Source organism: Pseudomonas fluorescens, from assembly GCF_019212185.1.
GTDB lineage: Bacteria > Pseudomonadota > Gammaproteobacteria > Pseudomonadales > Pseudomonadaceae > Aquipseudomonas.
In genome coordinates, this window is sequence record NZ_CP078138.1 from 350172 (window position 1) to 407842 (window position 57671).

41 protein-coding genes, 1 tRNA gene and 1 pseudogene (2 of these 43 cut by a window edge) are annotated in these 57671 nt (G+C 60.7%); 22 read left to right on the plus strand and 21 right to left on the minus strand.

All coding sequences use genetic code 11. The annotated features are described in order from the left end of the window. The 5 genes from KW062_RS01515 to KW062_RS01535 form a co-directional block, all read left to right on the plus strand. Nucleotides 1-336, plus strand: the 3' end of a protein-coding gene (locus KW062_RS01515) for an efflux RND transporter periplasmic adaptor subunit (RefSeq protein WP_105755882.1). It extends 555 nt beyond the left edge of the window; the window shows 336 of its 891 coding nt (coding positions 556-891); its start codon lies beyond the left edge, outside the window; the stop codon is at nt 334-336. Further along, a complete protein-coding gene (locus tag KW062_RS01520) occupies nt 333-1781 on the plus strand; it encodes an efflux transporter outer membrane subunit (RefSeq protein ID WP_105755881.1) in 1449 nt (482 codons plus the stop codon). The genes KW062_RS01515 and KW062_RS01520 overlap by 4 nt, the downstream gene beginning before the upstream one ends. An 83-nt stretch (nt 1782-1864) precedes the next feature. After that, on the plus strand, nt 1865-2506 hold the full coding sequence (locus tag KW062_RS01525; RefSeq protein ID WP_027619399.1) for a hypothetical protein: 642 nt from the start codon (nt 1865-1867) through the stop codon (nt 2504-2506). Between the two features lie 217 nt (nt 2507-2723). After that, on the plus strand, nt 2724-4235 hold the full coding sequence (locus KW062_RS01530; RefSeq protein WP_105755880.1) for a YdgA family protein: 1512 nt from the start codon (nt 2724-2726) through the stop codon (nt 4233-4235). Between the two features lie 120 nt (nt 4236-4355). After that, on the plus strand, nt 4356-4532 hold the full coding sequence (locus KW062_RS01535; RefSeq protein ID WP_177433283.1) for a hypothetical protein: 177 nt from the start codon (nt 4356-4358) through the stop codon (nt 4530-4532). 2 nt (nt 4533-4534) lie between these two features. Here the strand turns inward: KW062_RS01535 and KW062_RS01540 are convergent, their stop codons facing one another. Next, nucleotides 4535-5107, minus strand: coding sequence for a transglycosylase SLT domain-containing protein (locus tag KW062_RS01540; protein ID WP_027619402.1), 573 nt, complete (start codon nt 5105-5107; stop codon nt 4535-4537). A gap of 158 nt (nt 5108-5265) precedes the next feature. On the opposite strand from KW062_RS01540, the gene KW062_RS01545 reads away from it, so the two are divergent. Further along, nucleotides 5266-6270 carry a DUF4434 domain-containing protein gene (locus KW062_RS01545; protein WP_105755879.1) on the plus strand — a complete coding sequence of 335 codons (1005 nt, stop codon included), beginning with the start codon at nt 5266-5268 and terminating at the stop codon, nt 6268-6270. Nucleotides 6271-6273: 3 nt separating this feature from the next. Here KW062_RS01545 and KW062_RS01550 read toward each other — a convergent pair whose 3' ends face one another. From KW062_RS01550 to wecB, 11 genes and pseudogenes are all read right to left on the minus strand, one after another. Continuing rightward, nucleotides 6274-7401 (minus strand): acyl-CoA dehydrogenase family protein, encoded by a 1128-nt coding sequence (locus tag KW062_RS01550; RefSeq protein ID WP_027619404.1) that lies wholly within the window; start codon nt 7399-7401, stop codon nt 6274-6276. An 8-nt stretch (nt 7402-7409) separates the two neighbouring features. Beyond that, complete coding sequence (locus KW062_RS01555) at nt 7410-8063, minus strand: alginate O-acetyltransferase AlgF (RefSeq protein ID WP_027619405.1); 654 nt, start codon at nt 8061-8063, stop codon at nt 7410-7412. Further along, on the minus strand, nt 8060-9532 hold the full coding sequence (locus KW062_RS01560; RefSeq protein ID WP_105755878.1) for an AMP-binding protein: 1473 nt from the start codon (nt 9530-9532) through the stop codon (nt 8060-8062). Before KW062_RS01560 ends, KW062_RS01555 begins: the two co-directional genes overlap by 4 nt. 35 nt (nt 9533-9567) lie before the next feature. Next, complete coding sequence (locus KW062_RS01565) at nt 9568-9813, minus strand: acyl carrier protein (protein WP_105755888.1); 246 nt, start codon at nt 9811-9813, stop codon at nt 9568-9570. A 25-nt stretch (nt 9814-9838) separates the two neighbouring features. After that, nucleotides 9839-11419, minus strand: coding sequence for an MBOAT family O-acyltransferase (locus tag KW062_RS01570; RefSeq protein ID WP_105755877.1), 1581 nt, complete (start codon nt 11417-11419; stop codon nt 9839-9841). Continuing rightward, complete coding sequence (locus tag KW062_RS01575) at nt 11409-12521, minus strand: alginate O-acetyltransferase AlgX-related protein (RefSeq protein WP_027619409.1); 1113 nt, start codon at nt 12519-12521, stop codon at nt 11409-11411. Before KW062_RS01575 ends, KW062_RS01570 begins: the two co-directional genes overlap by 11 nt. 3 nt (nt 12522-12524) lie before the next feature. Then, nucleotides 12525-13520 carry an alginate O-acetyltransferase AlgX-related protein gene (locus KW062_RS01580; protein WP_033866259.1) on the minus strand — a complete coding sequence of 332 codons (996 nt, stop codon included), beginning with the start codon at nt 13518-13520 and terminating at the stop codon, nt 12525-12527. A gap of 26 nt (nt 13521-13546) precedes the next feature. Next, nucleotides 13547-16384 carry an NfrA family protein gene (locus tag KW062_RS01585; RefSeq protein ID WP_105755876.1) on the minus strand — a complete coding sequence of 946 codons (2838 nt, stop codon included), beginning with the start codon at nt 16382-16384 and terminating at the stop codon, nt 13547-13549. A gap of 53 nt (nt 16385-16437) precedes the next feature. Further along, nucleotides 16438-18081 (minus strand): annotated as a pseudogene (locus tag KW062_RS01590) (glycosyl transferase family protein); the annotation flags it as partial. A gap of 18 nt (nt 18082-18099) precedes the next feature. Next, nucleotides 18100-20307: a hypothetical protein gene (locus KW062_RS01595; RefSeq protein ID WP_105755875.1), complete on the minus strand. Its 2208-nt coding sequence runs from the start codon at nt 20305-20307 to the stop codon at nt 18100-18102. A gap of 351 nt (nt 20308-20658) precedes the next feature. Beyond that, nucleotides 20659-21822 (minus strand): non-hydrolyzing UDP-N-acetylglucosamine 2-epimerase, encoded by a 1164-nt coding sequence (gene wecB / locus KW062_RS01600; protein WP_027619414.1) that lies wholly within the window; start codon nt 21820-21822, stop codon nt 20659-20661. An 885-nt stretch (nt 21823-22707) separates the two neighbouring features. Between wecB and KW062_RS01605 the strand changes: the two genes are divergently transcribed. The 5 genes from KW062_RS01605 (at nt 22708) to KW062_RS01625 (ending at nt 36158) form a co-directional block, all read left to right on the plus strand. Then, nucleotides 22708-30159, plus strand: a complete 7452-nt coding sequence (locus KW062_RS01605; protein WP_218424818.1) for a BapA/Bap/LapF family large adhesin — start codon at nt 22708-22710, stop codon at nt 30157-30159. A gap of 266 nt (nt 30160-30425) precedes the next feature. After that, complete coding sequence (locus KW062_RS01610) at nt 30426-31823, plus strand: TolC family outer membrane protein (RefSeq protein WP_177433287.1); 1398 nt, start codon at nt 30426-30428, stop codon at nt 31821-31823. Beyond that, nucleotides 31820-34003: a type I secretion system permease/ATPase gene (locus KW062_RS01615; protein WP_027617206.1), complete on the plus strand. Its 2184-nt coding sequence runs from the start codon at nt 31820-31822 to the stop codon at nt 34001-34003. The genes KW062_RS01610 and KW062_RS01615 overlap by 4 nt, the downstream gene beginning before the upstream one ends. A 42-nt stretch (nt 34004-34045) precedes the next feature. Further along, complete coding sequence (locus KW062_RS01620; protein ID WP_033865995.1) at nt 34046-35242, plus strand: HlyD family efflux transporter periplasmic adaptor subunit; 1197 nt, start codon at nt 34046-34048, stop codon at nt 35240-35242. Between the two features lie 16 nt (nt 35243-35258). Next, nucleotides 35259-36158, plus strand: coding sequence for an alpha/beta hydrolase family protein (locus tag KW062_RS01625; RefSeq protein WP_158261857.1), 900 nt, complete (start codon nt 35259-35261; stop codon nt 36156-36158). Nucleotide 36159: 1 nt separating this feature from the next. On the opposite strand, the gene KW062_RS01630 is transcribed toward KW062_RS01625, so the two are convergent. Both KW062_RS01630 and KW062_RS01635 read right to left on the minus strand, forming a co-directional pair. Continuing rightward, the gene (locus KW062_RS01630; protein ID WP_105755925.1) at nt 36160-39303 is read right to left on the minus strand and encodes a Mur ligase family protein; all 3144 of its coding nucleotides are present in this window, start codon (nt 39301-39303) and stop codon (nt 36160-36162) included. A gap of 161 nt (nt 39304-39464) precedes the next feature. Next, nucleotides 39465-39665 (minus strand): hypothetical protein, encoded by a 201-nt coding sequence (locus KW062_RS01635; RefSeq protein WP_027617210.1) that lies wholly within the window; start codon nt 39663-39665, stop codon nt 39465-39467. A gap of 605 nt (nt 39666-40270) precedes the next feature. Here KW062_RS01635 and KW062_RS01640 point away from each other — a divergent pair. The 4 genes from KW062_RS01640 (at nt 40271) to pcaG (ending at nt 43527) form a co-directional block, all read left to right on the plus strand. Continuing rightward, complete coding sequence (locus KW062_RS01640; protein ID WP_105755926.1) at nt 40271-41092, plus strand: MinD/ParA family ATP-binding protein; 822 nt, start codon at nt 40271-40273, stop codon at nt 41090-41092. 73 nt (nt 41093-41165) lie between these two features. Further along, the gene (pcaQ, locus tag KW062_RS01645; protein ID WP_105755924.1) at nt 41166-42095 is read left to right on the plus strand and encodes a pca operon transcription factor PcaQ; all 930 of its coding nucleotides are present in this window, start codon (nt 41166-41168) and stop codon (nt 42093-42095) included. A 97-nt stretch (nt 42096-42192) separates the two neighbouring features. Further along, entirely contained in the window at nt 42193-42912 is a 720-nt protein-coding gene (pcaH, locus tag KW062_RS01650; protein WP_105755923.1) for a protocatechuate 3,4-dioxygenase subunit beta, read from the plus strand. A gap of 12 nt (nt 42913-42924) precedes the next feature. Further along, complete coding sequence (pcaG, locus tag KW062_RS01655) at nt 42925-43527, plus strand: protocatechuate 3,4-dioxygenase subunit alpha (RefSeq protein WP_027617214.1); 603 nt, start codon at nt 42925-42927, stop codon at nt 43525-43527. Nucleotides 43528-43779: 252 nt separating this feature from the next. On the opposite strand, the gene KW062_RS01660 is transcribed toward pcaG, so the two are convergent. The 6 genes from KW062_RS01660 to KW062_RS01685 all read right to left on the minus strand — a co-directional run bounded on the left by KW062_RS01660 (nt 43780) and on the right by KW062_RS01685 (nt 48049). Beyond that, entirely contained in the window at nt 43780-44751 is a 972-nt protein-coding gene (locus KW062_RS01660; protein WP_256350874.1) for an RES family NAD+ phosphorylase, read from the minus strand. 53 nt (nt 44752-44804) lie between these two features. After that, entirely contained in the window at nt 44805-45740 is a 936-nt protein-coding gene (locus KW062_RS01665; RefSeq protein WP_105755921.1) for a sce7725 family protein, read from the minus strand. A 1-nt stretch (nt 45741) separates the two neighbouring features. Continuing rightward, complete coding sequence (locus KW062_RS01670; RefSeq protein ID WP_105755920.1) at nt 45742-46647, minus strand: sce7726 family protein; 906 nt, start codon at nt 46645-46647, stop codon at nt 45742-45744. Nucleotides 46648-47256: 609 nt separating this feature from the next. Beyond that, nucleotides 47257-47532 (minus strand): DUF3077 domain-containing protein, encoded by a 276-nt coding sequence (locus KW062_RS01675; protein WP_105755919.1) that lies wholly within the window; start codon nt 47530-47532, stop codon nt 47257-47259. Next, on the minus strand, nt 47525-47980 hold the full coding sequence (locus tag KW062_RS01680) for a hypothetical protein (protein WP_146118253.1): 456 nt from the start codon (nt 47978-47980) through the stop codon (nt 47525-47527). The genes KW062_RS01675 and KW062_RS01680 overlap by 8 nt, the downstream gene beginning before the upstream one ends. Further along, a tRNA-Arg gene (locus KW062_RS01685) sits at nt 47973-48049 on the minus strand. The genes KW062_RS01680 and KW062_RS01685 overlap by 8 nt, the downstream gene beginning before the upstream one ends. 346 nt (nt 48050-48395) lie before the next feature. On the opposite strand from KW062_RS01685, the gene gabD reads away from it, so the two are divergent. The 3 genes from gabD (at nt 48396) to KW062_RS01700 (ending at nt 52669) form a co-directional block, all read left to right on the plus strand. Then, entirely contained in the window at nt 48396-49838 is a 1443-nt protein-coding gene (gene gabD, locus KW062_RS01690) for an NADP-dependent succinate-semialdehyde dehydrogenase (protein ID WP_027617215.1), read from the plus strand. Nucleotides 49839-50034: 196 nt separating this feature from the next. Next, nucleotides 50035-51312, plus strand: a complete 1278-nt coding sequence (gene gabT, locus KW062_RS01695; protein ID WP_027617216.1) for a 4-aminobutyrate--2-oxoglutarate transaminase — start codon at nt 50035-50037, stop codon at nt 51310-51312. A gap of 136 nt (nt 51313-51448) precedes the next feature. After that, a complete protein-coding gene (locus KW062_RS01700; protein ID WP_027617217.1) occupies nt 51449-52669 on the plus strand; it encodes a response regulator in 1221 nt (406 codons plus the stop codon). Nucleotides 52670-52703: 34 nt separating this feature from the next. Here the strand turns inward: KW062_RS01700 and desA are convergent, their stop codons facing one another. Then, on the minus strand, nt 52704-53885 hold the full coding sequence (gene desA / locus KW062_RS01705) for a delta-9 fatty acid desaturase DesA (protein WP_105755918.1): 1182 nt from the start codon (nt 53883-53885) through the stop codon (nt 52704-52706). A 146-nt stretch (nt 53886-54031) separates the two neighbouring features. On the opposite strand from desA, the gene dibA reads away from it, so the two are divergent. The 4 genes from dibA to cysT form a co-directional block, all read left to right on the plus strand. After that, on the plus strand, nt 54032-55951 hold the full coding sequence (gene dibA / locus KW062_RS01710; protein WP_105755917.1) for a phosphodiesterase DibA: 1920 nt from the start codon (nt 54032-54034) through the stop codon (nt 55949-55951). A 173-nt stretch (nt 55952-56124) separates the two neighbouring features. Continuing rightward, nucleotides 56125-56310 carry a sulfur starvation response protein OscA gene (oscA, locus tag KW062_RS01715; protein WP_027617220.1) on the plus strand — a complete coding sequence of 62 codons (186 nt, stop codon included), beginning with the start codon at nt 56125-56127 and terminating at the stop codon, nt 56308-56310. A 74-nt stretch (nt 56311-56384) separates the two neighbouring features. Then, complete coding sequence (locus KW062_RS01720) at nt 56385-57398, plus strand: sulfate ABC transporter substrate-binding protein (RefSeq protein WP_027617221.1); 1014 nt, start codon at nt 56385-56387, stop codon at nt 57396-57398. Between the two features lie 138 nt (nt 57399-57536). After that, nucleotides 57537-57671, plus strand: the beginning of a protein-coding gene (gene cysT, locus KW062_RS01725) for a sulfate ABC transporter permease subunit CysT (RefSeq protein WP_105755916.1). 684 nt of this gene lie beyond the right edge of the window; 135 of the gene's 819 nt are visible here — the first part of the coding sequence; it begins with the start codon at nt 57537-57539; the stop codon falls past the right edge of the window.

Below are 57671 nucleotides of genomic sequence, written 5' to 3' on the forward strand. Positions count from 1 at the left end.
GACAGCAACTCGTTCCATATCGACGGCTATTTCGAAGAGACCAAGCTCGATGGCATTCATGTCGGGCAGAGCGTCGACATTCGTGTGGTCGGTGACCGTGCGCGGTTGCGCGGACACGTCGAAAGTATCGTTGCCGGCATCGAGGACCGCGACCGCACCAGCGGTTCCAACCTGTTACCCAACGTCAACCCGGCGTTCAGCTGGGTGCGCCTGGCGCAACGGATTCCGGTGCGCATTGCGTTTGACGATGTACCGGCGGATTTCCGCATGATCGCCGGGCGCACCGCCACGGTGTCGATCATCGGCGACAAGCCGCTGCAGGAGCCGGCGCAATGAAAGCGCTCAGCGCCTTGGCGACACTCGGGCTGGGCTTGATGCTATCTGCCTGTCAGGTGGTCGGCCCGGATTACCAGGTGCCGGCCGATGCGGCGGTTCAGCGTAAAGATGCCCAGGGCGAGTTGGGTGCCGGTAACCGGGATGTGGTCTCGGCGCCGGTGCCGAGCGACTGGTGGCGTCTGTACCAGGACCCGCGCCTGGATGAGTTAGTGCGCCAGGCCATGCTCGCCAACACTGATCTGCGGGTGGCGGCGGCCAATCTGTCCCGTGCTCGGGCTCAGGTTGAGCAGGCCGAAGCGGCGGGTGGCTGGAGCGGTGGAGTGAAACTTGGTGCGCAGCGCCTGCAGGAGTCGGGCGAGGCGTTCCTGCTGCCGGAAAAAGTCCCTGTGGCCAATATCGGTGATGTGGCGATCAGCACTTCCTACCAATTCGACCTGTTCGGCACCTTGCAACGCGGGATCGAAGCGGCCAAAGCCAATGCCGATGCGACCCAGGCGGCAGCGGACACCGCGCGCATCACCCTGGTGGCCGATGTCGTGCGCGCTTACACCCAGGTCTGCGCGGCCAATGAAGAACGGGAAATCGCCGAGCATTCCTTGGCGCTACAAGACCAAAGCACCACCCTGATCCAGCGTCTGCGCGATGCCGGGCGCGGTGATGAAACCCAGGTCACCCGCTCGCAGACCCAACTCAAATCGCTGCGCGCCGACTTGCCCCGTTACGAGGCCGCACGCCAGGCCGGGCTGTTCCGCCTGTCGATGTTGCTGGCCAAGCCCGTCGACCAGTTGCCAGCGGGCACCAACGCCTGCCACGAGTTGCCGAAAATCGCCCAGCTATTGCCGGTCGGCGACGGTGCCGCGCTGCTCAAGCGTCGTCCGGATGTACGTCAGGCCGAACGGCGGCTGGCGGCAGCGACCGCGGAAATTGGCGTGGCCACCGGTGAGCTGTACCCGGACATCAGCATCGGCGCGACCGTCGGTACTGTGGGCATTCTCGACCACTTGGGGCAGCCTCAAACCAATCGCTGGGGGTTTGGCCCCTTGCTGACCTGGACCGTGCCGACCAACGGTTCGCGCGCCCGGGTCAGGGAAGCCGAAGCCGCCACCCAGGGCGCGCTGGCGCATTTCGACGGGGTGGTGCTCAACGCCATACGCGAGACCCAGACCGGCCTGGCGCAGTATTCCGCTTTGCTGCAGCGCCGCGATGCCCTGGTCGACGCCGAACAGTCGGCGCAAGTGGCGGCGGACCAGACTCACCGCTTCTTCCAGGCCGGGCGCGCGTCTTTCCTTGCCGACCTGCAGGCGACCCGCACCTACACCGATGTACGGGCACAAGTGGCCACGGCCAACACTCAAGTTGCGATGAGCCAGATCGATCTGTTTCTGGCCCTGGGCGGTGGCTGGGAAAGCGGACGAACGCAAGCTGCAAAACCGACGCAACCCTGAGGCCGTTGCTATGCTTTGACATGTCGGGTCCGCGCGGGCGGATCCGCCGATCAAGGCTCGTGCAGGTCATGGGGATTCCAATAATGAAAAACCCTTATGCTCCCGGCTTCTGGTGCGCCATCGTCGCACTGGTGCTGCTCTCCGCTACGTATTTCTATGGCGTCATGCTGACGCATCAACTCGACAAGGCCCTGATTTTCCTGGACAGCGCCAGCGCCTTGATCGGTGTGTTGTCGATGGTGGTCGTCGCCTGGGCTTCAGTGCAAAGCCGGCGCATCAAGAAAAAACAACTCGAGCAGGGCAAGACCCTGGTACAGATCTGGGACACCAAGGTCGCGCTGCGTCGGGTCGAAACAGTGTTCGATCGTTATTTCTGGGGCAGTTACTGGCAACCGGGGCGTACTTTTCAGGAAGTCATGGGCGAGCTGACCGGCACCCCACTGGAAAAAAGCCTGGAAGCGCTCAAGGTGCAGTGCCGGGCTCTCGACCAGCAGGTCACCGGTGAAGGCTGGCACTGGCTGAACAATGCTCGCGAACTGTCCAACGTCGCCACGGCCATGGCCCGTGAACGCTATCAACTCGATGTCTGCGATCCGCGCTGCGATTCACCCAACGGTGTGGTCATCAACCGCGATTTTGAAGTGCTGGTGTACACCTGGACCGCGCGCCTGAAAAGCTTCGATCACCAACTCGATGAAATGGAGACGCAATACTCCGCTGCTTGATCCCCCTGTTGCCCCAAGACCAGAAATGGCTGATTGCGATCATTCCTACAGCAGTTCGGGAATGATCGCTGGACACTCTTTAACCCTTATTCATTGGGTTGCGCTATACAGCTAATGCTAATCTCCTCGCCACTTTGAGCGACGTCGAGCCACGGCCTGTCACAGGCTTCAGGGAAGACGACAGCACCTCCAGCAACGGACATTGATCAGGTTATTCATGAATAAATCAGCAGGCGTGCTTCTTGGAATTGTCGTGGCCATCGGTGCGATCAGCGTCGGCGGCGCCTGGTACACCGGGACCAAACTGGAAGGGGTATTGCAGAGCACCATCAGCGATGCCAACCAGCAGCTGCAGGCGGCCATGGTCGGCTCCAATGGCACCGCGTCACTGGAACTGGTGTCGCTGGAGCGCCACCTGTTCAGCAGCACCGCCCATTACCGGCTCAAGGGCCAGGGCGAGATGTTCGGCGAGCATGCCGATGGCGTCGAATTGCTGTTCACTGATCGCATCGAACACGGTCCGCTGCCTTTCTCGCGGCTGGTGACCCTGAAGTGGCTGCCGGTGATGGCCACCAGTCATTACACCCTGGAAAAAACGCCGTTCACCGAGAAGTGGTTCGCCGCCACCAAGGACGTGTCGCCGCTCAAAGGCGTGGTCAATCTCGGCTACGACCGTGCTACCAGCGGTACGCTCGAGCTGCTGCCGGTGGATACCGCGCTGGACGAACAGTCGACCCTGAAGTTTTCCGGGCTGAAAGTCGAGGTCTCGGCCAGCGCCGAGGCGCAGAAGGTCAAGGCCGACGGGTACATGGACAGCCTGGTGCTGACCAGCGTGGCCGAGGATGAGTCGCCGGTTAAGGTTGAACTCAATGGGCTGACCCTGGCCAGTAATCTCGCCAAGAGCAGCTTCGGTTACTACCTGGGTGATAACACCGTTGAGGTCGCCAACAGCAAGACCACCTTTGGTGACAAGCAGGAAGTGCTGAACTTCAAGAAGCTGGAAATGAAAACCGCCACCAGCGAATCCGGGACTAACGCAGCGGGGCGCGCCGATTACCGGATTGCCGAGATCAGCCTCAACGACAAGAACATCGGCTCGGCCAAGATGGCCTGGAGCATGAAGAACCTCGACATCCCGTCGACCCTGGCGCTGGTGCAGCTCTATCAGACCAAACTGCAGCCCTACGAGAAGGCTGCTGCCGAAGCAGCGGCTGCCGGTCAACCGGTGCCTGAGCTGAACCTCACGGAAGCCGAGGAAGCGCAGGTCAAGGCCAACCTGGAAAAACTCCTGGCCGCCCAGCCGCAAATCGCCTTGGAGAATCTCTCGTTCACCACCAGCAACGGTGAAAGCAAGGCCAGCCTGGTGGTTGACCTGGCCAAGCCGCAATCGCTGGATCTGCCGGTCGATCAATTAGTGCTGCAGTTGATTGCCCTGCTGGACCTCAACGTGCAAGTGTCCAAGCCGATGATCACCGACCTGGTGAGCCTGCAGGCACTCGCCGAAGGCCAGACCGATGCCAAGGCCATTGCCGAGCAGGCTTTGGCGACCAGTGACATGGTCAGCAGCATGGCGGTCGGTACTCAGCTGGCGACGCTTTCGGGCGATAACATCGTCTCCAAACTGCACTACGCCAACAATCAGGTGGACTTCAACGGCCAGAAAATGACCGTCGAAGAGTTTGTCGGCTTTGTCATGAGCAAACTGGGCAGCCAGGAAGTCGAGCAGTAAGTCTGTCTGCTTGAACACAACGCCCGGCCAGCAGCGCCGGGCGTTTTGTTTTCAGGGATTGGCGTCGCGCCGGGAAAACGCGCACTATCGAGGTAATTCCTGGCGAGTTGGAGGCCAGCCGTGACACAACGTATCGACCGCATTGCCCAATTGCTCAATTGCCCGGTCAAGGGCGAGGAAATGCGCCGGGCAATCACTGAAGCGCGCAAGGATTACCTGCTCGAAGACGACGAGGATGAGGACGACGAGTCATCCGCCGAGTCGGACCTCGCCGATGACGCCGCACCTGAAACCTGACCTCACCACCAACTGCGATTGCTCTCCAGTTCGGAGCGGCATTGCTTGAGCTGCCAGCCGTAGGTTTTCGCCTGTTGCTCGACTTTTCGCGCGACCTGGATCAGCCAGGGTTTTTGCAGATAGCTCTGCCGACTGAACCCGCCGCGACCCTCGTGGTAGGCCAGGTACTGGCTGTAAGTGTCCCACTTGGAAATACCCAGCTGGCGTTGCGTGCCAGCGGCGTACCAGCCGACGAACATCACCGCGTCGTCGAAATTGTCCCGCGAGCCGCCGTTGCCGGTCGCGCTTTTGTACTCACCCCACACCGGATCCTGCGCCTGGGCGTAGCCATACGCCGAGCTGACCCGGCCCCAGGGAATCACCCACAAAAAATAGTCGCGTGGCGGCAGGGCGTCCTCGACGAAGCTGCTTTCCTGCTTGATGATCGCCATCGCCACATGCGGCGGCAGGCCCCAGGCCTTCTCCATCTTCAGCGTGTCTTCATACCAGTCCGGGTACTGGCGGTAGATGCTGCAGATGTTGCCCTGGTCCCTTGGCGGCGTGGTCGAACAGCCGGCCAACAGGGCCAATGCCATGAGTAGCGCAAAAAAACGTCCGTGCAAAAATCACTCAATTGGCGGGGGCCAATCCTGGTGGGTGGAAGAGGGGGCCGATTGGGCAATCCCCATCATAACCGCTCGATAGACGCTATGATGAGCCCTCCAGACACGCAAACACTGTCGAAGAGCACTCAATGCCCACTCCGTTGAACGATCCATGCCAAGGTCGGCGGCAGTTCTTGCGCCTGGCAACCGGTGTCTCGCTGCTCGCCCTGTTCGGCCCGATGCTGGGTTGTTCGCCCAAGCCGCGGATGGATGCGAGCTTCCTGCAGATCTGGAAAAGTCACGCTCAACTCAGTCCCAAGGACTGGCACAACCGCATGAAGGCCATGGGCGATCTGGGCTGTGAAGAGTTGGTGCTGCAATGGGTGGGGCTGCTCGGCGGCGACGAGCCGGACTGGATGCTGCCCGACCCGGTGATGCAGGCGCTGATGGATGCGGCGGGCGAGCAGGGGATCAAGGTGCGCATCGGCCTGCCCTATGACAACGGCTGGTGGCAGGCGCTGTCGGCCACCGACGAGCAGGCCCAAAGCGAATTCTTCAGCAGCTCATTGCAGGCCGCGAGCCGCTACATGCGCGAGTCTCAGTGGTCGAAGCACGCACAATTCGCCGGCTGGTACATCCCTTACGAAATCGAGCAGTACCACTGGACCGAGCCGGCCCGTCAGGAGCGTCTGGGCAAGTGGTTGATGGCGCTGTCGGGTGTATCGCAGAACGCCGGCCATGGTGTGCCGGCGATTTCCACCTATTTCAGCACCCTGCAAACCGACGGCAGCTTGGTGCAGTTGTGGCAAAGCCTGCTGGATCGTGCGCAGTTGCGGCCCATGGTGCAGGATGGCGTCGGGGTGGCCGGCTGGAAAAACCTCGAGGGCATCGAGCCGCTGCTGGCCTACCTGCGCCGGCGCGACGTGGCGTTCGATGTCATTGTCGAGCTGTTCGAGCAACTGCCGTCGGAGCGTGGCGACGGCACTGACTTCAAGGCGGTTTCCGCCGACTACCACCGCGTCGCCCGGCAACTCAAGTGGGCCCAGGGCACCGGTGCCGAGCGGGTTGTCGCTTTCGCCATCGACCCCTGGGCCACCGGCGACGATCCCCAGGCGCAAAGCCTGCGTCGGCAGTGGCTCAAGTCGCGCTCCTGAGGTTCAGAGCGAGCGGCCGATGATCTCACGCATGATTTCGCTGGTTCCGCCGAAAATCCGCAGCGCCCGGGCATCCGACCAGGCGCGGCCGATGCCGTACTCGGCGCTGTAGCCATAACCGCCATGCAGTTGCAGTAGCTCGTCGAGAATCTGCCCCTGCATCTCGGTGGCGTTGAGCTTGGCCATGGCCGCGACAACCGGGTCGAGGTTGCCCTCCATCAGGTTCGCCACGCAGTCGTCGAGGAACACCCGCAGCATGGTCAGGCGCGCCTTGGCGTCGGCCAGGGCGAAGCGGCTGTTCTGATAGTCGATGACTCGCTTGCCGAACACCTTGCGGTCGCGGGTGTAGGCCTTGGTCTGCTCCAGCATGCCTTCGGTCGAGGCCGCCGCGCGCAGGGCAATCGCCAAGCGCTCGCGGGCCAGCTCGTGGCTCATGTAGGTAAAGGCCGAGTTCAGCTCGCCGAGCAGGCAATCGGCAGGCAGGCGTACTTCGTCGAAGAACAGCTCGCAGGTGTCCTGGGCATGTTGGCCGATCTTGCGCATCGCCGGGCCCTTACTGAAACCGGGCAGGCCTTCCTCGACACAGAACAGCGACAAACCGCGCGCGCCGAGGTCGGGGTCGGTGCAGGCGAGGACGATCACCAGCCCGGCGTTGACGCCGTTGGTGATGAAGGTCTTCTGCCCGCTGAGCACGAAGTCGTCGCCATCACGCACCGCTCGGGTACGCACGGCCTTGAGATCGCTGCCAGCGCCGGGCTCGGTCATGGCGATGGCACCGATCACTTCGCCACGGGCCATTGCCGGCAGCCAGCGATCTTTCTGTGCCTGGGTGCCCAGGTTCCACAGGTAGGGCGAGACCATGTCCGAGTGAATCGAGAAGCCGATCCCCAGGCAGTTGGCCCGCGCCAATTCCTCGATCACTACCACGGCATGCCCGAAGTCACCTTCGGCGCCATACGGCGAGGGCAGGGCCGAGTTGAGCAGGCCTTGCTCGCCGGCTTCACGCCACAGCTCACGCGGGGTCACCCCGGCGGCTTCCCACTCGTCATAGCGCGGCAGGATGCGCTCGGCGATGAAGCGCTGGACCTGCTCGCGAAACATCAAATGGTCTTCACGGAATATCTTGCGCATGACGGGGCCTATTTCGCGACGGGTTCGGTGCTGCTGAGCAAGCCCTTCAACACTGGTTTGGCGGCACTGCCGGTGAGGAACAGGCTGTAGTGATCGCCGGCGCGCAGCTGCGGTAACGCCAGTTTTTCTGTCGCAGCGCTGCCGCAACCGGCGGTCAGCGAGGCACTGACCGGGTTGATCGCGCGTGTGCTGGAGCTGTTTGGCGCAACGTCGGCAAACAGTTGCGGGCCACCGTCGGCCACCGACAAGCTTCCTTTGGCACAGTCGCTGGCCAGATTGTAGAAGCGCAATTCGGCTTTCATCGCGTCATCGCTGCCGGCGCTGTCATCCAGCACCTGGAATTTGCCGTCCTGTTGGACAAGGGTGTTGAAGCTGTCTTTTTTCACGGTCATTTGACCGACCGACTTACCGTTGATGGTCACGGTGAAGGGCTCGTCACCTTTGACAATTGCGTAGCTGCTGGCCAGTTGCGCAGGGCCGATGGCTTGCTCGGTGCCGGTGCTGATTTTCACCTTGAGGGTGTCCGGCGTCGGGTTGACCACTCGCACGAATGCCGAACCCGGTGCCGGACGTGGTGCGTACAGTTGGGCCAGGACCCCTTCGGCCATAGACGGGCCGGCCAGGCAGGTGCCCAGTAGCAGGATGAGAGCGCGGGGTTTCATGGTTTCTCCTTGGTAGGTTTCATGCGCGTTTCCCGGTATTGAGCTTCCAGGCGCTTGCGGTCGACCTTGTCCGATACGTTGGTGAGGAAGCGTCCGCAGGCCACCAGTTCCGAGGGCACCATGTAGTGCGGCAGGCGTTCGCCCAGTGCTTCTTTCCAGTTGTGCAGTTGTTCCGGCAGCGGGCCGATGACTCCCGGTTCGAGGGTTTCCGGGGTCGAGACGAAGCCGATCATTCGCACCAGGCTGCCATCGGGGCGGCGCAGGGCAATGGTCGCGGCCGCGTGTACGCCCGGCAGGCCGGACAGGGCGGCATCGATTTCACCGAGCTCGATGCGGTAGCCGTTGAGCTTGATCTGATCGTCACGACGGCCATGGAAGTACACCAGGCCCTGGTCGTCGATCTCGCCGATATCGCCGGTGCGGTAGGCGCGCTTGCCATTGTGCTGGAACAGGCTCTTGGCAGTCAGGTCCGGGCGGCCGAGGTAGCCGCGCATCACGTGATCGCCGGCGATGCAGATCTCCCCGTCATCGAGGAACACTTCGGCATAGGGCTTGGCCCGGCCAATCGACAGCGGGTTGCGCGCGCCGTCCAGCGGGCGCTTGATTTCCACCCAGGTGGTCGAGCAGGTCGCTTCGGTCGGCCCATAGGAATTGATGATGCGTGCATGGGGAAAGCGCGACCAGAGCTGCTCGGCCATGGCCGGGGACAGCGACTCGGCGCCGAACACGAACACGCCCAATTGCGGCAGATGCGCGTGGTTGAAATCGTCGTTGAGAAACTGCTGGCGGACGAACGCCGGGGTCGAGGCCCAGACTTGCACGCCGGTGTCGGCCAGGTAGCGCACGAAGGCCACCGGGTCGGCGATGGTTTCCCGTGGGCAGAGCACGCAGGCGCCACCCAGGGCCAGCGCGCCGCACAGGTCGAACAGGGAAAAGTCGAAGCTGAACAGCATCTGGTTCATGAACGCCGGGTGCGGCTTCAGCTCCAGGCAGTCACGGATCCAGCTGGCGAACAGCGCCACGCTGTCGCGGCCGATCTGCACGCCCTTGGGCTCGCCGGTACTGCCGGAGGTGAACATGACGTAGGCGATACCCGGCTCCGCCAACGGTGTCGTCACCGCGGCGCCTTCGGCGAAGCTGTTCAGGGTGGCGTTGTAGACCTTGGCCGCCGCGACCCGCTCGGTGATCAGCTTCAGGCGCTCGGGCGGGTTGATGCTGTCGACCGGCACGTAGGTCACTCCCAGGCGCAGGCAGCCAAGCATGGCGACCACGAACTCGATCTCCTTGTGTCCGGTGATCACCAGTGCGTGGCCCGGCAGGACGCCTGCCGCGAGGGCGCGGGTCTGCCAGGTGTCGGTGGCTTCCAGCAGGGTGCCCCAACTGATCTGGCGTTGGGCATCGCTCAGGGCAAGCGCGTCGGTGGCCTGATCCTGCTCGACGAAATCACAGCGATCGAAATCAAAATGCATATAGCCCCCTGGGTGTGCAGAGATGGGTGTGGGCGTCAGGCTGTCTGGTTTTCCTCGACGAAGGCAGCAAGGGCGTTCAGGGACTCCAAGTGTTCTTCGATTTCCGTCGGGGGAATCTTGCACCCATAAGCCGCCTGCACGGCCAGCACAATATCCACGGCGGTCAGCGAGTCGACCAGTCCGGATTCGATCAGCAAATCATCAGGCGCGACATCCGTCAGGATGACGTCTTTGACGATGTTGCCCAGGGGCTCCAGGAGTTCTTCTTTGGTTTTGCTCACGATGTAATGCTCCACTAATCAGTCATCAGAATTGGAAATACAGGAAGCGCGCTTCCTTGTGCAGGTTCATCAGGCACAGGAACAGCAGCAGTGCCAGAATCACCAGCCATTTAACATTCGGCGCCCAGCGCAGGAAGGCCGGGCCGGTCGGCTGTGGCTTGGCCAGCGAGGGCGACCAGTTGCCCATGATCTGGTGTGAATTGGGCAGGAACCAGACCACGGCCAGCAGCGCCAGGATATGGAATATCTCAAGGTGGCGGCCCATGAACATCCGCCACGCGTCGCCCAGGGCAATACCTGCCGGATACACCACGTTCGGCAGGCTGTCGAACCCACGCAATCCCAGCATCCCTTCCACCAGGCGCACCGCATCAGAGGTATCAGCGGCACGGAAGAACGCCTGGGCGATGATCACCACGGCAAAGGTCAGCAGCACATAGCCGGCTTCCTTGAGCCAGTTGTCCTTGCGTGCGGCGGCGGGTGTGCGACCGACCACGAAAATCCGCCAGGCATGGTTGATCGACAGGTAGCCGGCATGCAGCAGGCCGAAGATGAAGAACTGCAGGCCGGCGCCGTGCCAGATGCCGGCCAGGCCCATGGTGAAGGCGGTTGGCAGGATGATGGTGGCGGCGAATCCACCGAGGGTCGACACGCCCTTGGTGCCCACCGGCATGTTGTGCCGGGTGCGGTAGTTGGAAACCGCCATCGCCACCGGATAGTAGAGATAGGCCGTCAAATAGCGCGTCAGGGTCATGTGCCAGCGTGCCCAGAACTCGATGATGCTGCTGGCCTTGTACGGCGAGTTGAAGTTCAGCGGGAAGCGGATGCCGAACATTTTCGCCAGGCCCAGGGCCATGTCCGAGTAGCCGGAGAAGTCGAAGTACAGTTGCAGCGCATAGGCCAGCCCGGTGCCCCAGGCCGTCCAGAATTGCAGCTCACCCGGCTGGGCGAAGCCGGCATCGGCGAAGGGAGCGATGGGGTCGGCCAGCAGCACTTTTTTAGCTAGACCGATAACGAACAGCATGCCGCCGACGCTGAGGTTTTCGAAGTTGAAACGGTAGGTCTCGCGCTTGGCGAACTGCGGCATCATTTCCTTGTGATGCAGGATCGGGCCGGCGATCAGGTGTGGGAAGAAGGTCACGAACAGCACATAGCTGAGCAGGCTGCGCTCTTTGACGATGCCGGCGCGGCAGTCGAGGAGGAAGCCGATCTGGGTAAAGGTGAAGAACGAAATCCCCAGCGGCAGGATGATGTCGTCGAGTCGGCCGCTGCCAAAGCCCCAGTCATGGGCGAAATTCATCAGGGTGACAAAGTACTTGTAGTGGATCAGCAGGGCGATGTCCGCCGCCACCCCGAACGTCGCCACCGCCAGTTGCAGGCGCGGCCGATGGCTGGTGCTGAGGATCACCTGGCTGACGGCGTAGTTGAACGCAATCGAGCCGACCAGCAGCATCACGAATTGCGGGTTCCACCAGCCGTAGAACACCAGCGAGGTGATGCACAGCCATACAGCCGCCAGCCGCGGGCTGATCGAGGCGAACAGGTAGTGGGCCGCGAGTGTCACCGGCAGGAACAGGAAGAGGAACAGATAAGAATTAAAGAGCATGGTCGTCCTGCGCGGGCAAGGTGGCCAGTACGGCACGTTCGTCGGCTGTCAGCGGCAGGGACAGGGCCATCTCGGAGAACTCCCAAATCACCAACTTGAGGCTGGCGGGCCACTTGTCGCGTTTCTTCAGGGCGGCGAGCAAGGCGCCGGAGAATTGACCGCCGTCCATGCTCTGGTTCCATACCTGGCGACCCAGGGTGATTCCCAGGCGTTCGGCAAATTCACTGCGCCGGCCATTCGAGCTACCGGCCAGCAGCACTTCCACCGGCGGCGTTTCATCCAGCAGGCCGCCACTGCGCACTGGCTCGATGGTCACCGGTTGCACTACGTCCAGCGGCGGACGCCAAGCCGGCTCGGTTTTTTCCAGGCCGGCCAGGGTGATCAGGTCGCCCATGCGCGGCTCGGTTGCGCCGAGAGGCGAGACGGTGAAGGTCTGGTTGCCCTTGCTGCCCAGCAGCGCCAAGGCGCGATTGCCGACCACCTCGGCAGCAGCTTGGGCGCCGGTGGCGGTCATGTGCACATCGGTATGGAAGAAACGCGGTTCGCTGCCTTGGGCCAGCGCCGGGTAGAGATCGGTGTAGGGCACGCCATCGCGCTCCAGGCGACTTTGCCAGAGCTGCAGGCGCGCTTGCATCAGTGCGCTCTGTTGCAAACCGCACAGGCCTTCAGTCTGGATTCGCGACTTGTCCGGCACGGTCACTACCAGCACCTGCAAGCCCTGCTTGCGCAGGTCGCCGACCCAGTGATTCATCAATCGCACCCGCCCGTCATAGGCGTCGTGCACCCCGGGTTGCGGGCGCAGGCCGTCGCGGTAGAACAGCCAGCTTGGGCAACCCTGGACGACTTGCGCGCCAAGGTCGCCGAAGAAGCGATAACGCACCGCCGAGGTGATGGTGTCGGCCTCGTCCTGCAGCGGCAACTTCATCACATGCCCCAGCACCTGCCCGGCTGTTCCATCGACCCAGGCCGCCGGCTTTAGTTGCCCGGGCTCCAGCTTGGCCTGGGCGAGCATCCAGATGCCCACGGCCTGGCCGATCACCAGCAAAGCAATGATCGCGCTGGCGCTCATGCGGTGCGAGACCGGGGTTTGCTCAGTCGCCATCGATCAACGTCCCAGGGCTTTTTGCATACGCTGGCGCCAGGCGCTGTCGCTCATGATCGAAGCGTTGTCCCAGAAACCGGTGGCTTGCGGGCCATAGGAGTAGCTGGGCTCAAACATCTGCCAGACCAGCACCTGCGGCGGGTTTTTCTTGAAGTCGGCGGACTCCAGGTATTCCAGCAGCATCACCCAGTGGCCGATGTTGCCCGGCTTCCAGTTCACCGAAACCGGACGGTCGAGGACGTTGGACAATTTCTGCGGGAAGCCGAAGTACGGCTGCACCATGCTGTGGCCGGTCACGTGCACCGGTGCCGGGGCGGAGTCGAGCAGGCTGCCGCTGGTGTCCTGGCGGCGTACCACGAAGGTTTCGCGGCCGGTGGCCTTGCGTTGGTCTTCGGTCAGGAAGCGTTCGGCCAAGTCGCCGAAACGCCGCTCATTGAACTCTTTACCCAACTGCATGCCGGAGCCGGCGTTGCCCTTGAGGTTCGGCTCGACCTGCTTGATCAGCGCGGCGGTGGCCACGGCGGTAGCGTCGGCGGCCGGCTGCGCCCAGTGCTGGTCGGTACGGTAGAACACGTCCTTGCCAGCGCTTTTGACCTGAGCCAGCACGGCAGCGTCGTCGAAGGTCGGGATGCCGGCCTGCTTGAGCTTGCCGAGAATCGCCTGGTAGCGCTCCTTGACCTGCGGGCTGAGGGCTTTGTCGGCCGGCAGTTTGTCCTGATAGAACAGGGTCTTGTCCGGCAGCATCAGCACGATGAGTTTCACCCCGCGCGCTTGCAGGGCGTCGCGGGTGTCTTTGATCAAGGCGGTGTTGCTGTCGATGCTTTTGGTGTCGACGGTCGTCAGACTGCCCCAGCCGGGGAATAGCCAGCCGTCCTTGCCGCGAATCACCAGCGAGGAGTCATCAGCCTGCGCCGCGCCCATGCACAGCATCAGTGTGGCACCGATTACAGGCGTGGTCAGTTGCTTGAAGTTGTGCGCGACCAATCGTGAAAAAGACATGGCAAAGATCCTTATGACTACGGGTCTCAATAGGAAAAAATCAGGTTCATGAACAGGCCTTCCGCCCGCTCGGTAGCGCCGCCGCCAATCGGGTAGCGGTACTGCATCGACCAACTGATGGATGAGCGCGGAGCGTGGTAGTGATCCTCGCGGAACCAGTAGCGAACAGCGACACCGGGACCGACACCCAGGGACCAGGAGGTGGAGTCATTGGTAAGCGACCAGTCCTGGCTTTCCAGGCTGATGTTGCTGCCATCGGTCGTGACGAAGTCGAGGTCAGTCGCGCGATCTTTTTGCCAGATCCAATCCGCAGCGCCGACGATATGCGGGAAGACCACGAGATTGGGGCTCAGGTTATCGAAACGCAGGCTGCGACCGATCCGCAGTTCAGTGCTGGCGAACACTTGCTGGCGCTTGAGCTGGCCATCGGTCTTGGCCAGTTGCCTGGTGGATTTTCCCTGACTGTCCACATCGTAGGCGGTGAACGTCGCGTTATTGTCCTCCCAGGAGTAACCCAGTTGAGCGTAGCCATCCATGGTGAACCAATTAGATTCATTGCGACGCAGCTCGGTGCCTTTGTAGAAGCCGTAAGTGATGTACGACAGCCAGCCGCCAGCGTCACTATCGAGCTGATACCGGGTGAGAATGCCGTTGATCAGAGGGTTGGCGGTTCCGTTATCAGTATTAGCCTTGGCAATGGCTGCGTTGGCTGCCGCGACTTCTTGCTGAATTCTGCATTGGTCGTCTCGCGATGTTGGGTACGCGCTGCCTTCACGGGTCGCTGAGCCAAGGAAGAATCTTCGTTCCAGGCCAAAGGTGAGACCGGTGTCAGCCAACATGTAGCGCACACCCAGTGAGCCGATGGTGCTGGGAAATCCAGTCACGGTTCTTGAACCGTTGGTTCGATCGCCGCCATCCAGTGATTCCTGGGCAGCTTCTCCGCTGCACGGATCGATGAAACGGTCCGATTTGAACTTGCTGCCTTCGTCATACAGGGTATTGGTCAGTCGCCCATAGACCTCGAGGATGCCGTTCTGATCATTGAACTGGGTTGGCCGCCAGTACAGCTCGGCGGTACTGAACAGCGAGTCGCCCGCCGTGCTCAGGCCGGCGCCGCTGCTGTTAGTAGTTGGTTGCGCGCCGCGATAGCCGAGCGAAACGGTCGCGCCCCATTCGCGGTCCAGTCCGGAAATCGCGCTGCGGGTGTTGTAGCGCTGCTCGTCGTCCATCTCCAGCTTGTTGGCATCGGCCAGGTCGATGGCTTTCTTCAGTTGCTTGACCGCACCCGGGTTGTCGCCCATGGCTGACTGGGCGTAGGCCTGATTGAGGATAACGCTCGGTGGCGCCTTGCCCGTCGCCTCGGCGGCGCGGTAGTCCTGCAACGCCAGGTCGGGCTGGCGATTGCGTTGGCGCACGTAGCCGCGCTGGATCAGCAGGTCGGCATCGTTGGGCGTGACCGCCAGTGCACGGGACAAGCGTTGGTCGGCTTCGGCGACCTGGGCAGGGTTGCCCGATGCCAGGGCGGTGGTCAGCAGGCGCTGGTAGTCCGGATTGTCCGGTGCCTGTTCAACGGCCAGGCGCGCCTGGGTGATCGCTTCCTGATAGTCCTGCCGACCATAGGCGGCATAGGCCGCAGTGGCGGGGCCGCCGGGACCGGTGACCTGGTCGGAGGGCAACAGCTCGCACTGGGTGCCGTAGGGCGTGTCCTGGCAGGATTGGGCCGGCGCCGGATAGAGCGCGGTGGTCAGTTTGGCCGGTGGCTTTTTTGCTTCATCCAGGGCTTTGCGGCGCTTGATGGTCGCTTCGTCGCTGGCGTCCAGTTGGCTGAGCAACTGATCGGCGCGGGCCGTGTCGCCCGAGGCCAGGGCGCCGTCGATGGCAATCAGGCGCACGTTGCGCCGTTGGTCATCGTCGAGCCAGTCCTGAGCCAGGGCCTCGTCGAAATCGCCTTTGGCTGCGTCGCCGTTGCCCTGCAACTGGCGCAGGTAGGCACGCATGACCAGCATGACGGTGTTTTCGTCGTTCTCCTGCAGGGCTTCAGTGGCGGCCTGTTCGGCGGCGGCCGGCTGTTTGTTCTGCAGCAGGGCGGTGACCAACAGCAAGCGTTGGCTGGCAACATCCGGGGCGAGGTCAACAGCCACCCGGGCCAGTCTGGCAGCTTCAGCCGGATTATGTTCGATCAGCGCCTTGTACGCCTGTTGGGTCGGCAGCACGGCCATGCGCCGTTGCAGCATGGCCCGACGCGCTTCAAGGTCGCTGAGGTTCGGTGGCTTCAAGGCGATGGCCTGGTTGGCCGCAGCGACCCCTTCCGACCATTTTTCCTGAGCCTCCAGGGCGTCGAGCCAAAGCAAGGCCCACGGCCCTTGAGTCGGGTCGGCGCGGAAGGCTTGCTCGCCATAGCTGGCAGCGCCTGGCATGTCGCCGGCGTTGTAGGCGGCATAACCTTTGGTCGCCAGCGGGAAACCCTTTTGGTAGGCGGCGGAAGGGCCTTTACCTGGCGCAGCGGCGCCTTGCGGCTGGAGATTTTTCACCGTGGCGCGCAAGGCAGGATCATCCACCCCGCGTTTGATTGCCGCCTGGGCTGCCTGGCGTGCCTGGGTCGTGCGTCCAAGTTTTTGCAGGGTGTAGACCTGCAACAGATTCAGCCGAACCACTTCCGGGCGCAGCTTCAGTGCCGCGTTGACCTGCTCCAGCGCGTCGCGATAGCGGCCGGCCTGGTAACTCTTGTAAGCCAGATCGGCCTGCTGCCAGGCCTCGCCCTCCAAAGGCGCCTCATAGGCGGCAGCCGACGCTGGCAACGACAGGAAGGATGCGCCGCAAAACAGCGCTGCTGTGAGCACAAGTAAGCGCGAAGTCGGAATCATGGCAGCTCGGTTGATCGTGGTTCGTCGGGAGGCGCGGCGAGTGGTTCGCCCGTGTCGTTCTGGAAGGAGATCGCTTCGCTCAGGGTGGCCTGGTCGAGGTACCCGTGCTCCAGCAAAATCTGCCCCAGTGGCTTGTGTTCGGTGGCCTGGGCCTCCAGGGCCTTGGTCAGCGACTCCTGGTCGATCGCCCGCCACGACATCAGCAGGTCACCCAGGCGCAGGCGCTGTTGAACGAGCTGATCGGAGGACGGGAAGTCGTGCATGGTCTTGTCCCAGACCAGCGGCTTGCCGAGGAACAGGTGGCCCAGGTACAGGCGCCAAGCCCGTGCGGCGGCCATGGCGTTGATGAAGTTGCCGATGATCATCCGTGGCGCCGAGAGAATCGCGTGCTCCCAGCCGTACAGCCGGCCGACAAAGTAGCCACGCTGGAACACCCGCATGCTCAATAGGATGCCGTTCGCCCACATCAACTGCAGCAGGCCGCTGTGGGGGGTGAACACTGAAGGGAAATAAGTGGTCCACCAGCCCATCGAGGTCATCAGCATGAACAGCAGGTGCTGGGCCAGCAGGACATAGGCGACGATCGCCACGAACGAGGTGATCAAGCCCTTGCGGTCACGATACAGCAGGTACTTGGTGGCCAGCGAACCTTCCCAGCCCACCTGACTCCAGCCTTGCAGGCCAATGCCCAGGGTCCAGCGGGCTTTCTGCCGATAGGCGGTGCGGAAGGTGTCGGGGAAATACTCACGCACGCCCAACGGCATGTGCACCGCGACCATATCCACCGCGCCGTGGCCAAACCACTTGGTGCGCTTGGCGATGTAGTCCACCGGGAATTTGCCGAAAATCTGCTTCATGCCGCGCCGGGCGAGGCGCGCACCGATGTCGTAGTCCTCGGTGAGGGTGTCGGTGTTGAACGGCTGATTATCGGTTTCGGCCGAGAGCTGAAGCAGGGCTCGGCGCGAGAAACAGGTGCCGACACCGGCCGACGGCACCATCTTCGACATGCTTTCACGCACCACCAGGTCCTTGGTGTGCCACTCGGCAAACTCGTCCATGTAGGTGCCCGCCACCAGCTCGTACCACTCCCGTTCCAGGGACGTTACCGGCAGTTGGATGAAGTCGATACGTGGCAGCAGGTAATTGAAGTAGTGCAGTTCCAGGTGATGCAGGACGTCTTCGCTGTCATGCAGGATGACCCCGGCAAACGGCTCCGGCTGGCGCAGGTCCTGGGCGAAGATCGCCTGGATGATCCAGTTCAGGCAGTCGGCCTTGCAGGTCGGGCCGTCGTGGGGGACTTCGACGCGGATCAGCTGTTTATAGCGCCGACGCATGCGCTCCACCTCTTCGATGGTGCGCGCGTCGTTGCAGTAGGTGCCGACGAAGATGTAGTAGTTCTTGTACTCGAGCGAACCCACCATGTTCTCGAGCATCGGCGCGATCACGTCGTATTCGAGCCAGGCCGGGATCATGATCGCCAGCGGCTGCTCGCGCTTGGCGCGCAGTTGCTCGGCGGTCAGCTTCTTGTAGCGGTGCTTGACCGTGAGCGAGCGGTACGTCTGGCGCGCCCAGTACCAGCCATCGATGAACAGGTCATCGAGGCTGGAGAGCATGATCAGCACGCCGACTATCACGGTCACGATTTCGAGAACGTGATAGTAGTCCGCTAATAGGTACGGCAAATATAGCGACGACATATGCTGTTCCCGTGGTCGTTACAAGCCTTGTTTCTTTTTCTGGCGGCGGGCCAGAACACCCAGCACCAGCAGTACCAGCAATGAAGCGGCAAACAGTGGCAACACCCACGCCAGGTACTTGCGCCATTGGTGGAACGGCGTCTCGCTCAGGCCCATCGACTGGCTCAGTTGCGGGTTGGAGCTGTCGACCCAGGTCAGCGGTCCTTCCTCACCCAACACCACGGCATTGCCCTGGTTGAACACGAACGGCGCGCGCGGAGTCAGCACCTGGTCACCCAGGGCGTACCAGATCACGCCGTGCTGGTTGTTCGAGTCGACCACCGAGGCGGCGCTCAACGGCTGCGGCCCGGTCAGGTCAAGCAGGCGCTTTTCATCACCACCGGCGCGCAGGCGTTGCAGGTCCTTGACGTCGATCAGCGGCTTGGCGCCGTCGACCGGCACATCCAGCGACAGGAACGGCTTGGTTGGTTTGAACACCTGGCTGCTGTCGGCCAGGGTCAGCTCGGCGTTGACCGGCGACACCGAGGCGGCGCTGGCGAGGCGAATGATCTGGCGCAGATTGGCCGCCGGGTTATCCAGGGCGGTTTTCGGCACAATCACCTGAGCATTGCCGGCGAGCAGTGGCAGCAGGCCGACAAAGGTCCCGTCCGGCTCGGCATCCGAAGAGCGCAGGTAGCTGGTGGGCAGCACGTTGACCGGATAACCCTGCGGAATCTCGGCGCAGTTCGGCGAGACCGGTTGGCGCTGGAAACGCACCTGCAGGTTGTTGGTCACGCCCAGTGCATAGCCAGGGACGCGGGCCGTCAGGCGTTCGGGTTGGCCGTCGGCGGACAATTGCTTGGCATTGAGCAGGATGCCGTTCCACAGCACCGAAGCGACTGGCAGGGTGCTGGAAGCGCCCGGTGCGGCGGCGACATCCAGTACCAGCTCGCCGGGCATGCGGCCCTGGACAGCGACAGCGCTCAGCGGGAACACCGCCGTCCACTCGCCACGCGTGACGACATCGAAAGCGGTGGTTGAACCACCGAGTGCGCTGACGCGCATTTCACGCTGACTGGCATCGCCGCTCTCGCCGGCCTGGCTGATGGTCGCTTCGGAGGAGACCAGCACATTGCGCCAGTGCGAATCAAACACCCCGGCGGCCTTGGCGCCCGCATCGGCGGCCACCGCAATCACGGCCTGGTGACCGAGACTGACCAGTTGGATCTGTTGGCTGCCCGGAACTTTCTGCGCGGCGCTGGCATGACGGCTGCGCCATTCCTGCACAGCCTTGACAGCATCTTCGTCGTTTTTCAGTTGATCTTGCAGGGCATCCAGCGCGGCGTTGATCTGGCCCACCAGCGCAGTGTCGGCAATGGCCAGATCGGCGCGGGTCGCGCTGGCGTCCAGCACCAGCAATGCGCCCAGCTCGGCGGCGTTGGCCACCTTGTGCTGGGTCTTGCCGGCGAGGGCCGAGAACGGTGCGACTGAGGTCAGCGCGGTGGGGATCTTCAGACCATCGACCGCAACGGTTTCGCCCACGGACGGAAATGCCCTGACCTGAGCGCGCTTGGCGTTGCGTTCCAGTGCCACGCCCAGGCGCCAGGCGCTATCAAAGCTTTGTTGTTCAAGCTTGCCGGCGGCAATCAGGATCACCGGTTTGCCGGGCAGGGTGCTCCAGGCATCGGCCAGGGTGTGCAGGCCCTGCATCGAGTAGCGGTAAGTCAGTGCGGTGTCCGGGGAGAGCGTCAGGATGTTGCTGCTCTGGCGCGTCGGTTCGCACAGGGTCTGGCCGCTGGGGGAGCTCCAATCGACGGTGAAGTCGACAAAACCGGACTCATGGCGGCGCGCCTCGACCGGGAGGACGCGGGCCAGGTCGCCTTCGCGCTCGGTGATGCGCTGGGCATGCAGCGGCCGGCTATCAACGGACAGTCGCAACGCGGCAGCGGCTTCTTCACCCTTGATGAAATCGCCCTGAATGTTGATCGAGGCGGCATCCAGCGCGACGCCCTTGGGCACCGGCAGGAAGAAGGATTGATGGTTATCACTTTCTTGCAGCACCACCGGATTGGTGATGCCCATATCGGCCAGCGACACGCTGCGTTGTACCCAGTCGTCCTGCGCCAGGGTGCGGATCGCATCGCTGCCAGGCGAGGCCATGGCAAACAGCGGGGCCGCGAATGGTGCGACCAGCACAACCTGTTTGAGGAGGGTGAGGCACTGCTTACGATTCGAGAAAGTATTCATGCGTAGTATCGGCCGCATCTTGTAAGTGAGAGGTCTCGACTGCCCTGCGCGGGTCCACGGCCAATGGCGTGGCCCCGCGCAGGCGACAGGCGATGTACACGGGCTCAGTGACGGTGCTCAGCCGGGATACGGGCTGGGGCACATACCTCTAATGGGCTGGCATGAGCTCGAACAATAAGTGGCAGTGCTGGAGGGAATATGGCCATTGTTTTTCCATGTGGCTGCATTGGATCCATCCCCGCATTGGCAGCCACACTGTGTAGTGTTGCAGTGCCATGTGTCAATATTTTGATGTATTTTCTTTTTTTAACACGCCTTTGGTTTGGCGCGACGTTATTTTGACTTGTTAGTTTAGACGAAGGTTGAGTGATTTGCCGGAAGAGGCGGCTCGAATTCGTCAAATGGGCGGCCTGTAAGGGCCGAAATAATGCGGCCGCTGGCGTGTCCATCGCCGTATGGGTTAACGCTGCGCGCGACCTGCTGGTAATGCTCGGTATCGTCGAGAAACCCATGGACGGCGCTGACGATGCGCTCGCTCCGGGTGCCCACCAGTGTCACGGTTCCGGCACTGACCGCTTCTGGGCGCTCAGTGGTATCGCGCATCACCAGCACCGGTTTGCCCAGGTGTGGCGCCTCTTCCTGGACGCCACCGGAGTCGGTGAGGATCAGGTAGGCGCGGCGCATGAACCAGACGAAGTCCAGGTAATCCAGTGGCTCGATCAGGTGGATATTCGGCAAGCCGGACAGGGTCGCCATGACCACATCGCGCACCTGCGGATTCAAATGCACCGGATAGACGACCTGCACATCGTCGCGCTGGGCGATTTTCGCCAGCGCCGTGCAGATCTGTTTGAAGCCATCGCCGAAGTTTTCGCGGCGGTGACCGGTCACCAGCACCAGTCGCTGTGACGGGTCGACCCAGTCGTAGCGTGCCGCCAGTTCGGCGTCCATCTGCGGATTGTGTTCGAACTTGCGCAGTGTCAGGTCCAGCGCATCGATGACCGTATTGCCCGTGACATAAATACGCCCTTCGAGGTTTTCCTTGAGCAGATTTTCACGGGAGGTGACGGTTGGGGCGAACAGCCATTTACCCATCACATCGACCACTCGCCGGTTCATTTCCTCGGGGAAGGGTTGGGTCAGGTCGCCGGTACGCAGGCCCGCCTCGACGTGACCGATCGGGATACGCCGATGAAATGCCGCCAGGCTGCAGGCGGTTGCTGTCGAGGTATCGCCATGCACCAGCACACAATCGGGGCGGACCTCTTCGAGCAGGGCATCGACCCGCGTCATCAGGCGCGCAAACAGGCCGTTGAGGGTTTGCCCGGGAACCATGACGTCAAGATCGTGGTGCGCCTGGATCTCGAACAACTGCAGCACCTGATCGAGCATGTGCCGGTGCTGCCCGGTGGTGCAGACGATGCTTTCAATGCCTTCAGCCCCGGCCAAACCGTGGACCAGCGGTGCCATCTTGATACCTTCCGGGCGAGTACCGAACAACGACAGTACCTTCATGGTTTTGCGACTCCTTGCAGGGGATGGCCCCGCGCGTTTTCCGTTTAAGCCCCGAGGATGGGGTCGCAAGATAGTAGACCTGTCGAAACAGGTCTGTCAGCGCTCCCTGAAGGCGTCGTACTGTTGTCTGGCGGCGAAGGGGTTTCGTTCCCGGGTGGCAGAAAATTTTTCGTGGGAGCGCAAAACCAGCGTCGTTGCTGCCCTTTTTACCGTGGCTCAAGAAAAAAGTATTACAGAATGTAACAAGGCCTAACTACTTAATACTTTTGGCATGTTTTGATCATTAATCGAACATCCCCAAGCGCTGGGTTAGCATTTTATGATAATGAAATTACCATCCAGTTATTTTTGATTTAAATAGCGCAATCACCTGTGTTTAATCTGTTTTGCCGTGGCGGTAGTGTGGGTATTAACGGATTGAACTTTTTTCTTTGACGCCAACTTTATGCTCGCTAGTATCCCCTCAAGCGAGCCGTCATTAGTGGGGTAGAAATGTTCTGCCGCGACGGTCTGACGCTTACTTCTTGCCTCTTTTCCAGGCCTGCTCGACAGGTCCGGAGACAGGGTGCGAATCCCCAGTAAACGGGTCAAAAGACAGGGAGCGTCTACGGTGATCAAACCCCTCCGCAAGCGCTGGCAGCCAGGTTTGACACTGCAGGCTGACGTTGCAGCGCTCCTGTTCAAGTTCAACTTATCGAGTGTTCGCCAGGTTCCATGCCCGGCCTGCAGTGAGCGCTCTGGCGTGGGTTGAATACAACTTCTGGATTAATCCTTTTATATAACTTTCGCTGATTCGAGCGTTCGGCCTCTTTTTAAGTGGCTGCGCACGCGTTCGACTCGCTTTTGTTATCGGGTTCGACTAGCTGATACAAAAACAGGTGTGCGATGAAGAATATTGTAATAGTCGACAAGGCGACGGGGGCGGCCACCGAACAAACGTTCGGTAACGTCGCCCTGACCGGAACCAGTGTTGTAAAAGTGCCTATCAACCCCGGCAGCATCCAGTCGATGCAACAGTCGGGCAAAAACCTGGTTATCACGCTCAAAAATGGCGGCACGATCACTGTCCAGAACTTCTTTGTGGTCGACAGTGATGGTGCGGCCAACCAGCTGGTGCTGGAAGACAGCGACGGAACCCTGCTGCTGGGCAGTTATTCCAGCCCGTACTCAGGCTTCAGCTGGAGCGAAATCGGCTCCGTCGAAGACCTGATGGCCGCCACCGCAGCCGGCAATACCACGCCGGATTGGCTGGCGTGGGGGCTGACCCTGTTGGGTTTAGGCGGTGCGGCTGCGATCTTCTTCGGCGGGCATGGCGGTAGTGGCGGAGGCGGTGGCGGTGGTGCCGACACGACTCCACCGGACGCACCTACCGGTCTCGCGTTCAATCCAACCGGTACGGTTCTCAGTGGCCGGGGCGAGCCAGGCACCACTGTAACCGTCAAGGATGCCGGCGGCCGAGTGATCGGCGTCGGCACTGTGGGCTCAGACGGCAGTTTCCAGGTCGCGCTGACCACGGCGCAAACCAATGGTGAAACCGTCTCGGTCACCCTCACCGACCCATCGGGCAACGTGTCTGCACCAGGCGAGGTTACCGCCGGCGATACCACCGCCCCGGCTGCGCCGACCGATCTGGCGGTCAGTGCCGATGGCACCACCGTCAGCGGCAAAGGCGAACCCAACACCACGGTCACCATCAAGGACGCCAACGGCAACGTGATCGGCACCGGTACAGTGGGGGCCGACGGCACATTCCAAGTCACCCTGACCACCCCGCAAACCAACGGCGAAACCCTGACCGCCACCCTGACCGATGCCGCGGGCAACGTGTCGGCGCCGGCCAGCGTCGACGCCGGCGACACCACCGCCCCGGCCGCCCCGACTGATTTGAGTGTCAGTACCGATGGCAGCACGGCCAGCGGCAAAGGCGAGCCCAATACCACGGTCACCATCAAGGATGCCAACGGCAATGTGATTGGCACCGGCACGGTGGGCGCCGACGGCACTTTCCAGGTTGCCTTGACCACCCCGCAAACCAACGGCGAGCCCCTCACCGCCACCTTGGCCGATGCCGCGGGCAACGTGTCGCTGCCGGCTGACTTCAACGCCGGTGACACCACGGCGCCGGCCGCGCCGACCGACCTGGTCGTCAGCGCCGATGGCGCCACCGTCAGCGGTAAAGGTGAACCCAACACCACCGTCACTATCAAGAATGCCGGTGGTGATGTCGTGGGTACCGGTTCGGTGGGTGCCGACGGCACCTTCCAGGTCACCCTGATTGCGCCACTGACTCGCGCCGAGGCCCTGACCACGACCCTGACCGACGCGGCAGGCAACATCTCCCCGCCTGGCAACGTCAATGCGCCGAACATCGTCGATGGCCGTGACCTCTCCCCTCCCGACGCCCCGACAGACCTGGTGGTCAGTGCCGATGGCACCACCGTCACCGGCAAGGGCGAACCCAACACCACCGTCACCATCAAGGATGCTGACGGTAACGTCATTGGTACCGGCACCGTCGGCACCGATGGCACCTTCGAAGTGGTCCTGACCACTCCCCAGGTCAACGGCGAAATCCTGACCGTCACCCTCACGGACACCGCCAACAACGTCTCCGCCCCAGGCGAAGTCACTGCGCCGGATATCGATGATACGGATGCGGATGCTGACGCGGATGCTGATGCAGATGCTGACGCTGACGCTGACGCTGACGCTGACGCTGACGCTGACGCTGACGCTGACGCCGATGCCGATGCCGATGCCGATGCCGATGCGGATGCCGACGCCGATGCGGATGCGGATGCCGACGCCGATGCTGATGCTGATGCTGATGCTGATGCTGATGCTGATGCTGATGCTGATGCTGATGCCGACGCCGACGCGGATGCTGACGCTGATGCCGATGCCGATGCCGATGCCGATGCCGATGCCGATGCTGACGCTGATGCCGATGCCGATGCCGATGCCGATGCCGATGCCGATGCCGATGCCGACGCGGACGCTGATGCGGATGCGGATGCGGATGCGGATGCTGATGCTGACGCCGATGCGGATGCGGATGCGGATGCCGACGCAGATGCAGATGCAGATGCTGACGCCGACGCTGATGCTGATGCTGATGCTGATGCTGATGCTGATGCCGATGCCGATGCGGACGCGGACGCGGATGCGGATGCGGATGCCGATGCCGATGCGGATGCCGATGCCGATGCCGACGCCGATGCGGATGCTGACGCCGATGCGGATGCTGATGCCGATGCGGACGCGGATGCCGACGCTGATGCCGATGCCGATGCCGATGCCGACGCGGATGCGGATGCCGACGCCGACGCGGATGCGGATGCGGATGCGGACGCTGATGCGGACGCTGATGCCGATGCTGATGCCGATGCCGATGCCGATGCCGATGCGGATGCTGATGCCGACGCCGACGCCGACGCCGACGCCGATGCGGATGCGGATGCTGACGCCGACGCCGATGCCGATGCCGATGCCGATGCCGACGCCGATGCCGATGCCGATGCCGATGCCGACGCCGACGCCGATGCGGATGCGGATGCGGACGCTGATGCCGATGCGGACGCTGATGCCGATGCCGATGCCGATGCCGATGCTGATGCCGACGCCGACGCCGACGCCGACGCCGATGCGGATGCGGATGCGGATGCGGACGCTGATGCCGATGCGGACGCTGATGCCGATGCCGATGCCGATGCTGATGCCGACGCCGACGCCGACGCCGACGCCGACGCCGATGCGGATGCTGACGCCGATGCCGATGCCGATGCCGATGCCGATGCCGACGCGGATGCTGATGCCGACGCGGATGCTGATGCCGATGCCGATGCCGATGCCGATGCCGACGCTGATGCCGATGCCGATGCCGATGCCGATGCCGACGCCGATGCGGATGCGGATGCGGATGCGGATGCGGACGCGGACGCTGATGCCGATGCCGATGCCGATGCCGATGCCGATGCCGATGCCGATGCTGATGCTGATGCCGACGCGGATGCGGATGCCGATGCGGACGCTGATGCTGATGCTGATGCTGATGCTGATGCCGATGCCGATGCCGATGCTGACGCCGATGCCGATGCCGATGCCGATGCCGATGCCGATGCCGATGCGGATGCCGATGCTGACGCGGATGCCGACGCCGATGCCGACGCGGATGCTGATGCCGATGCCGATGCCGATGCCGATGCTGACGCGGATGCCGACGCCGACGCTGATGCGGATGCGGATGCTGATGCTGACGCCGACGCGGATGCGGATGCCGATGCTGATGCTGATGCTGACGCTGATGCTGATGCTGATGCTGATGCTGATGCTGATGCTGATGCTGATGCTGATGCGGATGCGGATGCGGATGCGGATGCGGATGCGGATGCCGACGCCGATGCGGATGCGGATGCCGATGCTGACGCCGACGCCGACGCCGATGCCGATGCCGATGCTGATGCTGATGCCGACGCCGATGCCGATGCCGATGCCGATGCTGATGCTGATGCCGACGCGGATGCGGATGCGGATGCGGACGCTGATGCCGATGCCGATGCCGATGCCGATGCCGATGCTGATGCTGATGCCGACGCGGATGCGGATGCCGATGCGGACGCGGATGCTGATGCTGATGCTGATGCTGATGCTGATGCTGATGCCGATGCCGATGCTGACGCCGACGCGGATGCCGATGCCGACGCGGATGCTGACGCCGACGCCGACGCGGATGCGGATGCCGATGCGGATGCGGATGCTGACGCGGATGCCGACGCCGATGCCGACGCGGATGCCGATGCCGATGCCGATGCCGATGCTGACGCGGATGCCGACGCTGATGCGGATGCGGATGCTGATGCTGATGCTGATGCCGACGCTGATGCCGATGCTGATGCTGATGCGGATGCGGATGCGGATGCGGATGCGGATGCGGATGCGGATGCGGACGCCGATGCGGATGCGGATGCGGATGCGGATGCGGATGCCGATGCCGACGCCGATGCGGATGCGGATGCCGATGCTGACGCCGATGCCGATGCCGATGCTGATGCTGATGCCGACGCGGATGCGGATGCTGATGCCGACGCTGATGCCGATGCCGATGCCGACGCGGATGCGGATGCGGATGCTGACGCCGATGCGGATGCGGATGCCGACGCCGACGCCGACGCCGACGCGGATGCTGATGCCGATGCCGATGCTGACGCGGATGCCGACGCTGATGCGGATGCTGATGCTGATGCTGATGCCGATGCCGATGCCGATGCCGATGCCGACGCGGATGCTGACGCCGACGCCGACGCGGATGCGGATGCCGATGCCGATGCCGATGCCGACGCGGATGCGGATGCGGATGCCGATGCCGATGCCGATGCCGATGCTGACGCGGATGCCGACGCTGATGCGGATGCGGATGCGGATGCTGATGCGGATGCGGATGCGGATGCTGATGCTGATGCTGATGCTGACGCCGATGCGGATGCGGATGCGGATGCCGACGCCGATGCGGATGCCGATGCTGACGCCGACGCCGACGCCGATGCCGATGCCGATGCCGATGCCGATGCTGATGCTGATGCCGACGCCGACGCGGATGCGGATGCGGATGCTGATGCCGACGCTGATGCCGATGCTGATGCTGATGCTGATGCTGATGCGGATGCTGACGCCGACGCCGACGCCGACGCGGATGCGGATGCGGATGCCGATGCCGATGCCGACGCGGATGCGGATGCGGATGCGGATGCCGATGCTGACGCGGATGCCGACGCCGACGCCGACGCTGATGCTGATGCTGATGCTGATGCTGATGCGGATGCGGATGCGGATGCGGATGCTGATGCTGATGCTGATGCTGATGCTGATGCTGATGCTGATGCTGATGCTGACGCCGATGCGGATGCGGATGCCGACGCCGATGCGGATGCCGATGCTGACGCCGACGCCGACGCCGACGCCGATGCCGATGCCGATGCCGATGCCGATGCTGATGCCGACGCGGATGCGGATGCGGATGCGGATGCGGATGCTGATGCCGACGCTGATGCCGATGCCGATGCCGATGCCGATGCCGATGCGGATGCTGACGCGGATGCCGACGCGGATGCTGACGCCGACGCGGATGCGGATGCCGATGCGGATGCTGATGCCGATGCGGATGCTGATGCCGACGCTGATGCTGATGCCGACGCTGATGCCGATGCGGATGCGGATGCGGATGCGGATGCGGATGCGGATGCGGATGCGGATGCGGATGCCGACGCCGACCTAGAAGCCTTCGACGACCTCGCAACGGCAACACTGACGGTGACGAAAGCAACCGCTCACACGGAGCTCAACGACGTCAACGTGTTCTCGACGTTGCAGGTAATAGGGCTTCCACTCATCGGTACACCGACCGCGTCGCAGAGCTTTACGGTGGCGGCGGGCGATACAGGTACCTTGAACCTGACGTTTGGCGGAGCGAGCGTGCTCTCGCTGATAAATGCCGGGGTCTCTGCGAAGCTTGAGGTCAGTGATGGTGCTGGCAATTGGCTCCCAGTTGCTCAAGGAAGCCAACCTGGTGGCCTGCTCGATCTGCTTGGGCTGTTCTCGGGGGCGGCAACCAGCGCGAAAATTGAAGGCCTGGGGTCAGGTGAGTATCGCTTCACGCTCAGCGCGAACCCAACACTCGTAGGTGTTCTTACCAGTGCGACGGCAAAACTGAGTGTCGATAGCCAAAGCCTGACTGATTTCGATGTCACGGCCGCCAGGGTCACTGGCAACGTCATCATCGACAACGGTGTGGATGGAACCCCGGACAATACGGGTATTGCTCACGACGCGACGGTTGCTCAGGTCAATGGCCAGGCGATCACCCCTATTGCAGGGGAGTCAAGCATTGTCCAAGGGTTGTACGGTAGCCTGACAATCTCTGCTGACGGCACTTACAAGTACACGCCGGATGCCATTGCGGCGAACGTCGGTAAGGTCGACAGTTTTGCCTACACGTTGACGACACCGGGGGGCGGGACGGCTTCGGCCAACCTGTACGTGCGCATCGGTAGCGTCGATAGCAGCGTCACCTGGAGTCCTACCGATCCGTCGGCACCAGGAACCGTTACCGTGGTTGCCACCGATGACATCGGCACAGCGCAGATCGACCTGGTCCCTCCAGTCGTTGAAACGGAGCTGAACGACATCACCTACTCGCCTCCGGTGATTGGTTCCAGGACAAAAGAGGGTGATGCCTTTACGGTCGCAGCCGACACCAGCGTGGAGGTGGCTGTCAGCCGTAGCTTTGTCGGACTTGGTGTACTGCCGACGACCACCATCGTCCTGGAGAAATGGGACGGTTCAACCTGGAAACCGGTGCCTGGGCAAACCACCAACGACCCAACCCATACCTTCACCATCAGTGAGGCAGGTGATTATCGGGTGACGTCGACGACCGGGGCCTTGGTTTCGGCCGGTACGATCACGGTTACGCAGACCCTGCACACCACGCTGCTGACGGAGTTCGTTACCGGTCCGGTCACTGCCGCAACAGGCAACGTCCTGGCGCTCAGTGATCACTCCGCAGCAGACAGCCTCGGCTCGACGTTGACGGTGCTGAGTGTGTTGGTCGGTGGCGCCTACGTCATCCCGGGTCAAACCGGAGCCGTGGTCCACGGCCAGTACGGCACGCTGACGCTGCACGCAGACGGTGATTACAGCTACGTACCGAACGCGGGCCTGCCAGTGGCTGATATCGGCAAGGTCGACAGCTTCACCTACAAACTCACCACCCCAGGTGGCCAGGAGGACACCGCCACGCTGTACGTACGCCTTGACTCGCCGGATGTTGATCTGGTTTGGGACGATGCCCATCCGGGCAATCCAGGCACCGAAGCCCTGGGCTTCGCGGCCGCTTCGTTCGAGCAAACCTCGTTCGAAGAGCAATCGTCACACGCCACGATCACCGAAGGTGCCAACGGTGATGACCACATCGCGATCCATGACACCGAGTTTGCAGCGGTGGATGGCGGCGATGGGTTCGACACCCTGGCATGGGACGGTGGCGATGCAACGATTAACTTGAGTCTGCTGGTCGGTAAAGTCAGCGACATCGAGAGCATCGACCTCAACGACTTCAGTGCAGTCAACCTGACCCTGAGTCTGGAAGACCTGGTAGCTGTCACGGCGCCCGAGACGGATAGATTGTTTATCCAGGGCGACGAACAAGACAGCGTCCAACTGACGGGCAACTGGTCGGTGGGAGCCACGCAACTGGAGAACGGGCAGGAGTACGTGGTGTACACCAGCCAGGAAGATGAAACCCATCAACTCTGGGTGCAAAGCGGCGTCAACGTGGTGTAACCACGTTGCAGGCGGGGAGCGTCGGGCCGATGGCCCGGCGTTCTCCTGCCCTTCCTTCAATCACTGAACGTAACCCTCCAGGCGGCGCGCGTGCGTCGTCCTGGCGGTTACCCAACGCATTCGAACAGCGCTGTGCACGCCAGTGAAATGTTCTCGGCAGCATGGCGAAATAGTGGCTATCTTTCTGACAGCACGTCGTATTGGAGCATTACTTGAAGCCTAAGGATCGGTTCGAGTTCCTGTTTGTGACACTGTTGGCCGTGGCCATGCAGTCACTGACTATAGAGAAGGCCGTAGCGCTGACACGCGACTACGCACCTGAAAATCTTTCCACCATCAGCCCAAAAGATGTGGGCCAGCATTTACCGGGCGATTCGTTCGGAGCCAGCCGACCGGCTGCCCCCAGCAACGTGATCCCCGACAACCTCGACCTGCCACGCGCCATTCAATTGGCCGTCGCCTGGCACCCCGCGATTGCGGAGTCCATTGGTCAGCTGTACCAGCAGCACGACAACGTCACCGTCGCCCGCTCGGGTTACTACCCGCAGATCAAGGGCGGTTTCAACAGCGGTTATGACAGCGGCCTGACCGGCAATGGCCAGAGCCAGGCCTTTACCCTGTCGATGTCACAAATGCTCTACGACTTCGGCAAGGTCGACAGCGCGGTGGACAGCGCGGTGGCCCGGCTCAATGGCAAGCAAGCCTCGGTGCTGCTGGCCATCGACCAGGTGGCCCGCGACACTGCATTTGCGGTGATCGAGTTGCAGCGCTACCAGGCCCTGCTGGCGATCTCCCGGGAACAGGTCAAAGGCCTGACGGCGATTGCCGACCTCGCGCAAAAGCGCAGCGACATGGGCGCCAGCACTCGCTCCGACCTGATCCAGGCACGCTCGCGGGTCGAGGCAGCCGTCGCCACGCAACTGCAATACACCGCGCTGTACAACCGCTGGCGCAGCACCCTCGGCAGTTTGCTCGGGGCGCGGACGCCGGTGAGCATCACCGCGAGCATGCCGGCGACGCTCAAGCAGTCCTGCGACGGCATCAATGCCGACCAAGTGCTGACGCCTTCGCTGTTGATCGCCCAGGCCCAGCAGGTCGATGCCCAAGCGCAGATCGCGCAGGCGCGTGCCGAAGCGATGCCGACCGTGTCCCTGGACCCCACCGCCACCCAATACCTGGACAGCAACGACGAGGACGGCAGCGTCGGCGGCCGCGATCGCACGCGCTATGGGGTGTTCCTCAACGTGCAGATGCCGCTGTATCAAGGCGGCGCCATCACCGCTCGAAAATCGGCGGCGGCCCAGGCCCTGCGCGCGGCCGAGGCGGCCAATGATGCCGCACGCCTGGCGGTGCGCCAGGGCTTGCTCGAGGCGCGGGATCAGACCTCCAGCCTCGAACAGCGCCTATCGACCCTGGATTTTCGTGAACGCAGCATTTCCGAAACCCGCGATTTGTATCGCCAGCAATACCTTGAACTGGGCACGCGACCGCTGCTCGATCTGTTGAACGCCGAACAGGAAATCCACCAGGCCGCCATGGACCGGGCGAACACTGCCGCCGACCTTAACCGCCTGGAAATTGATTGCCTGTACAACAGCAGCGCCCTGCGCACGGCGTTCAACCTGGACAGCAGCACCATCCAAGGTGTGGAGATTCGACCATGAATGACGCCGTCAACCTCGATACCCAGAGCGCGAGTGAACCCCAGAGCCTGGACGCGGCGCTGGCATTGAACTACGAAGGCTGGCTGGAAGCGATTATCAGCGTCGCCCGGCATAACCGCCTGGATTGCTCGGCGCAGAATGTGCGCATTGCCGCGCAGTGGAGCACCGGCGTCGACCTTGACCTGGTGCTGCGGCAGATGGCGCGCCAGGCCGGCCTGAGCCTGAAGATTGTTGACTTCTCTGCGGCGTTGCTCGTGCAACGTCGCCTGCCCCTGGTCGTGCAATTGGATGACGGACAAATCGGCGTCCTGCAGACCCTTGGCGACGACGATGAGCTGGGGATTGTCTACAGCGGTGATCAGGGCCTGCAAAGCCGCATCAGCCGGGCCGAACTGATCGCTTGCGCGCGCAAGGCGCTGATCCTGCGCCCAGCGCGGGCGGCGCGGGACTCGCGAGTCGACGACTACGTCAAACCCTACGAAAAGAGCTGGTTCAAAAGTATTGTCTTGCGTGATCTGCGTCCCTACGGTCACGTCATGCTCGCGTCGCTGGCAGCCAACGTGCTGGGCCTGGCCGGCGTCCTGTTTTCGATGCAGGTGTATGACCGGGTGATCCCGGCTGAATCGATGCCGACCCTGTTGGTTTTATTTGGCGGGGTGATGCTGGCGTTGTTCTTCGATTTCATCCTGCGGATCATGCGCGTGCGCATCACCGACCTGCTCGGCAAGCGTGCGGATATGCGCGTCTCCGACCTGGTGTTCGGCCATGCCATTCGCCTGCGCAACAGCGCACGACCGAAATCCACCGGCTCGTTCATCTCGCAGTTACGCGAGCTGGAACAACTGCGCGAACTGATTACCTCGAGCACCGCCAGCGCCCTGGCCGACCTGCCATTTTTCCTGCTGTTCGTAGTGATCTACTGGTTCATCGGCGGACCGTTGGTGGCGGTGCCATTGGGCGCGCTACTGGTGCTGGTGGTGCCAGGGTTGCTGGCGCAGAAGAAACTGGCGCGACTGGCCAACCAGTCGATGCGCGAAAGCTCATTGCGCAGCGCCATGTTGGTGGAGACGGTGCAGGGCCTCGATGACATCAAGATGCTCCAGGCCGAGCAGCGCTTCCAGCAGCAATGGAATCATTATAACGCCACCGCCGCCGAGGCCAGCCTGCGCTCGCGGACCCTCACCAGTGGCCTGGTGACCTGGACCCAGAGTGTGCAGGGCGGGGTGTTCGCCGTGGTGGTGGTGTTCGGTGCGCCGATGGTCATGGCCGGCGATATCACCACCGGTAGCCTGGTGGCTTCGTCGATCCTGGCTTCGCGGATGATGGCACCGATGTCGCAGATCACCATGGTGCTGACCCGTTGGCAGCAGGCCAAAGTGGCTCTGCAGGGCCTGCACCGAATCATGCAATTGCCGGTCGACCAGCCCGAAGGCAGCAAGCGCGTGCAGCTGCCGGTGGTGCAGGGCAACTACGAGTTCAAGCAGGCGGAGTTCAAGTACAGCGAAGACGCCCCGATGCCGGCCCTGCTGGTCAAGGACCTGAAGATCGCCCCCGGCGAACGCATCGCCGTGCTCGGGCGCAACGGCGCCGGCAAGTCGACGCTGTTGCAGGCGATGGCCGGAATGATCGACCTGAGTTCGGGGTCGCTGACCCTGGACGGCGTCGGCCTGAGCCATATCGACCCGGCCGATGTGCGCCGCGATGTCGGCTTGCTGACCCAGAACTCGCGGCTGTTCCACGGCACCCTGCGGGAGAACCTGATGCTGGGTGCGCCCCATGCCAGTGACCAGGAGATCCTCGAGGCATTGACCCTGACCGGCGCCCTGGAATTCATCAGCAAATTCCCGCTTGGCATGGACCATATGATTCTTGAGGGCGGGTTGGGCCTGTCCGGTGGCCAGCGGCAGTCGCTGTTGCTGTCGCGGCTGATCATTCGTCAGCCGCAGATCGTGCTGCTGGACGAACCGACCGCGGCCCTCGACGACGCCAGCGAGCGCAAGCTGATCCAGGGCCTCGACCAGTGGGGCGCGCAACGCACGCTGATCATCGCCACGCACCGCATGAGTGTGCTGAGTCTGGTGGACCGGATCATCGTCGTCGACAACGGCACGGTGGTCATCGACGACACCAAGGACAACGCCATTGCTCGGCTTTCCAAACCCAGGAATCAGGCGCAATGAGCCGGCTGAAACTGCAATCGACTGCGCTGAAGGATAGTTCGCATGGCTACTGACAACCGTACCCCCGAGCATGCCCAGGCTCACGACGACGGCCTCGATGACGTAACCGTAGTCCGCTCCACCCGCGTCGTCTGGTGCGTGGCGCTGATGCTGCTGGCCTTCGGCACCTGGGCGTACCTGTTTGAAGTCGACGAGGTGTCGACCGGCACCGGCAAGGTCATCCCCAGTTCGCGCGAGCAGGTGATCCAGTCTCTGGAAGGCGGGATCATTGCCGAGCTGAATGTCGCCGAGGGCGATATCGTTGCGCAGGGGCAGATCCTCGCCAAGCTCGACCCGACCAAGACCGAGTCCAACTTCGGCGAGAGCGCGGCCAAGTACCGCGCCTCACTGGCCAGCGTGGCGCGCCTGCAGGCGGAAGTGAACGGCACCGCACTGAGCTTCCCCGCGGAACTCAAGGCCTACCCGGCCTTGATGGCCGCCGAAACCGATCTGTACCAGACCCGGCGCAAGGGCCTGGAAGAGTCCCAGGCCGGGGTGCGCACTTCGTTGGGGCTGGTACGCAGTGAACTGGAGATCACCGAAAACCTGGCCCGGGTCGGCGCCGCGAGCAACGTCGAGGTGCTGCGCCTGAAGCGGCAGAAATCCGAGCTGGAACTCAAGCTTACCCAGTCACGCTCCGAGTACATGGTGCGGGCCGGCGAGGAACTGGCCAAGGCCAACTCCGATGTGCAGACCCTGTCCTCGGTGCTCATGGGCCGTTCCGACTCGGTCACCCGGCTGACCTTGCGTTCGCCGGTGCGTGGCATCGTCAAGGACATTGAGGTCACCACCATCGGTGGGATCATTCCGCCCAACGGCCGCTTGATGCAGATCGTACCCATGGACGACCAGTTGCTAATCGAAGCGCGTATTTCTCCCCGGGACATTGCCTTCATCCATCCCGACCAGGAGGCCAAGGTCAAGATCACCGCCTACGACTACTCGATCTACGGCAGCATGGACGGCAAGGTGGTGACGATCTCCCCGGATACCATCCAGGATGAAGTCAAACCCGAGGTGTTCTACTACCGGGTGTTCATCCGCACCAACGACAACGAACTGCACAACAAGGCCGGCAAAGCGTTCTCGATTGTGCCGGGGATGATCGCCGCGGCGGATATCAAGACCGGGCAGAAGACTGTGCTCGATTTCTTGATCAAACCGATGAACCGGGCGCGTGAAGCGCTGCGTGAACGTTAGTGGGCGAGGCAGCGGCATGTTCGGATTGAAACCCGTGCGCGGGGTATGGGCGCTGGCTCTGCTAACCAGCTTGAGCGTGTCGGTTGGCGCCAGCGATGATTCGCCGCTGCTGTGGAATTCCGCCCCCGATCGGGCCAGATGCAACGATCCGGACTCGGCCCTGTGGGTCGAGTCTGCCAGCGGCGAATCCTGCATCCGCTATTTCAGCGGCGAGGCTCTGGATCATGCGCCGGTGGTGATCGTGATGTTCCACGGTGACCGCGACAAGGAGATGCGCCAGGCACCCGAGGTGATCGCCGGCAATACCGTTGCGGCCAAAGACAAGCAAGCGGCGACCCTCAGTCGGCGCGCCCATGTTCCGGTGGTGATTGTCGCGCGCCCGGGGACGTACGGCTCCAGCGGCAACCATCTGCATCGGCGTCAGGCCAGCGAATTCCAGCCTCTGGATGCGGCGCTGGATGCGTTGCGCGCACGCTATTCGATCGGCAGGTTCGTCCTGCTCGGCCACAGTGGTGGGGCGACGGCGGTAGCGGCGCTACTGACATTGGGGCGCGAGGATGTGCAGTGCGCGGTCATGACCTCGGGAGCGTTTGACCTGCTGAAGCGGGCACAGATGGTTCGTCAAAGAAGAGGCCTGCCGCCGCGTGAAGGGCGCGACACCAATGGCCTGCTCAACCCTTACGATCCCCTGGAGCATGTCGACGGCATCGCCAAAATACCCGGGCAGGCGCTGTTCGTAATCGGCAACCCTGAAGACCAAATCACCTCCTTCGCGCTGCAGCAGAATTTTTTTCAGGCGCTGCAGGCGGCGGGGCTGCCGGCGCAGTTGATCGAAGCGCCGGCGGTGAGTCCGACCTTCCACCATCTGCGCAACGACATCGGCCTGAAGACCGCGGCGCGCTGCGCCCGGCCCTGAGTCAGGGGGTCGCCAATGCCGGCTCGGTGTTGGTCAGCGATTCCACCAGTTCTGACAAGCGGGTGCCGCCCGAGCTTTTGACCAACACATAGTCATCTGCACGGAACCAGCGCGCGGCGTGCTCGGGCAGTTGTTCGCGCAATGCACTGACGTCCTCGAACCACTCGATGCTCAACTGCCCGCGCAACTGCGCGTACAGCCCGTGCATCAACGGGCCGCACAGCAGGGTATGGCGCGGTTTGGCCGCCAGCAGGTGCTCGGCCAGTTCCAGGTGATAACGCTGGCTGTCGGGGCCGAGCTCAAGCATATCGCCCAGCACGGCGACCCGTTGTTGCGGTAGCCCAGGTAGCTCGGCGAGCATTTTCAGCGAGGCACCCATCGAGCCGGGATTGGCGTTGTAAGCGTCGTTGATCAACTGGTACGCACCGCCCTCGCAGTGAACCGTCAGGGTATTGCCGCGACCTTGCACCGCTTCGAAGGTCTCCAGTGCGATCAGGGCTTGTTCGGTGGGCAAGCCGGCGGCAATCAGCGCGGCCAGGACCGACAAGGCGTTGAGTACCATGTGGTGGCCACGGGCGCGCAAGCTGAAGTGCAGTGGCGCGCCACGGAAACTGGCCGTGACCTGCAAATGCGAGGGCGTGGTGACACAGTCGATCAGCCGCAGGTCGGCCTGAGCATGCTCGCCGTAGCTGAGTTGGGACAATTGCGCGCGCCGGGCGGCATCCGCGAACACCTGGTAGTACGGCATGTCGTGGTTCAACACCGCGTGCCCGCCGGGCGCCATGGACCTGAAGATCGCGCTTTTCTTGCGTGCGACATTCTCCAGGGTGCCGTGGTACTCCAGATGTGCCGGCGACAGGCTGGTGACCACGGCAATGTGCGGGCGTACCAACTCGGAGTTGATCGGCATCCTGCCCACGGCCATTTCCAACACCCAAAAACGCGCTGGGGCGGTCATGCACGACAGGTTCCAGGCGATGCCGTGGGGCAGATTGGCGTTGCCTTCGGTCTGTGCCACCGGTCCCAGTTGCTGCAGGGCATGGGTGAGCATCGCGACCACTGTGGTCTTGCCGGCGCTGCCGGTGACGCCGAACACTTGGCCGCCGAAGTTCAGGCGGGCATGTCGTCCCATTTGCAGCATCGCTTCGGCAGTGTCGGCGACTTGCAGCACCGGCAGGCCGGTGTCGAGGTAGGGCGTCGGTTCGACGCAGACGAAGGCTGACGGCCGGCGGGATGGATCAGCGTTGGCCCACATCCGCGCCAAATGCGCTTCGTTGGGGCGCGCAGGGCTCGGTGGGCGACTCAGCATGCGCTGGTAGTTGCCGAAGACCATCGAAGGCACCAGGCCGCTGGCTTGCCAATCGGCGGGTGGAGCGACCACCCAGGTGCCGCCGGTTGCCCGGGCCACAGTGGCCGCGTCCCAGTGCCAGCCGTCTTGTGTGCGCGGCAGTGCGCGAGCGACCTGAGGCGCGCCATCACGCAGGTACTGGTGATAGGCGATCAGCCCGGACAAGTAGTGTTCGACGTCGTCGATGCGCACCCGAAACGCGTGGTGGCGAATGAAGAACGCACCGACGATGCGTGCCGGATTGCGAAAGAACATGGCGATTTCCGGCCAGAAATAGCCATTCATCAAATGCCCGGCACGGTGGTGCAGGGCGCGGTAGAACGCCTGTAGGTCGACTTCATTGAGCAAGTGGCGCAACTCCGGCATTTGCTCGATCCGCTGCAGCATCTGCTGGGCGGCCATCATCAGTTCCAGCAGGGTCGGGAAGGTGGTGATGCGCTGCTGGACGAAGCCCAGGTAGTCGACGAAGTTGTTCAGGCCGAAACGGAAGTATTTTTCCTCGGGACGGTAGCGCGTCAGCTCGTTGACGCAGTAGCTCAGCCAATGGTCGTGCTCGCGGTGGTGCTGTTTGGCGATGAAGTAGTCGAAGGCTTTTTCAACCACCTGCAGCCAGCGCTCGTCGCCGCTCAGGCCATACAAGCGCATCAGGCCAAAGGCCGCTTCGCCGTCGTAGTAGATGATCCGGAAGGGCGCCTTGATGCTCAGGTCGCCGGCGTGCAAAACGTGATTGAAGCCGCCGGTGCGCCGGTCCTGCATTGAGGCGATGCCGTTGGCCAGCGCGGACAGCAACGGCAAGTAATCGCGGCTGTCGGTGACTTCGCAGTATTTGACCAGGGCCAGCAGGCAAACCGCATTACCGCCTAATTTGATTTCATCGCCGGTATCCACCAGGAATGCTGCAGCGCTGCCGTCGGCCAAGGTGTAGGGCTTGATCAGATGCGTGGTGAGATAGCCGAGCGCACGCTGGATCGACCCATGCAGCGCTTCGTCGCCGGTCAGTGCAAAGGCTTCGATCATCGAGTAGGTGGTGCTGGCATGGCGCAGGGCGTTGTAGTTTTCGATGGTGCGATCGAAGCAGGGGAACACGCCGTAGACGAACTGCCCGCTGTCTTTGACCTGGCGACTGAGAAACTCGGAGGCCGTGACCACCTTGTCGCGAACATCGCCAGCGCTCAGCTCGGCAGTTTTGCGCCGGCCCACGCTGGAGCCGTTGCCATGCAACTCATGGACGACACCGTCTTCAGCACAAAAAACGCCTCGGGTCTGAAACAGGTAGACCTGTGTGCCGGGGTTGTCCTGTGCGGCCATCACCGCGTCCAGTGCGGCCGAATCACTGAAGCGCTTTTTCACGTAGACCGAAAAGTTGCCCAGGTTGAACGTGGCCAGGGGCATGTTGGCGCCGCCGTAGAGGATGGCGTTAGCGTTGATTTCCTGTTCGGTCAGCGCGGTTTTCAGCGCCGGATCGAAAGCGATGCCCTGCCTGAAATAGTTGCGCTTGTAACGCTTGAGACGCTCCAGCAGTTGGGCCCAGGACAATGAGGTCACATTAACTGCACACTCGACTCGCAACCAAAGTGCGCTGTCGGAAAGTTCGAGCGCCTGCAGGGCCTGCAGTCCGTCGTTCCAGGCCGCCTCGAAGCTGGCTGCGCCCACCTGGAACACCCGCGCCCGCTGGGAGCCATCACTGATGGAAAAGAACAGACAGCAGACCGTTGGGTTGTCATCCTCGGTTGTGAGCTCGGCATTCTGCGGTTGGAGAAAGTTGTAACAAGCCGTTAGTTGCTGTTTCAAAGACATAAGAAAATCCATTGTCAACGTCAGTTGAAGACAGGGGCAGGGCGAAGTGCTCTATGTACGCAACAGGATAATTATGTGAGCTGCGTCACAGTTAGCGTCATTGCTCCCCACCGAAATGGGCTGATTCAGGTGGGGAGTTGGGAAGACTTAGTACGCGGGTCCTAATTAAGTGGGAAATTATCTTCGCGAATCGATTCCTCTGCGGAAAAATTGATCGGCTGATCAAATTCGCTCAAGTGGTTTTTGATTAGTTTTCTGAGAATTTGCGATACGGTTAGATCAACTGTCTCAGAGAGATCTTCTAATTTCTTTTTCGTCGGAAGATCGATCAATATAGTGAGGCGCGCGGTTTTCTTGTGCATATGCGATCCTTCTCTCCCGTCGCGATATTACAGCGACGGTTGGTTCTCCAATTCCCGATAAAAAATAGGGCTTTAGGTGGAAATTCCAAAGCTCAGTAAGGACTCTAATTCAACCGCTGAAGATTTTCTACATTAGCGGAAAAAAATATCACCCTCCCGTGAGCCTTGATTTAAAGGGTTTTGTGACTGCTATTGGCCCCTCGTTACAATCAAGCACACATCTTTTTATCATCATATTAGGAGGTTTTTTCGTCTCTGCAAGGCACATTCCAAATTGATCGAAAATCACGTTAAGGTAATGCTTTTGGATTAAATACAATTGTCCGGAAACCAGACTCTTTGGCGTGTTTTGAGGCGTGTATCATTATTCATCTCAGGTGGTTGTTCGCAGCGTACTGTCCTCCTTTCTGGCGCTTGAGGTTAAGGCTGTTTAGTTGTGTGGTGGTTGCCTCGCGGATTCCCGGGTGTCGATACTTTGGGTGTCGGGTAAAGGCGTTGACGTTATCTATAACAACTAATTAAAAAGTATTAAGTGTCCAACAAACCTGCCCAGCAATTGTTGTAAAGGACAGACCTGCTTTATGCATGCAATAGACCCATTGAAAATTACTCCCGTGCATCGCGTGCGCGTTATTGCGGTCGGCGGCGGCAAAGGGGGTGTTGGTAAAACCACGGTGGCGGTTAATCTTGCCGTGGCGCTGGCAAAAGCTGGAAAGCGCGTGGTATTGCTCGATGCCGACCTGGGGCTGGGCAGTATCGATGTACTGTTGGGGTTGCTCCCTCGGCTCACCCTGGCGGACGTCATTGATGGGCGCTGCAGTCTTGTGGAGGCACTTATCCGCGGCCCCGGCGGAATTCGCATCGCACCCGCAGCGTCGGGCCTGCAGAGCATGCTCAAGCTGCAACCCGCGCAGTTTCGTGCGCTCACCCATGCATTCAGTGCAATCAGTGAAGAGCTGGATGTTTTGATCATCGACACGGCCGGCGGTCTGGGGCAATGGGTATTGAGTTTTCTGCAGGCGGCGCAGGAAGTTTTGCTGGTGATGTGCAACGAGCCGGCCTCGGTCCGCGGGACCGCTAACCTGATCAAGTTGCTTCACCAGGACTACGGCCTTCACCGTTTTCGGATACTGGTCAACAAGTCAGAAGGGCCACTCGAGAGCCGTAAGCTGTTTGCCGAGTTACATAGGTACACCGACCCTTTTCTCGATGTGCAACTGCATTACATAGGCGCAGTCCCCAACGACGATGCTGTGGCAAAGGCCGTGCGCAAGCGTCAGGCGGTGGTCGATGGTTACGCGCGTTCCAAGTTCGCCCGGGCGTTTCGCGACCTCGCCTTGAAAACCGAGGCCTGGCCGCTGCCGACTCACCCCGCCGGGCATGTAGAGTTTTTCGTCGAGCAACTGGCGCAGAGTTCCAGGGGCTGAGCTCATCGCGGTGTTGCTCGCGCAGCACTTTCAACAATAATGGACGCCACACCTTCTCAGGCAGAGCGTCCGCTTGAACATCGATACCCGCATCAAATTCCGCCATCTGCTGTGTTTTCTCGAAGTCGCGCGCCAGGGCAGCCTGGCCCGCGCCTGCGACAAACTGGCGATCAGCCAGCCGGCGCTGTCGAAGACCTTGAAGGAGCTGGAGACCCTTCTCGACTCCACCCTGTTCGAGCGCAGCAAAAAGGGCACGACCCTGACCGAGGCGGGTGTGGCGTTCCTGCGTTACGCCGGGCCGAGCGTGCAATCGCTGCGTGAGGGGGTGAACAGTCTGCGCTCCGGGGTGCACGAGCCCATCACCCTGCAGCTCGGCGTGCTGTCCACTGTCGAAAGCCTGTTGGTGCCGGAAGTGGTCTGCCGGCTGCACCAACGGCATCCGGCGCTGGTGGTGAAAATCGTGACCGGGGCCAGTGCTCATCTGTTGGCGCAACTGCGCGTCGGCGAGCTGGATCTGGTGGTGGGGCGCATGACCGACAGCCCGGCGATTCTCGGCCTGGCCTTCGAGCATCTTTATAGCGAGTCCATGACCCTGGTGGTGCGTACCGGTCATCCGGTTTTGGCCGATCCACAGGGCCAACACGACTTGCAGGACTATCCGTTGGTCCTGCCGTCGGCGGGCACCACTATTCGCAAATTTGCCGACAGTCTCTTCGTGCAGCACGGCATCACCCCGTCGCGGCAACGCCTGGAAACCCTGTCGGTGGCCCTGAGCCGGCGCTACGTGCAATCCAGCCAGGCGATCTGGGTCGCGCCGCTGGACGCGGTCCGCCAGGACTTGCGCCAGGGTGATCTGGTCGAGCTGGATCTGGGCATGCGCGAGCCCGGCGGCTCGGTAGGGCTGTGCAGCAACCCGGCCTTGCCGCTGACGTCCGCGGCGCAATGGTGCGCGCAGGTGCTGCGTGAGGTGGGTGAGGAATACCGCGGTGGCCACTATCCATAACCATTTGGATATGGATAGGGTCGGTATTTTCAATGTTTGATTGGGCCGCAACAGGCGAAGCTTACGGACCTTTCACCATAATAATAGGAAGTACGACATGTCCGACGCGCACGACAGCCGCTTCGTCATTCGTGACCGTAATTGGCATCCCAAAGCCCTGACGCCTGACTACAAGACCTCGATCCTGCGCTCGCCACGCCAAGCCCTGGTGAGCATTCCGCAATCGGTCTCGGAAACCAGCGGTCCGGACTTCTCCCACCTGCGCATGGACAAGTACGACAACGACTTGCTGCTGAACTTCAATAACGGCGGGCTGCCGATTGGTGAGCGCATCCTCATCGCCGGTCGCGTCTGTGATCAGTACGGTAAGCCGATTCCCCATACCCTGGTGGAAATGTGGCAAGCCAACGCCGGCGGCCGTTACCGCCATAAGAAGGACAGCTACCTGGCGCCGCTGGACCCGAACTTTGGTGGCGTCGGCCGTGCGCTGACCGACCGCGATGGCAATTACAGCTTCCGCACCGTCAAACCCGGCCCGTACCCATGGCGCAATGGCCCCAACGACTGGCGCCCGGCCCACGTGCATGTGTCCATCAGCGGCCCGTCCATCGCCACGCGGCTGATTACCCAGCTTTATTTCGAAGGGGATCCACTGATCCCGATGTGCCCGATCGTCAAGTCGATTGCCAACCAGGAGGCGGTGCAGAGCCTGATCGCCAGACTGGACATGAGCATGGCCAATCCGATGGATTGCCTGGCCTATCGCTTTGACATCGTCCTGCGCGGCCAGCGCAAGACCCACTTCGAAAACTGCTGAGGAGGCCTGCACATGCCCGTTCAACTGCTGAATGAAACCCCATCGCAAACCGCCGGCCCCTATGTGCACATCGGCCTGGCGCTGGAAACCGCCGGCAACGAGCCGCGCGAAGAGGAAATCTGGAACCAGATGGCCAAGCCCGGCGCACCCGGCGAGCACATCGTGGTGGTGGGTTGCGTCTACGACGGCAACGGCCAACTGATTCGCGATGCGTTCCTGGAATGCTGGCAGGCCGACCACCAGGGCGTCTACGACAGCGACTACGACCTGCAAAAGCCGTTCAACGGCTTCGGTCGCACCGCCACCACCGATGCTGGCGAATGGACGATCAACACCATCAAGCCAGGCGTCGTGAAAAACGCCGCCGGCGTACCGATGGCCGCGCACATCAACGTGTCGCTGTTCGCCCGTGGCATCAACATCCACCTGCAGACCCGCCTGTACTTCGACGACGAAGCCGAGGCCAACGCCGTGGACCCGGTGCTGAACCTGATCGAACAACCCCACCGCCGCGAATCGCTGATCGCCAAGCGCTGCACGGTGGACGGCAAGCTGGCTTATCGCTTTGATATTTATCTGCAGGGCCCAGCGGAGACCGTGTTCTTCGATTTCTGAGGACGGCCGAGGGTGTTGCGCTGCAAGGGCGTGGCACCCTGGATTGGGAATGCAGCAGAGAGTGTGCGCGTGTCCCTTGCTTTACAAGTGATGAAAGATGCTCAGATAATCTTCGAGATTTATCTATAATTTATTGATTTGTATTGCTTTTTGTATTTTTCGAGTTTGCAAGGCGCGAGGCATAAGGCCGGGGAAAAAACCAGAGAGCGAATTGCAATCACTCTCTGCTGAGTTGTGGTTTTAGCTGGTCTTTCAGGTCGCGCAGGGGGCCGCCTTAACAAGAACGTGGTGAACTCTATGAGGGGTCAACTGAATTCCCTTTGCCTTAGCCGGGTAGAACAGTGCGAGGTTTATCTCCTCGCCAATTGAACTTTTATAAATGACGCCATCAAATCCATTTTTCTTTATAAGTTCGCATAAGTACTGGCTTGGTATGTAGTCAATCGCCGCTGACTTTGGTAGTACAGGTCGAGTTAACTCTTCGCCCAGTCGCACCAGGAACTCAATATCTCCTCGGAGTGCAGCAATTTCTTCATCGTCTGCACAGATAAAGGGAGTTATCAAGCTTCGGGGGCTTCGTAAATCGGCGAGTCTAACTTCCTCTACGATTTTGAATTCTGCGACTGTTACAAATTCACCAGTATGTGGGCGAATTTCTGAGATTGATGTTAAAACATCCGATGCGACATATAAATAAGGTATTCCTACGGGGTTTGCCCGGCCGTGGGTCGCTTTGTCTTTTGGCGGTGGCCCCATTTTTTCAAGCGAGTATGGTTCTTCGGACTCCTGAATTCGTGCTCTAAACCATTTTTCAGGGAGGGTGCCTTTGTAAATAAGTTGAGAGAGGAGATAGGAAAATCTATCTAGGCTAATTGTCTCTTTCGGAAAAAATCGATTTTCTTCCATTAACTCTTTTCGAAGATTTTCCCAGTTGTCTAGATTTTTAGAAAAGCATTTGGTTGAAGGCGCAAACATTTCTCGCGGAAAGTTTCCATCTTGGAATACGTCGGCGAGTAAATCCTTTGTATTCGCCAAGTCCAAGCTTGTGAACATGTTCCAGTCGGTTTTAAACCACTCGCCCAGAGTCGCTCCACTGTCTGACTTTGTATAAATTCCCGCCAAGAGTTCAAGATACTCTCTGAGCTTAACTGGTTCGACCAAAGGCATGTTTTGGGATTTGCAAAATGAACAATATCCATGCTCGAGAGCGATTTGTTCAATCACGGAGCTTAAATGATTATCGCCAAAGCAAATTGGGCAGCATTTTCTCATGATAGTTACCCAAGGTAGTTTGCGATAACTTCGATGTGGTGCTTCATAGACAGCTTTTTGACATATCCAAGCCCAGGGAAGTGCTTTCTATTATAAAGATCGACAAGTTCTTCGACAGCCGATGTGCGCAGGATTTTTGAACCGGGTTCTTCAAGTTTTGCGACCAATTTGGTCAATGCTTCGTAAAATTTTCCCGCTGGGTCAGTTGGGGTATCCTGTCTATCCGATTTAAAGTGGTAAATATACATTGCATTATCCATTTCAGGATCGATGAATGTCAGGTGGATAGCAACTGCATAAGCTGGGCCGCCAGATTCAGAATACTCATCTCCAACGATCAGAAAGTCACCAAAACCATTAACGCCCTCATCTCTGAACGTTGCGTGTAGGTCCGAGAAAGGCTCTACGTCGGGGTATTTGCTATTAGCTTGGCGCTTGAATCCGTCCCGCAGCAATATGCGCGTGGTCTCACTGAAATGCTTCTGATAAAGTTTTCCGCAATATTCTTCAGCGAATACGTGGCTGACTTTTCTCTGCCAGTTTTGCGTGACTTCGACTAGAGCTTTTGGTTCAGTAAAACCAAAGTGAATAAAGTACAGTGAGTGATTCGGGTACGTGCTACAGATTTCCAGTGCGTCAGTCGTACTAGTTTTGTTTGTTAGAAGAATGCCGACCGAAACATTTTGGTGTGCCTTGATCTCTTCTGTCACGAACGATTGGATCGCAGCCGAATTTTCTGTGTGATCGCCATAATATGGGTTCACAATCAAAACTGCTTCAGCGCCAGTTGCTGATAGTGCTTCAATTGATCTTTTTAGGCCACTCAATGACTCCCGGACTGGTTCAATAATTGAAATGATCTTGTTTTTAGCTAGAACATCTGCGGACTCTTTGATTGTAAGTAAGTCAAACTGTTTGCCACGAAAATATGGGTAGTACATGTTATCTCGCCCAATTAAGGGCCTCCCTGATTGATGTGTTTACAGCATCCAACAGCGTTGTTTGTTCTCGCAACTTCAGTGGTGTAGATAAAACTGCCGCTTGCAAGGAGTCTGGCAGTTGAGGTAATAGTCCTGCGAGGGGTAAAGAGTTTCGCGATTTTCGGAGGACCTTAACCATATGTTCATGCGTGGTTACAGGGTCCAAAGATCTAAATATTTCGCCTATTGCAGACCTAATCTCTGTATTTGCAACTTGTGGTGGTGTGATTCCGAACACTCTTAAGATTTCCACTGCTTCTCGAAGCTGAATTGCCTCGAATATGACACCCGGGGAGACTCTATCCGGAGTGTCTTGAATCTCTCTTATCGTAGAAATCCCATGCCTATTGTTTAAGAGTAAAACGCCTACATCAGGTGGTGTTGTCGTTAGTATTTCATCTAAGTGGTTTTCGCCAGTTATAACATAAACTTTTGCGAAAAACTTTTTGTAAGTGCTAACTTGAGTATGCAGTCTGCCTAGGTTGTCGCGTTCGGACTTGATTTCATATGCAGTAGATGTGCCGTTGAATATGGCTACGTCGGCTTTGCAATTATCGACGCGAAATTCAGAGACGAAAGACGCCGTTTTGAGTGAGTGTCTTCCTAAAAGCAACTTTTTTGTGATTGCCGCTTTGTATGCATATTCGTGTCTGTAGTCTTTTTTTCGCAGAAGGCGAAAGGCACTTTCAAAGATTTCGCTAATGGGGGCTGCAAGACTGGCTTCATTGATTGATAAAGACTCTTTTATAAGTCTCGAAAATAAAGGTGATTTACCTTTTTGAGCTAGTTCTCGAATGACTGCTGCAGAAAACAGTCTGGCGACTGCGGACTGCTGACTTCCATCGAGAACTTTAGTGTGCAAACTCATAAGGTTGAATCTCTGTTTTCGCAGAATTTATGGCGCTTTCGTATGGCCTTCTAAGGAGGCTAGTCGAAGACCGTGATTCTGACAGATAGGCCGATTCTAGTCTCGAGATTTGTAGGCGCCAGGAAGGCTGAGGGCTGCCTAAGATATTGGGCTACCAGAGCAAATGCTGCCCTTATTGACTACGATGTGTCGGTAACTTTTCGCACCTTGGCTTGCCCCTCGTACGTGTGAGGACCCGCGGCTACCAAATTCAGTAGCAAGCAGGTGCGATTTGACGAAGCGAAGGGTCGTTGTAAAAGAGAGCAATAAAAATCACCGATCATGACTGCAGGTGTGTGGTTGCGCGCGCTTTGAGAAAAGTAATCCGGGTGAGTGCGATTATTGAATGTCGTGCGTGAATCCCTCGTTGGTGCTTTTTCCGGTTGTCCAACCCTTCTTGCCATTTCGTTATGTGCGATGCCCGCCCGACTGCTACCAGCAGAGGGTGTGGACTGCTTTATGATCGTGTAGGTTGCGCAATCCCCTGACTTTCATTTTTCGCCATTTTGGAGGCCCCAAAATTCGGGGCGCATGTCAAAGGTGGGTCGTTACTATTTCTGCAACGTGTTGCTACTGAGCCGGCTTCGATTGGGTCAGCACTTTAACCACATCATCAATCACAGCCTTACCCATCGCAGTCAGATAATGAGCAGCCCACGCATGACGGTCAGTGTCCTTCGCATAGGCCGCATCCTCGGCGAACGCTTTAGCAAGGCACAGGAAATCTGACGCCTGCGCCAGAGCTTTGCTAATCGGCACGCCGCTGCTGACATGGAACAGCGGTTCGTCCGGGCAATAGATGCAAGGAGTCGAGCCAATGGTTTTGGCTTCTGGTTGTTCAGTCATTTGCCATCTCCATTAATAGAGATGCATTGAGGGTTCGATTGGGAATCGCGCTGAGGGAGAGGCTGAATTTCGGACGGTTTTGTAGTGCGCATGGTCTAGCTCCTTGACGTAGAGCTGCCACTTTTTCGTTACCAAGCGAATAGGTGGCAGCTGTGCGCAGGTTGGTAAACCGGGAGTCAAGGAATCCGGCACGCCCGAAGACGTCCCACGCACAGCCGCCATAACGCAAATTGCGGGCGAAAAAAAACGCCTGCAATGCATATGGGGGCGCCGTTGCGCTCAACTCTCGGGTTACCAAGCCCGGTCGCTGAATTGGCAGCGACGGCGCGAGGGTACCGTGCAGGCTGATCTCCTGCAACCATCGCAAATGGCCTGTAAAAACAACACCCACAAAAAAGCCCCAGACCCATAAGGCCTGAGGCTTTTTCTTTACAGCTGTATGGTGCACCAGGCGGGATTCGAACCCACGACCCCTGCCTTCGGAGGGCAGTACTCTATCCAGCTGAGCTACTGGTGCAGCGGGCGCCATGATACGCATAAGCGTGGCGGGCGTCCATGCTGCTGAAAAACCTGTTGTTTTGCCTCTGTCGACGCGCGTTCGTCACGTTGATCCGAAATACTGGGCAAAAGTCGGCTTTACGTTCTTTTTTTCGAACAGCCTATTGTCCTTTACCCCCTTTGATCCTAGGATTCGTTTGAGATTTCAAACGCTCTTGTCTGGGTGCTGAACCGCACGTGTTTCGAACCGTGCGCTATTTATGTGCTTCAGCCCGGTGAATGAGTTCCCTGACGGCAGCCCAAGGGCGCCTTTCTACAATCATAATTCGCTCCGCGCGTGCGCGGTGCTGTTAAGGAAAGCCGACATGCAGCTTAAAGATTCCCTGTTGTTCCGCCAGCAAGCCTTCATCGATGGTGCTTGGGTAGATGCGGACAATGGTCAGACGATCAACGTCAACAACCCGGCAACGGGCGATATTCTGGGCACCGTACCGAAAATGGGCGCTGCCGAAACCCGCCGTGCCATCGAAGCTGCCGACAAGGCGCTGCCGGCCTGGCGTGCACTGACCGCCAAAGAGCGGGCGAACAAGCTGCGTCGCTGGTACGAATTGCTGATCGAAAACCAGGAAGACCTCGGTCGCCTGATGACCCTCGAGCAGGGCAAGCCATTGGCCGAAGCCAAGGGCGAAATCGTTTACGCTGCCTCCTTCATCGAATGGTTCGCCGAAGAAGCCAAGCGCATCTACGGTGACGTGATCCCGGGCCACCAGCCAGACAAGCGCCTGATCGTGATCAAGCAGCCAATCGGCGTGACTGCAGCGATCACTCCGTGGAACTTCCCGGCCGCCATGATCACCCGTAAAGCTGGCCCGGCCCTGGCCGCCGGTTGCACCATGGTGATCAAGCCTGCTTCGCAAACTCCATTCTCGGCCCTGGCCCTGGTTGAACTGGCGCACCGTGCCGGCATCCCGAAAGGCGTGCTGAGCGTGGTGACCGGCAGCGCCGGCGACATCGGCGGCGAGCTGACCAGCAACCCGATCGTGCGCAAGCTGTCGTTCACCGGCTCGACCGAAATCGGTCGCCAGCTGATGGCCGAATGCGCCAAGGACATCAAGAAAGTGTCCCTGGAGCTGGGCGGCAACGCGCCGTTCATCGTGTTCGACGACGCGGACCTGGACAAGGCCGTCGAAGGCGCAATCATTTCCAAGTACCGCAACAACGGCCAGACCTGCGTCTGCGCCAACCGCCTGTACATCCAGGACTCGATCTACGACGCCTTCGCCGAGAAACTCGCGGCGGCCGTGGCCAAGCTGAAGATCGGCAACGGTCTGGAAGAAGGCACCACCACTGGTCCGTTGATCGATGGCAAGGCCGTGGCCAAGGTTCAGGAACACATCGCTGACGCCCTGAGCAAAGGCGCAACCCTGCTCACCGGCGGCAAGGTGATGGAAGGCAACTTCTTCGAACCGACCATCCTCACCAACGTGCCGAAAACCGCGGCCGTGGCCAAGGAAGAAACCTTCGGCCCACTGGCGCCGCTGTTCCGCTTCAAAGACGAAGCCGAAGTGATCGCGATGTCCAACGACACCGAGTTCGGTCTGGCCTCGTACTTCTATGCCCGCGACCTGGGCCGTGTGTTCCGTGTGGCCGAGGCTCTGGAATACGGCATGGTTGGCGTGAATACCGGGTTGATCTCCAACGAAGTCGCGCCGTTCGGCGGCATCAAGGCGTCGGGCCTGGGCCGTGAAGGCTCCAAGTACGGCATCGAGGATTACCTGGAAATCAAATACCTGTGCCTGGGCATCTAAGCCGCAAGGCTTGAGCCGGGCAGGGCATTGCTTGAAACGCAAAGGGCACGAGAGCGCTGACCCTTTGCGTGTTTCACCGGATTCTTATCTGTGGCCGGGAAAGCTGTGGCAGTCGATCATCGCATGCTGCCGTAGTTGCCTCCCCGCCGCGTAATCCTTGAACCACGCCGACCGATGAGCGGCGAATGAGGACACTATGAGCAAGACTAACGCTTCTTTGATGAAACGCCGTGAAGCCGCTGTACCACGCGGTGTTGGCCAGATTCACCCAATCTTCGCCGAGTCCGCGAAGAACGCCACCGTGACCGACGTTGAAGGTCGCGAGTTCATCGACTTCGCCGGCGGTATCGCCGTGCTGAACACCGGTCACGTGCACCCGAAAATCATCGCCGCCGTGACTGAACAGCTGAACAAGCTGACCCACACTTGCTTCCAGGTGCTGGCGTACGAACCGTACGTAGAACTGTGCGAAAAAGTGAACGCCAAGGTCCCAGGTGATTTCGCCAAGAAAACCCTGCTGGTCACCACCGGTTCGGAAGCCGTGGAAAACGCCGTGAAAATCGCCCGTGCCGCCACTGGCCGCGCTGGCGTGATCGCCTTCACCGGCGCCTACCACGGCCGCACCATGATGACCCTGGGTCTGACTGGTAAAGTCGTGCCTTACTCGGCAGGCATGGGCCTGATGCCAGGCGGCGTGTTCCGCGCGCTGTACCCGAACGAACTGCACGGTGTGAGCATCGACGACTCGATCGCCAGCATCGAACGCATCTTCAAGAACGATGCCGAGCCGCGTGACATCGCCGCCATCATCATCGAGCCGGTGCAGGGTGAAGGCGGTTTCTACGTCGCGCCTAAAGAGTTCATGAAGCGCCTGCGTGCCCTGTGCGACCAGCACGGCATCCTGCTGATCGCTGACGAAGTACAAACCGGCGCTGGCCGTACCGGCACCTTCTTCGCCATGGAACAGATGGGCGTTGCTGCCGACCTGACCACCTTTGCCAAATCCATCGCTGGCGGCTTCCCGCTGGCCGGTGTCTGCGGCAAGGCCGAATACATGGACGCCATCGCTCCAGGCGGCCTGGGCGGCACCTACGCCGGTAGCCCGATCGCGTGTGCTGCGGCCCTGGCCGTGATGGAAGTGTTCGAAGAAGAGCACCTGCTGGATCGCTGCAAGGCGGTGGGCGAGCGTCTGGTGACCGGCCTGAAAGCCATCCAGGCGAAGTACCCGGTCATCGGTGAAGTGCGTGCCCTGGGCGCGATGATCGCGGTCGAGCTGTTCGAGAACGGCGACAGCCACAAGCCTAACGCCCCAGCCGTGGCTGCAGTGGTTGCCAAGGCTCGCGAGAAAGGTCTGATTCTGCTGTCCTGCGGCACCTACGGCAACGTGCTGCGGGTCCTGGTTCCGCTGACTTCGCCGGACGAGCAACTGGACAAAGGTCTGGCGATCATCGAAGAGTGCTTCTCCGAGCTCTGATCACCGAGTGTGACCGGCTTCACAAAAAACCCGCTTCGGCGGGTTTTTTTGGTCTTTGGAAACACATCCTCGGCTTTTCACCTGTATCGAAGTGCCAGCATTGTCTAAGGTGCAAGGATTGTCCCGGAGTGAAAAGATGACCGTTGTAGAGCTTCCCGCTGTGCCTCGCGTGCTGATTGCCGAAGCCGATCCCTGGTCGCGCGATCTGCTCAAACAGGTGTTGCTCAACGTGCGTTGCGACGCGCGGCTGGACCTGTGTGCCGACGGCCAGCAAGCGCTGCAACTGTTGAGCGAGCAGCCCTATGACCTGGTGATCGCCGATTGGGAATTGCCGGGGGTCGATGGCCTCAATGTGCTGCGCAGTGTGCGTCAGCGCCGTCGCCAGCCGTTGCTGCCGTTCATTCTGATGAGCAGCCGCAACGACAGCGCCAGCGTCCATGAAGCCGTGCCGCTGGCACCCACTGCCTATCTGACCAAACCGCTGGACATGGAAAACCTGACCCTGCGCTTGCAGCAGTTGCTGCTCAACGCCGGGCAGACTGTGTCCTGCGAGGTGCCGACCCTGGCGCCGGGCATGAGCCTTTCGACCTTTCTCGAGCGCCGCCGCGAGCTGGCCGACGGTGCGCCGCTGCTCACCGACGTGCAGCAGGCGGTCAAGCGCAGCCTTAATCCCAATGGTCTGGACCTGCGCTTGCTGGAAGAGGAAGTGCGCACCGACCCACAGATCACCGCCGTGCTGATCGCCGCCGCCAACAGCGCCGCCCATCACCTGGGTGAAGGCGTACAGACCCTGCCCCAGGCTCTTCATCGCCTGGGTACCGGGCAAAGCATGAACCTGGTGCTCGGGCTGGCCCTCAAGCGCAGCGCCAGGTTGAGCGACCCGCTGCTGGCCGACTACGCCGAGCGCTACTGGGAGCTGTCGCTGCACACCGCGGAATACGCCCGGACCCTGGCGCGCCTGCTTGATCTTGATCAGGAGCGCTGCTACTGCGCGGGCATGCTCCATTGCCTCGGCGACCTGGCACTGTTGCGTTGCCTGCAGGAGTGGAAACAGGCCGGCGGCGAGCTGGATGATCAGGAGCAGATCGGCAACGCCCTCACGGAGTTTGCCGCCGCCTACGGTTCGGCCTTGCGCACCCGCTGGCGCCTGCCGCTGGAGCTGCGGGAATTGATTGCCGCGGTTTATCAGCTTGGTGGCGGGGTGTACTCGCGCGAAGCGCTGGTGATGAACATGGCGGCCAGTCTGGCGCGCCTGACCGAGCATGAGGGCGTGGAAGCGTTGGCTAAAAGCCGGACGGCGCGCCTGCTGAAGATTGGCTTGCCGGAATTGATGCGCCTGCGCAAGACGCCAGCCTGAGCGCGGGAGTGAGTTGCCTCACTCCCGCCGAGTTTCAGGCCGCTGGACGCAGCGAGTAGGTTTTCAGTTGGTGGGCGAAGTCGCGCAGCGATTGAATGCCGCTGGCTTCGGCTTCATGAACCCAGTCCTTGATCGCAGCCAGCATGTCGTGGCCGTTGGAGCTGGTCTTGACCCAGATCTGCTGCAGCGCCAGGCGCTTCTCGTAGATCACCTTCAAGGCCTGGCTGTGCTCGAGCATGGTCTGGATGCGCAGGTGATGGCGGTCTTCCAGCAGGCTGGTCTCACGCGACAGCAGGCGTTTGGCGCGGTGGAATTGGTGGCGCACCGAATGGTCGACCTTTTCCAGCTCCTGCTTGACCAGCGGGCCAATCACCAGCTTGCGGTACTGGGCCATGATCTGGAAGCGGTTGTTGAGGATCGCCATGGCGGTGTCCATGTCCAGGCTGCCCTTGCCTTCGACGCGGTGGGCGATAGGCGCCACCCGTTGCACCTTGGCCAGGCGCAGGAAGCTGAACACCTGGATCCAGGCCCAGCCCATGTCGAACTCCCACTTCTTCACCGACAGCTTGGCCGAGTTGGGGTAGGTGTGGTGGTTGTTGTGCAGCTCTTCACCACCGATCAGGATGCCCCACGGCACCAGGTTGGTCGCCGCATCGCGGCACTCGAAGTTGCGATAGCCCACGGCGTGCCCCAGGCCATTGATCACGCCGGCCGCCCAGACCGGGATCCACATCATCTGGATCGCCCAGATGGTGATGCCGATGGTGCCGAACAGCAGCAGGTCGATGACCCCCATGATCGCCACACCCAGCAGCGGGTAACGGCTGTACAGCTTGCGTTCGATCCAGTCTTCGGGGCAGTTCTTGCCGTAGATGCGCAGCGTCTCGGCGTTTTCCGCCTCGGCGCGGTACAGCTCGGCGCCTTTGCGCAGCACTGTCGACAGGCCCTTGATTACCGGACTGTGCGGATCATCGACGGTTTCGCACTTGGCGTGGTGCTTGCGGTGGATCGCCGTCCACTCGCGGGTGTTCTGCGCGGTGGTCAGCCACAGCCAGAACCGGAAGAAGTGTTTGAGGCCGGCGTTCAGCTCAAGGGAGCGGTGCGCCGAGTAGCGATGCAGGTAGACCGTGACGCCGACGATGGTGATGTGAGTCATGACCAGAGTGACCGCCACCAGTTGCCAGGCTGACAAGCCGAGTAAACCTTCGTACCACATAGGCTGTTGGGCCCTCGATAAAGAAAAAAATAGCTCGCGCATTATCACTCAGGACACAGATAAAACCAGTCGGGCTTTCAGATAAGAGAGGAGTGGTGGCTCTTTGCTCTATAATTCTGAGCTTTCGTAGGGACATGGACGACCGAATGTCGGCATCTTATCGCGCAGCCTTCCGTGCGGCGCTGCTTTACCTGGTGGTTTCCTGCGTGTGGCTGGGTGTCACTGGTTGTTTATTGAGCAGAATATTCGATGGTTCAGCGGATTTGCCGCGTTGGCAGCTGATCAACGGTTATGTCTGGGTCGGCCTCAGTGCCGGCTTGATTCTGCTGGCCCTGGCCGGGCGCTGGAACGTACTGGGACTCAAGGATGCCCAGCGTTTTCACCAGGAAGATCGCGCGCGTCTGCGTCAGGCGCAGGCGGTGTTCGATTGCACCCACGAAGGGGTGCTGGTCACTGATCGCCAGCGCAAGATTGTCCACGTCAATCGTGCGTTCATGGCCATCACCGGCTACTTGCCAGACGAAGTACTGGGGCATACACCGAGCCTGTTCAAGTCCGGTCACCACTCTCCGGATTTTTATAAGCAGATGTTTCAGGCCTTGGGCCGGAACGGAGAATGGAGCGGCGAAATCTGGAATCGGCGCAAAAGCGGCGAGATTTTCCCGCAATGGCAAACCATCCGGGTCATTCGCGATGACTGCGGCCAGCTCAGTCATTACGTGGCGGTGTTCTCCGACATCAGTGCGATCAAGGATTCCGAACACGAGATCAAGCGCCTGGCGCACCATGATCCGCTGACCGATCTGCCCAACCGCCTGTTGTTCCGCGACCGCGTCGAGCAGGCACTGGCGTCGGCGCAGGTGCACAAGCGCGGCTGTGCGTTGCTGATGATCGATCTCGACCAATTCAAGATGATCAACGACAGCCTGGGGCACAACGTCGGCGACCGCCTGCTCAAGGCCGTGGCATCGCGCTTGCGCGAGCTGTTCGGACCGGGCGTCACCCTGGCGCGGCTCGGCGGTGACGAGTTTGCCGTGCTGGTCGAGGACTGTGGGCAGTTGGTGCAGGCGGCGGGCCATGCGCAACGCATCCTCGACAGCCTGAAAGACGCCTTCGTGATCGACGGCGGCCAATTGTTCATCAATGCCAGCGTCGGCATCAGCCTGTTTCCCAGTGACGCCTTGAGTGCCGATCAATTGCTGCGCAATGCCGATTCGGCGCTGTTCAAGGTCAAGAGCTCCGGGCGCAACGACTACGCGCTGTACACCGAAGAGCTGACGGCGCATGCCCAGCACCGGGTGGAGATTGCCTTCGAGCTGCGCCGCGCCCTTGAACAGCAGGAGCTGCGGGTCTATTACCAGCCGGTGCACGATCTACAGTTCAGCCGGTTGGTGGGCGTCGAAGCGCTGGTGCGTTGGCAGCACCCGCAACGGGGGCTGGTGCCGCCGGGTGAGTTCATCCCGATTGCCGAGCGCACCGGGCTGATTGCCGAGATCGACGCCTGGGTGATGCAGCAGGCGTGTCAGCAAATGTGCGCCTGGCAGCAGGCCGGGGTGGTGCTGTCGTTCGTCGCGGTGAATGTCTCGACCCGCTTGTTTGCTGGCCGTGAGTTGTACGAACGCGTTGCCCAAGTCCTGCACGACACCGGTCTGGACCCCGCATTCCTCGAGCTCGAGGTGACTGAAAGCGCGGTGATGCTCGATCCGGAGGTGGCGCTGGAGCAGATGCACCGCTTGCGTGAGTTGGGCGTGCGCCTGGCCATCGACGATTTCGGCACGGGCTATTCGTCACTGCTGCGGCTCAAGCGCCTGCCGGTGCAGAAGCTGAAGATCGACCAGGGTTTTGTCGCCGGTCTGCCGGCAGACGACGATGACGCGGCGATCGTGCGGGTAATCATCGCCCTGGCGCAGAGCATGGGCATGCAGGTGCACGCCGAGGGCATCGAACATCAGGATCAGGCGGGCTTTTTGCTCGAACACCGCTGCGACCTCGGGCAGGGCTACTGGTTTGGTCGGCCGATGCCGGCGAGCGAGCTGGACTGGTCGCGGGCCCCGGCGATTCGCTAGGCCATTCAAGGGGCTACGGCGCGGCCCCTTTCCGTGTACATCACATCCAGTCATTCGGTTATATAAACATTCTTAAATAGTATTTTTAAGAATATCTATGGCTCTCTACTATTGCTCCTACGCCGCAAGCAGTGCCGCCACTGCCAGGCACTTCCCCTTTCAGGAGCAGCACCATGAGCGCATCTCTACGTAGCGTTGACGGACATGACGAAGCCACCATTCTGCGCGAAATCCAGAGCGCCCTGCGCGATCTGCGTTTTGGCGCGGTAGAGATCACCGTGCACAACGCCCAAGTGGTGCAGATCGAGCGCAAGGAAAAATTCCGCCTGCAGAGCCCGGCCGGCAACAAGCCGAGCTGAGTCTGCCCGGCACCGGCAACCCGTTTCCAGAAAACCATAAGAACAGCCCACACAAAAATTTCAGGAGCTTCACCATGTCGTCGATTCGCCGTTACGCTTTGGCCGCTCTGGCCAGTGCCATTTTTGCCGGTTCCGCGGTTGCCAAGGATTACGAGTTGCTGAACGTGTCGTACGACCCGACCCGTGAGCTGTATCAGGAATACAACGCCGAATTCATCAACTACTGGAAGAAAGAACACGCTGGCGACAACGTGAAGATCCAGCAGTCCCATGGTGGCTCTGGCAAGCAAGGCCGGGCGGTGATCGATGGCCTGCGTGCCGACGTGGTGACCTTGGCCCTGGCCGGTGACATCGACGAAATCGCCAAGTTGGGCAAGACCCTGCCCGCCGACTGGCAGAAGCGTCTGCCCGATGCCAGCACCCCTTACACCTCGACCATCGTGTTCCTGGTGCGCAAGGGCAACCCCAAGGGCATCAAGGACTGGGGCGACCTGACCAAGAACGGCGTGGAAGTGATCACCCCGAACCCGAAAACCTCGGGCGGTGCGCGCTGGAACTTCCTCGCGGCCTGGGCCTATGGCCTGAAAGCCAACGGTGGCGATGAAGCCAAGGCCAAGGAATACGTGCAGACCCTGTTCAAGCATGTGCCTGTGCTGGACACCGGCGCACGCGGCTCGACCATCACCTTCGTCAACAACGGTCAGGGTGACGTGTTGCTGGCCTGGGAAAACGAAGCCTTCCTGGCACTCAAGGAAGATGGCGGCGCGGACAAGTTCGACATCGTCGTGCCGTCGCTGTCGATCCTTGCCGAGCCGCCGGTGGCCGTGGTCGACAAGAACGCCGAGAAAAAGGGCAACGAGCAGATCGCCGAAGCCTATCTCAAGCACCTGTACAGCCCGGCCGGGCAGGAGATCGCGGCGAAAAACTTCTACCGTCCACGTGACAAGGAAGTGGCCGCCAAATACGCCAAGCAGTTCCCGAGCCTGGACCTGGTGACCATCGACAAGGACTTCGGCGGCTGGAAATCCGCGCAGCCAAAATTCTTCAATGATGGCGGAGTGTTCGACCAGATCTATCAGGCGCAGTAATCTGACGACCGCCTTACCTGTAGGAGCGAGCCTGCTCGCGATGACGGACGATCAGCCAACCCCTTTGTTGTCTGAGTCACCGCCTTCGCGAGCAGGCTCGCTCCTACAGTTGTAACCAGCCATTGACCAAGGACTTTTATGTCGCGTCGTATCTCCCCCGTCATACCCGGCTTCGGGCTGACGCTGGGCTACACCTTGGTGTACCTCAGCCTGATCGTACTCATACCCCTGGCGGCGATGTTCGTGCATGCCGCGCAACTGACCTGGGAGCAG

Bases quoted from the DNA above. Each gene is read 5' to 3' on its own strand.
- KW062_RS01520 (WP_105755881.1), top strand. From the start codon at position 333: ATGAAAGCGCTCAGCGCCTTGGCGACACTCGGGCTGGGCTTGATGCTA.
- KW062_RS01525 (WP_027619399.1), top strand. From the start codon at position 1,865: ATGAAAAACCCTTATGCTCCCGGCTTCTGGTGCGCCATCGTCGCACTG.
- KW062_RS01530 (WP_105755880.1), top strand. From the start codon at position 2,724: ATGAATAAATCAGCAGGCGTGCTTCTTGGAATTGTCGTGGCCATCGGT.
- KW062_RS01540 (WP_027619402.1), bottom strand. From the start codon at position 5,107: ATGGCATTGGCCCTGTTGGCCGGCTGTTCGACCACGCCGCCAAGGGAC.
- KW062_RS01545 (WP_105755879.1), top strand. From the start codon at position 5,266: ATGCCCACTCCGTTGAACGATCCATGCCAAGGTCGGCGGCAGTTCTTG.
- KW062_RS01550 (WP_027619404.1), bottom strand. From the start codon at position 7,401: ATGCGCAAGATATTCCGTGAAGACCATTTGATGTTTCGCGAGCAGGTC.
- KW062_RS01555 (WP_027619405.1), bottom strand. From the start codon at position 8,063: ATGAAACCCCGCGCTCTCATCCTGCTACTGGGCACCTGCCTGGCCGGC.
- KW062_RS01560 (WP_105755878.1), bottom strand. From the start codon at position 9,532: ATGCATTTTGATTTCGATCGCTGTGATTTCGTCGAGCAGGATCAGGCC.
- KW062_RS01570 (WP_105755877.1), bottom strand. From the start codon at position 11,419: ATGCTCTTTAATTCTTATCTGTTCCTCTTCCTGTTCCTGCCGGTGACA.
- KW062_RS01575 (WP_027619409.1), bottom strand. From the start codon at position 12,521: ATGGCGACTGAGCAAACCCCGGTCTCGCACCGCATGAGCGCCAGCGCG.
- KW062_RS01580 (WP_033866259.1), bottom strand. From the start codon at position 13,520: ATGTCTTTTTCACGATTGGTCGCGCACAACTTCAAGCAACTGACCACG.
- KW062_RS01585 (WP_105755876.1), bottom strand. From the start codon at position 16,384: ATGATTCCGACTTCGCGCTTACTTGTGCTCACAGCAGCGCTGTTTTGC.
- KW062_RS01595 (WP_105755875.1), bottom strand. From the start codon at position 20,307: ATGAATACTTTCTCGAATCGTAAGCAGTGCCTCACCCTCCTCAAACAG.
- wecB (WP_027619414.1), bottom strand. From the start codon at position 21,822: ATGAAGGTACTGTCGTTGTTCGGTACTCGCCCGGAAGGTATCAAGATG.
- KW062_RS01605 (WP_218424818.1), top strand. From the start codon at position 22,708: ATGAAGAATATTGTAATAGTCGACAAGGCGACGGGGGCGGCCACCGAA.
- KW062_RS01610 (WP_177433287.1), top strand. From the start codon at position 30,426: ATGCAGTCACTGACTATAGAGAAGGCCGTAGCGCTGACACGCGACTAC.
- KW062_RS01615 (WP_027617206.1), top strand. From the start codon at position 31,820: ATGAATGACGCCGTCAACCTCGATACCCAGAGCGCGAGTGAACCCCAG.
- KW062_RS01620 (WP_033865995.1), top strand. From the start codon at position 34,046: ATGGCTACTGACAACCGTACCCCCGAGCATGCCCAGGCTCACGACGAC.
- KW062_RS01625 (WP_158261857.1), top strand. From the start codon at position 35,259: ATGTTCGGATTGAAACCCGTGCGCGGGGTATGGGCGCTGGCTCTGCTA.
- KW062_RS01630 (WP_105755925.1), bottom strand. From the start codon at position 39,303: ATGTCTTTGAAACAGCAACTAACGGCTTGTTACAACTTTCTCCAACCG.
- KW062_RS01635 (WP_027617210.1), bottom strand. From the start codon at position 39,665: ATGCACAAGAAAACCGCGCGCCTCACTATATTGATCGATCTTCCGACG.
- pcaH (WP_105755923.1), top strand. From the start codon at position 42,193: ATGTCCGACGCGCACGACAGCCGCTTCGTCATTCGTGACCGTAATTGG.
- pcaG (WP_027617214.1), top strand. From the start codon at position 42,925: ATGCCCGTTCAACTGCTGAATGAAACCCCATCGCAAACCGCCGGCCCC.
- KW062_RS01665 (WP_105755921.1), bottom strand. From the start codon at position 45,740: ATGTACTACCCATATTTTCGTGGCAAACAGTTTGACTTACTTACAATC.
- KW062_RS01670 (WP_105755920.1), bottom strand. From the start codon at position 46,647: ATGAGTTTGCACACTAAAGTTCTCGATGGAAGTCAGCAGTCCGCAGTC.
- KW062_RS01675 (WP_105755919.1), bottom strand. From the start codon at position 47,532: ATGACTGAACAACCAGAAGCCAAAACCATTGGCTCGACTCCTTGCATC.
- gabD (WP_027617215.1), top strand. From the start codon at position 48,396: ATGCAGCTTAAAGATTCCCTGTTGTTCCGCCAGCAAGCCTTCATCGAT.
- gabT (WP_027617216.1), top strand. From the start codon at position 50,035: ATGAGCAAGACTAACGCTTCTTTGATGAAACGCCGTGAAGCCGCTGTA.
- KW062_RS01700 (WP_027617217.1), top strand. From the start codon at position 51,449: ATGACCGTTGTAGAGCTTCCCGCTGTGCCTCGCGTGCTGATTGCCGAA.
- desA (WP_105755918.1), bottom strand. From the start codon at position 53,885: ATGTGGTACGAAGGTTTACTCGGCTTGTCAGCCTGGCAACTGGTGGCG.
- dibA (WP_105755917.1), top strand. From the start codon at position 54,032: ATGTCGGCATCTTATCGCGCAGCCTTCCGTGCGGCGCTGCTTTACCTG.
- oscA (WP_027617220.1), top strand. From the start codon at position 56,125: ATGAGCGCATCTCTACGTAGCGTTGACGGACATGACGAAGCCACCATT.
- KW062_RS01720 (WP_027617221.1), top strand. From the start codon at position 56,385: ATGTCGTCGATTCGCCGTTACGCTTTGGCCGCTCTGGCCAGTGCCATT.